55 protein-coding genes and 2 tRNA genes (2 of these 57 cut by a window edge) are annotated in these 57,671 nt (G+C 40.8%); 32 read left to right on the top strand and 25 right to left on the bottom strand.

The genetic code is table 11. The annotated features are described in order from the left end of the window. The 5 genes from gldG to AACZ87_RS15675 form a co-directional block, all read right to left on the bottom strand. Positions 1–1,473: the 5' portion of a gliding motility-associated ABC transporter substrate-binding protein GldG gene (gldG, locus tag AACZ87_RS15695; RefSeq protein WP_339868593.1), read on the bottom strand. Its footprint begins 216 nt before the window's first position; the window shows 1,473 of its 1,689 coding nt (coding positions 1–1,473); it begins with the start codon at positions 1,471–1,473; the stop codon falls past the left edge of the window. Beyond that, positions 1,470–2,189 carry a gliding motility-associated ABC transporter permease subunit GldF gene (gene gldF, locus AACZ87_RS15690; protein ID WP_339868591.1) on the bottom strand — a complete coding sequence of 240 codons (720 nt, stop codon included), beginning with the start codon at positions 2,187–2,189 and terminating at the stop codon, positions 1,470–1,472. Before gldF ends, gldG begins: the two co-directional genes overlap by 4 nt. After that, positions 2,186–3,091, bottom strand: a complete 906-nt coding sequence (gene gldA, locus AACZ87_RS15685) for a gliding motility-associated ABC transporter ATP-binding subunit GldA (protein ID WP_339868588.1) — start codon at positions 3,089–3,091, stop codon at positions 2,186–2,188. The genes gldF and gldA overlap by 4 nt, the downstream gene beginning before the upstream one ends. 135 nt (positions 3,092–3,226) lie before the next feature. Beyond that, positions 3,227–3,751, bottom strand: a complete 525-nt coding sequence (locus tag AACZ87_RS15680) for a redoxin domain-containing protein (RefSeq protein ID WP_339868586.1) — start codon at positions 3,749–3,751, stop codon at positions 3,227–3,229. Positions 3,752–3,920: 169 nt separating this feature from the next. Beyond that, a complete protein-coding gene (locus tag AACZ87_RS15675; RefSeq protein ID WP_339868584.1) occupies positions 3,921–4,619 on the bottom strand; it encodes an SDR family NAD(P)-dependent oxidoreductase in 699 nt (232 codons plus the stop codon). 148 nt (positions 4,620–4,767) lie between these two features. Between AACZ87_RS15675 and AACZ87_RS15670 the strand changes: the two genes are divergently transcribed. Next, on the top strand, positions 4,768–6,069 hold the full coding sequence (locus tag AACZ87_RS15670; RefSeq protein ID WP_339868582.1) for an amidohydrolase: 1,302 nt from the start codon (positions 4,768–4,770) through the stop codon (positions 6,067–6,069). An 84-nt stretch (positions 6,070–6,153) separates the two neighbouring features. Here the strand turns inward: AACZ87_RS15670 and AACZ87_RS15665 are convergent, their stop codons facing one another. After that, a complete protein-coding gene (locus tag AACZ87_RS15665) occupies positions 6,154–7,317 on the bottom strand; it encodes an alpha/beta fold hydrolase (protein WP_339868581.1) in 1,164 nt (387 codons plus the stop codon). 82 nt (positions 7,318–7,399) lie between these two features. After that, a complete protein-coding gene (locus AACZ87_RS15660; protein ID WP_339868580.1) occupies positions 7,400–8,773 on the bottom strand; it encodes a DEAD/DEAH box helicase in 1,374 nt (457 codons plus the stop codon). A 47-nt stretch (positions 8,774–8,820) separates the two neighbouring features. Between AACZ87_RS15660 and AACZ87_RS15655 the strand changes: the two genes are divergently transcribed. The 7 genes from AACZ87_RS15655 to AACZ87_RS15625 all read left to right on the top strand — a co-directional run bounded on the left by AACZ87_RS15655 (position 8,821) and on the right by AACZ87_RS15625 (position 16,552). Then, complete coding sequence (locus AACZ87_RS15655) at positions 8,821–10,164, top strand: dihydroorotase (protein ID WP_339868578.1); 1,344 nt, start codon at positions 8,821–8,823, stop codon at positions 10,162–10,164. Positions 10,165–10,241: 77 nt separating this feature from the next. Continuing rightward, a tRNA-His gene (locus tag AACZ87_RS15650) sits at positions 10,242–10,317 on the top strand. A 93-nt stretch (positions 10,318–10,410) separates the two neighbouring features. Continuing rightward, on the top strand, positions 10,411–10,551 hold the full coding sequence (locus AACZ87_RS15645; protein WP_170124565.1) for a hypothetical protein: 141 nt from the start codon (positions 10,411–10,413) through the stop codon (positions 10,549–10,551). A 109-nt stretch (positions 10,552–10,660) separates the two neighbouring features. Next, the gene (locus tag AACZ87_RS15640) at positions 10,661–12,577 is read left to right on the top strand and encodes an amylo-alpha-1,6-glucosidase (protein WP_339868576.1); all 1,917 of its coding nucleotides are present in this window, start codon (positions 10,661–10,663) and stop codon (positions 12,575–12,577) included. Positions 12,578–12,587: 10 nt separating this feature from the next. Further along, complete coding sequence (locus tag AACZ87_RS15635) at positions 12,588–13,874, top strand: glycosyltransferase family 4 protein (RefSeq protein ID WP_339868575.1); 1,287 nt, start codon at positions 12,588–12,590, stop codon at positions 13,872–13,874. Further along, complete coding sequence (locus AACZ87_RS15630) at positions 13,871–15,082, top strand: glycoside hydrolase family 57 protein (RefSeq protein ID WP_339868574.1); 1,212 nt, start codon at positions 13,871–13,873, stop codon at positions 15,080–15,082. The genes AACZ87_RS15635 and AACZ87_RS15630 overlap by 4 nt, the downstream gene beginning before the upstream one ends. Positions 15,083–15,466: 384 nt before the next feature. Next, positions 15,467–16,552 (top strand): hypothetical protein, encoded by a 1,086-nt coding sequence (locus AACZ87_RS15625; protein ID WP_339868573.1) that lies wholly within the window; start codon positions 15,467–15,469, stop codon positions 16,550–16,552. A gap of 71 nt (positions 16,553–16,623) precedes the next feature. On the opposite strand, the gene panB is transcribed toward AACZ87_RS15625, so the two are convergent. From panB to AACZ87_RS15605, 4 genes are all read right to left on the bottom strand, one after another. After that, entirely contained in the window at positions 16,624–17,445 is an 822-nt protein-coding gene (gene panB / locus AACZ87_RS15620; RefSeq protein ID WP_339868571.1) for a 3-methyl-2-oxobutanoate hydroxymethyltransferase, read from the bottom strand. A 4-nt stretch (positions 17,446–17,449) separates the two neighbouring features. After that, positions 17,450–17,941, bottom strand: coding sequence for a phosphoribosyltransferase family protein (locus AACZ87_RS15615; RefSeq protein WP_339868570.1), 492 nt, complete (start codon positions 17,939–17,941; stop codon positions 17,450–17,452). A 61-nt stretch (positions 17,942–18,002) separates the two neighbouring features. Continuing rightward, entirely contained in the window at positions 18,003–18,926 is a 924-nt protein-coding gene (rsgA, locus tag AACZ87_RS15610; protein WP_339868568.1) for a ribosome small subunit-dependent GTPase A, read from the bottom strand. Beyond that, the gene (locus AACZ87_RS15605) at positions 18,923–20,167 is read right to left on the bottom strand and encodes a glycosyltransferase N-terminal domain-containing protein (protein WP_339868567.1); all 1,245 of its coding nucleotides are present in this window, start codon (positions 20,165–20,167) and stop codon (positions 18,923–18,925) included. The genes rsgA and AACZ87_RS15605 overlap by 4 nt, the downstream gene beginning before the upstream one ends. Positions 20,168–20,592: 425 nt before the next feature. On the opposite strand from AACZ87_RS15605, the gene AACZ87_RS15600 reads away from it, so the two are divergent. After that, the gene (locus AACZ87_RS15600; protein ID WP_339868565.1) at positions 20,593–21,078 is read left to right on the top strand and encodes a low molecular weight protein-tyrosine-phosphatase; all 486 of its coding nucleotides are present in this window, start codon (positions 20,593–20,595) and stop codon (positions 21,076–21,078) included. Further along, positions 21,071–21,949 (top strand): fructosamine kinase family protein, encoded by an 879-nt coding sequence (locus AACZ87_RS15595; RefSeq protein WP_339868564.1) that lies wholly within the window; start codon positions 21,071–21,073, stop codon positions 21,947–21,949. Before AACZ87_RS15600 ends, AACZ87_RS15595 begins: the two co-directional genes overlap by 8 nt. Positions 21,950–21,965: 16 nt before the next feature. On the opposite strand, the gene AACZ87_RS15590 is transcribed toward AACZ87_RS15595, so the two are convergent. Next, on the bottom strand, positions 21,966–23,090 hold the full coding sequence (locus tag AACZ87_RS15590) for a Gfo/Idh/MocA family oxidoreductase (protein WP_339868563.1): 1,125 nt from the start codon (positions 23,088–23,090) through the stop codon (positions 21,966–21,968). A gap of 91 nt (positions 23,091–23,181) precedes the next feature. Then, positions 23,182–24,450, bottom strand: a complete 1,269-nt coding sequence (locus tag AACZ87_RS15585; RefSeq protein ID WP_339868562.1) for an aspartate kinase — start codon at positions 24,448–24,450, stop codon at positions 23,182–23,184. 57 nt (positions 24,451–24,507) lie between these two features. Here AACZ87_RS15585 and fbp point away from each other — a divergent pair, with 57 nt between their 5' ends. Then, positions 24,508–25,545, top strand: a complete 1,038-nt coding sequence (gene fbp, locus AACZ87_RS15580) for a class 1 fructose-bisphosphatase (RefSeq protein WP_339868561.1) — start codon at positions 24,508–24,510, stop codon at positions 25,543–25,545. Positions 25,546–25,705: 160 nt separating this feature from the next. Then, positions 25,706–26,872, top strand: a complete 1,167-nt coding sequence (locus tag AACZ87_RS15575) for a PQQ-dependent sugar dehydrogenase (protein ID WP_339868560.1) — start codon at positions 25,706–25,708, stop codon at positions 26,870–26,872. A gap of 196 nt (positions 26,873–27,068) precedes the next feature. On the opposite strand, the gene AACZ87_RS15570 is transcribed toward AACZ87_RS15575, so the two are convergent. From AACZ87_RS15570 to AACZ87_RS15560, 3 genes are all read right to left on the bottom strand, one after another. Then, positions 27,069–28,127, bottom strand: a complete 1,059-nt coding sequence (locus tag AACZ87_RS15570; RefSeq protein WP_339868559.1) for an NAD(P)H-dependent glycerol-3-phosphate dehydrogenase — start codon at positions 28,125–28,127, stop codon at positions 27,069–27,071. Beyond that, complete coding sequence (locus AACZ87_RS15565) at positions 28,105–29,802, bottom strand: 1-acyl-sn-glycerol-3-phosphate acyltransferase (protein ID WP_339868558.1); 1,698 nt, start codon at positions 29,800–29,802, stop codon at positions 28,105–28,107. The genes AACZ87_RS15570 and AACZ87_RS15565 overlap by 23 nt, the downstream gene beginning before the upstream one ends. A gap of 79 nt (positions 29,803–29,881) precedes the next feature. Next, positions 29,882–30,367 (bottom strand): DUF4199 domain-containing protein, encoded by a 486-nt coding sequence (locus AACZ87_RS15560; RefSeq protein ID WP_339868557.1) that lies wholly within the window; start codon positions 30,365–30,367, stop codon positions 29,882–29,884. Between the two features lie 147 nt (positions 30,368–30,514). Here AACZ87_RS15560 and AACZ87_RS15555 point away from each other — a divergent pair, with 147 nt between their 5' ends. Together AACZ87_RS15555 and AACZ87_RS15550 are read left to right on the top strand one after the other, a co-directional pair. Next, positions 30,515–31,489 (top strand): polyprenyl synthetase family protein, encoded by a 975-nt coding sequence (locus AACZ87_RS15555; RefSeq protein ID WP_339868555.1) that lies wholly within the window; start codon positions 30,515–30,517, stop codon positions 31,487–31,489. Positions 31,490–32,579: 1,090 nt separating this feature from the next. Then, positions 32,580–33,059, top strand: a complete 480-nt coding sequence (locus AACZ87_RS15550; protein ID WP_339868554.1) for a hypothetical protein — start codon at positions 32,580–32,582, stop codon at positions 33,057–33,059. On the opposite strand, the gene thrC is transcribed toward AACZ87_RS15550, so the two are convergent. The 3 genes from thrC to thrA are packed head-to-tail and all read right to left on the bottom strand — an operon-like array spanning position 33,051 to position 37,739. Then, positions 33,051–34,349, bottom strand: a complete 1,299-nt coding sequence (gene thrC, locus AACZ87_RS15545) for a threonine synthase (protein WP_339868553.1) — start codon at positions 34,347–34,349, stop codon at positions 33,051–33,053. The genes AACZ87_RS15550 and thrC overlap by 9 nt on opposite strands. A 4-nt stretch (positions 34,350–34,353) precedes the next feature. Then, positions 34,354–35,289, bottom strand: coding sequence for a homoserine kinase (locus AACZ87_RS15540; protein ID WP_339868552.1), 936 nt, complete (start codon positions 35,287–35,289; stop codon positions 34,354–34,356). Further along, positions 35,289–37,739 (bottom strand): bifunctional aspartate kinase/homoserine dehydrogenase I, encoded by a 2,451-nt coding sequence (gene thrA, locus AACZ87_RS15535; RefSeq protein ID WP_339868550.1) that lies wholly within the window; start codon positions 37,737–37,739, stop codon positions 35,289–35,291. The genes AACZ87_RS15540 and thrA overlap by 1 nt, the downstream gene beginning before the upstream one ends. A 97-nt stretch (positions 37,740–37,836) precedes the next feature. On the opposite strand from thrA, the gene AACZ87_RS15530 reads away from it, so the two are divergent. Both AACZ87_RS15530 and AACZ87_RS15525 read left to right on the top strand, forming a co-directional pair. After that, positions 37,837–38,040, top strand: coding sequence for a hypothetical protein (locus AACZ87_RS15530; RefSeq protein ID WP_339868548.1), 204 nt, complete (start codon positions 37,837–37,839; stop codon positions 38,038–38,040). 116 nt (positions 38,041–38,156) lie between these two features. Beyond that, entirely contained in the window at positions 38,157–38,579 is a 423-nt protein-coding gene (locus tag AACZ87_RS15525) for an META domain-containing protein (protein WP_339868546.1), read from the top strand. Between the two features lie 7 nt (positions 38,580–38,586). Here the strand turns inward: AACZ87_RS15525 and AACZ87_RS15520 are convergent, their stop codons facing one another. The 3 genes from AACZ87_RS15520 to AACZ87_RS15510 are packed head-to-tail and all read right to left on the bottom strand — an operon-like array spanning position 38,587 to position 40,195. Next, the gene (locus AACZ87_RS15520; RefSeq protein ID WP_339868545.1) at positions 38,587–39,042 is read right to left on the bottom strand and encodes a hypothetical protein; all 456 of its coding nucleotides are present in this window, start codon (positions 39,040–39,042) and stop codon (positions 38,587–38,589) included. Positions 39,043–39,048: 6 nt separating this feature from the next. Then, positions 39,049–39,501 carry a nuclear transport factor 2 family protein gene (locus AACZ87_RS15515; protein ID WP_339868544.1) on the bottom strand — a complete coding sequence of 151 codons (453 nt, stop codon included), beginning with the start codon at positions 39,499–39,501 and terminating at the stop codon, positions 39,049–39,051. 16 nt (positions 39,502–39,517) lie between these two features. Further along, positions 39,518–40,195 carry an SDR family NAD(P)-dependent oxidoreductase gene (locus AACZ87_RS15510; protein WP_339868543.1) on the bottom strand — a complete coding sequence of 226 codons (678 nt, stop codon included), beginning with the start codon at positions 40,193–40,195 and terminating at the stop codon, positions 39,518–39,520. Between the two features lie 59 nt (positions 40,196–40,254). On the opposite strand from AACZ87_RS15510, the gene AACZ87_RS15505 reads away from it, so the two are divergent. Continuing rightward, complete coding sequence (locus tag AACZ87_RS15505; RefSeq protein ID WP_339868542.1) at positions 40,255–41,148, top strand: mechanosensitive ion channel domain-containing protein; 894 nt, start codon at positions 40,255–40,257, stop codon at positions 41,146–41,148. After that, positions 41,129–41,467, top strand: coding sequence for an MGMT family protein (locus tag AACZ87_RS15500; protein ID WP_339868541.1), 339 nt, complete (start codon positions 41,129–41,131; stop codon positions 41,465–41,467). Before AACZ87_RS15505 ends, AACZ87_RS15500 begins: the two co-directional genes overlap by 20 nt. A gap of 211 nt (positions 41,468–41,678) precedes the next feature. Here AACZ87_RS15500 and AACZ87_RS15495 read toward each other — a convergent pair whose 3' ends face one another. Next, positions 41,679–43,121, bottom strand: a complete 1,443-nt coding sequence (locus AACZ87_RS15495; RefSeq protein ID WP_339868539.1) for a sodium:solute symporter — start codon at positions 43,119–43,121, stop codon at positions 41,679–41,681. A 53-nt stretch (positions 43,122–43,174) separates the two neighbouring features. On the opposite strand from AACZ87_RS15495, the gene AACZ87_RS15490 reads away from it, so the two are divergent. The 7 genes from AACZ87_RS15490 to AACZ87_RS15460 all read left to right on the top strand — a co-directional run bounded on the left by AACZ87_RS15490 (position 43,175) and on the right by AACZ87_RS15460 (position 46,513). Then, the gene (locus AACZ87_RS15490) at positions 43,175–43,468 is read left to right on the top strand and encodes an ATP-dependent Clp protease adaptor ClpS (RefSeq protein ID WP_283412522.1); all 294 of its coding nucleotides are present in this window, start codon (positions 43,175–43,177) and stop codon (positions 43,466–43,468) included. Positions 43,469–43,480: 12 nt separating this feature from the next. Continuing rightward, a complete protein-coding gene (gene recR, locus AACZ87_RS15485; protein WP_339868537.1) occupies positions 43,481–44,101 on the top strand; it encodes a recombination mediator RecR in 621 nt (206 codons plus the stop codon). A gap of 124 nt (positions 44,102–44,225) precedes the next feature. Continuing rightward, positions 44,226–44,302 (top strand) — tRNA-Ala (locus AACZ87_RS15480). A gap of 202 nt (positions 44,303–44,504) precedes the next feature. After that, positions 44,505–44,921 (top strand): hypothetical protein, encoded by a 417-nt coding sequence (locus AACZ87_RS15475; protein ID WP_339868536.1) that lies wholly within the window; start codon positions 44,505–44,507, stop codon positions 44,919–44,921. A gap of 44 nt (positions 44,922–44,965) precedes the next feature. Beyond that, the gene (locus AACZ87_RS15470; protein WP_339868535.1) at positions 44,966–45,388 is read left to right on the top strand and encodes a hypothetical protein; all 423 of its coding nucleotides are present in this window, start codon (positions 44,966–44,968) and stop codon (positions 45,386–45,388) included. 16 nt (positions 45,389–45,404) lie between these two features. Beyond that, positions 45,405–45,677: a hypothetical protein gene (locus tag AACZ87_RS15465; protein WP_283412517.1), complete on the top strand. Its 273-nt coding sequence runs from the start codon at positions 45,405–45,407 to the stop codon at positions 45,675–45,677. Further along, positions 45,677–46,513 (top strand): Cof-type HAD-IIB family hydrolase, encoded by an 837-nt coding sequence (locus AACZ87_RS15460; RefSeq protein WP_339868533.1) that lies wholly within the window; start codon positions 45,677–45,679, stop codon positions 46,511–46,513. The genes AACZ87_RS15465 and AACZ87_RS15460 overlap by 1 nt, the downstream gene beginning before the upstream one ends. A 52-nt stretch (positions 46,514–46,565) precedes the next feature. Here AACZ87_RS15460 and AACZ87_RS15455 read toward each other — a convergent pair whose 3' ends face one another. Further along, positions 46,566–47,243 carry a DUF2461 domain-containing protein gene (locus tag AACZ87_RS15455; RefSeq protein WP_339868532.1) on the bottom strand — a complete coding sequence of 226 codons (678 nt, stop codon included), beginning with the start codon at positions 47,241–47,243 and terminating at the stop codon, positions 46,566–46,568. A gap of 132 nt (positions 47,244–47,375) precedes the next feature. On the opposite strand from AACZ87_RS15455, the gene AACZ87_RS15450 reads away from it, so the two are divergent. Both AACZ87_RS15450 and AACZ87_RS15445 read left to right on the top strand, forming a co-directional pair. Then, complete coding sequence (locus AACZ87_RS15450) at positions 47,376–47,642, top strand: DUF6364 family protein (protein WP_339868530.1); 267 nt, start codon at positions 47,376–47,378, stop codon at positions 47,640–47,642. A gap of 7 nt (positions 47,643–47,649) precedes the next feature. After that, positions 47,650–48,051 (top strand): PIN domain-containing protein, encoded by a 402-nt coding sequence (locus AACZ87_RS15445; RefSeq protein WP_339868528.1) that lies wholly within the window; start codon positions 47,650–47,652, stop codon positions 48,049–48,051. Here the strand turns inward: AACZ87_RS15445 and murF are convergent. After that, positions 48,044–49,339: a UDP-N-acetylmuramoyl-tripeptide--D-alanyl-D-alanine ligase gene (murF, locus tag AACZ87_RS15440; RefSeq protein ID WP_339868526.1), complete on the bottom strand. Its 1,296-nt coding sequence runs from the start codon at positions 49,337–49,339 to the stop codon at positions 48,044–48,046. The genes AACZ87_RS15445 and murF overlap by 8 nt on opposite strands. 93 nt (positions 49,340–49,432) lie before the next feature. Here murF and AACZ87_RS15435 point away from each other — a divergent pair, with 93 nt between their 5' ends. The 5 genes from AACZ87_RS15435 to AACZ87_RS15415 form a co-directional block, all read left to right on the top strand. Next, a complete protein-coding gene (locus tag AACZ87_RS15435) occupies positions 49,433–51,520 on the top strand; it encodes a T9SS type A sorting domain-containing protein (RefSeq protein WP_339868524.1) in 2,088 nt (695 codons plus the stop codon). 60 nt (positions 51,521–51,580) lie between these two features. After that, on the top strand, positions 51,581–53,284 hold the full coding sequence (locus AACZ87_RS15430; RefSeq protein WP_339868522.1) for an amidohydrolase: 1,704 nt from the start codon (positions 51,581–51,583) through the stop codon (positions 53,282–53,284). A 230-nt stretch (positions 53,285–53,514) separates the two neighbouring features. Next, positions 53,515–56,448: a prolyl oligopeptidase family serine peptidase gene (locus AACZ87_RS15425; protein ID WP_339868520.1), complete on the top strand. Its 2,934-nt coding sequence runs from the start codon at positions 53,515–53,517 to the stop codon at positions 56,446–56,448. Between the two features lie 162 nt (positions 56,449–56,610). Next, positions 56,611–57,192: a hypothetical protein gene (locus AACZ87_RS15420; protein ID WP_339868518.1), complete on the top strand. Its 582-nt coding sequence runs from the start codon at positions 56,611–56,613 to the stop codon at positions 57,190–57,192. A 104-nt stretch (positions 57,193–57,296) separates the two neighbouring features. Beyond that, positions 57,297–57,671, top strand: partial view of a hypothetical protein gene (locus AACZ87_RS15415; protein ID WP_339868517.1) — the 5' portion only. Its footprint extends 324 nt past the window's final position; only the first 375 of its 699 coding nucleotides appear in the window; the start codon lies at positions 57,297–57,299; its stop codon lies off the right edge, out of view.

The following is a 57,671-nucleotide window of genomic DNA, read 5'->3' as shown; positions in this document are numbered from 1 at the left end:
GAAAAGCTTATTTGCAAAAGTCGTCTGGCTAAAGGGATCTTCACCTAAGGCCAAAGGGGTTCCATCCTCCAAATTTGTTAATGCTTGAAAAACATCACCATCACCTACTACGACCACTTTTCCTTTACCACTTTCTTTAAAATCTGCTTTCGAAAAGCCTTCTGGAAGGAAACGGTTTTTGTACAAGGAAGTGAATTCTCCCTCCAATAAATAGGCAAGCGGTAAATTTCTTAGCCCAAATTGCTTTACATCAGGCTCCTGCTCCATATCTGCAAAAGCTACACGCACGGGCGCTTGCATAATTCGGGACAAATCAGAGCTAAAGATCAAAGGAGTCTTAGTCACTCCATCAGCTTTCACAGTATCCAGGCTACTTGCAAATCGAAACTCAACCACATCCAATCCCTTGGTAACTGCATGCTCCTGCATCCTTCCAGCTAAAACATAAAATGGCCAAGGCAATGAAACCATCTGTTGCTGATCTCCGAAGTTCCCTCCCATCACCGGAATATAGCCAAAGCTCAAATCCTGAATCAAATCTTTATTCACACGAATTCCATATCGAAAAAGAAGTTGATCCAATCCTACATCGACAGGCATTGCCAATGTGCCTTCACCTCCAGCATTCTCGATATCAACTGCTACCCCGTCTAACAAAACCACGAGATTTCCTCCTCCCATCACGTATTGATCCAGCTGGTAAATCTCTCGTTCGGTAAATGCTTCCTTAGGTCCTTGGATAAAAATCATCTTAAACCCAGCTAAATCTGCAGGAGTATTCGCTTGCTCAAGCGGCACCTTGAATAACTCAAAATCACCATCCAAAGCCTCTACAATGCCGTAGCCTTCATCCGAACTCATTTCTCCATGGCCCATAATCATGGCAATAGAGGAAGACTCGGGGGAAATCAGTTTTCGAATTGCATTGCTCAGCTCAAACTCCAAATTCTCAATGGATTGATTTAGAGTTTGATCCGGACTCATTCCGCGCTCCCCTTTTAGAATTAATGCTCCGGTTTCGTATTCTTCATTGCTGACAAGAATACCTGGAAAAATAAGTTGCGTCTGCAAACCAGTTGGTTTATTGACAGAGAGATTGGTAGGGTTAATTCCATACTGAGTCAAGGAAAGTATAAAATCCTCTTGCTGATCAGCTTCTATGCTTAATGGATCAAAATAGGAAAAAGTGATTTTTTCAGGACTGTAGGCATTGAAAGTTCGTACCGTTTCTTCTACTGATTTTTGCAATCTCCTCATGCCACCAGGGAGATCTTCACTAACCAAAAGAATATCCACGTGAAGCGGTTCGGTGATTTGCGAAAGCACTTCTTCAGTAGCAGGATGAAGAGAATAACGGTTTTCCTCGGTAAGATCAATTCTGAAATTCAGGAATTGAGCCAATAAGCCAAACAACAAAACACCTCCTAAAAGTATCAACCAAGGCTTAGCGATATGTAAAGCGGTGTTTTTCATTTATTCCTCAATACCAAAACTGCACCGCCCAAAAACAACCAGATCATCCCAAACAAAAAGAATAGATCTGCCGAATCAACCACTCCTCTACTCAAATTGATGTAATGAAAACTTAAGCTCAAATCATCTGCCCAATAGGAAATATTTCCAAGCTGCATATCTGCCAATGCCGAGAATCCAAAGTACAAGACAAAACATAAAAACACGCCCATCACGAATGCAACTACTTGCTGAGAAGTAAGAGCACTAGCGAATAAGCCAACTGCAGCGAAAACCGCCCCTATCATAATCAATCCTATCCAAGAGCCGAAGAAACCAGCCTGATCAAGATTTCCTAAAGGATCACCAAGTTGTATAATGCTATAGAAATAAAGCAAAGTTGGTACAAGCGCTACCAGAACCAGACAAAGCAAGGCAAGGTATTTGGCCAAAATAATCTGCACCAAAGACAGTGGAGAAGTTCTCAATAGCTCCCACGTTCCGGTTTTACGCTCATCTGCAATAGCTCGCATGGATAGTGCTGGAACTAGGAAGGTAAATACATAGGGAGTATAAGTGAAAAGTGCTTCAAGATCTGCATATCCATATTCCAATACGCTTGTTTCCGGAAAAACCCAGACGATCAACCCTAAAGCCACCAAGAATAAGGATAGCACCAGATAACCCAACAGGCTACCAAAAAAGGAATTGAATTCTTTTAGAAAAAGGCTGCTCATCTAGTGATCTCTCGAAAAATCTGTTCCAAATTCTTTTTACTTTGATTCAAACTAATCAGGTTCAAGGAGCGCTCCTGCACGATGTTCATCACAGCTTTCCTTCCTAAAGTCGCATCTTGACAAGAAATCATTAGCTCTGAGGTTCCTTTGGAACCAAAGGTCACAGTGCCAACATTCTCAAACCACTCCAGCCGCAATTCCTCTTCTGTCTCCAGAATCAATTGGACTTCATTTGTTCCAGATTTCAACTTACTAAGTGAATCTGAGGCTAGGATTTTTCCTTTATTTATGATTACCACATCATGGCAAATAGCTTCTACCTCCTGCATGATGTGCGTAGAAAGAATAAGCGTTTTGTCCTTTGCCACTTCTTGAATCAGACTTCTTATTTCTACCAATTGATTTGGATCGAGACCAGTTGTCGGTTCATCCAATATGATCACTTGAGGATCATGGATCAAAGCTCGCGCAAGTCCTACGCGCTGACGGTATCCTTTGGAAAGTTGTCCGATTTTCTTGTGCTGCTCCGGCTCTAGTCCGGTTCGATGGAGCAATTCCTTGGCTCTTGATTTTAAGGTTTGACCAGACATTCCATATAAGCCTCCTGAGAATTCCAGAAATTCCCGCACATACAAATCAAGATATAGTGGGTTATGCTCAGGTAGATATCCAATGAGTCTACTCACTTCCTTCGGTGAATTCACAGCGTCCTTACCCATCACAGTTACTCCACCGGAATTGGCAGAAATGTAACCTGTAATCACCTTCATAGTAGTTGATTTCCCTGCTCCATTTGGTCCCAAAAACCCAAGTATCCTTCCCGGTGTTGCCGAAAATGACACTTCATCAAGTGCTTTTTGTGTTCCGTAAAGTTTGGTGAGCTGGCGTACTTCTAGAGACATTGGGCTTTTTTAGTCATTCAAAAGTAGGGAAAAAATGTAGCTTTCATTAGCAAACACTTGATTGACTTACTTAACGAAAAAAAGGGGCAATTCTGATTTTGATAATCTAGCCAAAATCAGAATTACCGCCCTGAATTATTTACCAGCGCTCAATTTCTCAAGTAAAAGCTCAATCTTGGTGATCCCTACATATTCGGCCACCAACTTCTTTTTACCATCATAAACGTAAATAGAAGGCACACTCCTTACTTGATAGAAACTAGCTACTTTCATTTCAGAATCAAGTAAAAAATGAACGTTGCTTTTGTCCTTAATTCCCAGACCATTTACAAAATCTATCATTTCCTCCAAAGGCTGAACCGTTGTTAGAATTAAGTTGTAGCCCTTAAACTCTTCAATTCTTTTGGAAATATTTCCGAGTTCCTCTTGGCAAAGGTGACAGGTGGAATTGTAGTAAATGAACAGTGTCGGCTTTGCACTTGCCACTTCGTGAATGGAGGTTGCATTTCCATTGATATCATTCAAGGTAAAGTCTGGCAGTTCGCTTGGAGCTGTGAGAGTAGCAGCTTCAGCGGTGGTTCCTATTTGGGACAAATATCCCATGTAGGTAGCTCCACCTAAAAGGACTATTAGTAGTATAATCAGATTTGTTTTTTTCATAGCTCAAAAGATATCTTTCAAAATAAACACATAACTCGCTCAAAACAATTTTAAAACAAGCCAAAAGGCTATTTTCTAGTTTAGAACATACATGTATAACTCAAAAAAACACCGATGAGCATCAATAAAATTGTCCATCGGTGTTTAGAGTTGAATTAGATGTAATGTCCTATTTCTTTCCTTTTGGCCTCAAAGGTCTGCATTCCACATCAGCCACAAAGTAATTTGGATGAGTTTCTAAAGTTTGTACCATTGTGGTCGCCACATCGATTGGTCTCATCATATTTTCATTAGCATCCACACCCGGTATTTCGTCAAAGAAATTGGTTTGAATGGAACCTGGATAAATCGTTGAAACCTTAATTCCAAAATCTCTTAGCTCAATATAAAGTGAATGGGAAATCCCTCTCACCGCATGCTTGGTACCTACGTATCCTGCAAATTTGTTTACACCATTTAAGCCTGCAATGGATGCAACATTCAAAATATGTCCTTCATCTGCAGCTTTCATACCAGGAATCAAACGCTTGGTGGTGTAGAAAATCCCGTGAACATTGGTGTCAAACATCGCTTTCCAGTCTTCTGAGGAAAAAGTCTCCGTATCCCCAGCAACACCAAATCCAGCGTTGTTTATCAAAATCCTGATATCGGTTCCAAGTTTTTCAGTTGTTGCTTGAAACGCATTTTCGACTGACTCTTCTTTTGCCACATCACAGCTAAAAAAATGGAAATTTTCATGCTGAAAGTCTGGTGCATTTCTCCCCCATCCAGCGACTACAGTTCCTTTTTCAATTAGCAATTTGACTACTTCCAGTCCTATACCTTTACTTACGCCAGTTACTACAGCTATTTGATTATTGAGTTGCATAGATTCTTATTATATGATTGTTCTATACAAAGTCATTTGAATTGAAATAGTTCTTTTATCCCAAGTGTTTCCCTCCTAATCTTTTTAAAAAGCTTGAGCATCAACACATTTTTATAAATTTGAATAAAAGCAACACAAACCACCAACCATGAAAAAACTTTTACGCCCCCTACTTCTTGTTCCAATTTTGATGGGAACAGGAACCCTTTTCGCACAAACTGAACTTCGACCAGCAATCGACAGTAAGGCAAATTCCATCGAATCCAAAGTAGTTGAGTGGCGCCGTGATATCCACATGCATCCTGAATTGGGAAATCAGGAGTTCCGAACTGCTAAGAAAGTAGCAGACCATCTTCGCTCCTTAGGAATCGAAGTCACCGAAAACGTGGCAGTAACCGGAGTAGTTGGCATATTGAAAGGCGGAAAGCCCGGACCTACAGTCGCTCTTCGGGCAGATATGGATGGGCTGCCAGTCACTGAGCGAAATGATTTACCATTCAAATCTGTGAATACAGCTACTTACAATGGCCAGGAAACTGGCGTGATGCATGCTTGCGGTCACGATTCACATGTAGCTATTCTTATGGGAGTCGCAGAAGTACTGGCAAGTATGAAAGATGATTTGGAAGGAAATGTCAAATTCCTATTCCAGCCAGCAGAAGAAGGTGTATATGATGTCGAAATTGCCGGTGCAGAACTGATGGTTAAAGAAGGTGTGATGGATGATGTGGATGCAGTTTTCGGGTTGCACATCAATTCGCAGACAGAAGTTGGGAAGATAGGATATAGATCTGGACCAATCATGGCAGCTGTAGACAATCTAGAAATCACAGTCAAAGGTGTACAAGCACATGGAGCTTATCCTTGGTCTAGTGTGGACCCAATCGTCACTAGTTCACAGATCATTATGGGATTGCAGACTATTCTTTCCAGAAGTGTAAATGTCACCCGGAATCCGGCGGTAGTAACTATTGGTGCTATTCATGGAGGAATACGCCATAACATTATTCCTGAGGAAGTGGAGTTGATTGGTACCGTAAGAACCTTTGGAGATGAGCAGCAAAAGCTAGTACATAAGCGCATCAATGAGATTGTAATAAATATTGCTGAAAGTGCAGGCGCTACGGTCGACCTGAAGCTTGAGAAACTTTACCCATCTACCGTAAACGACGCTGATTTGACAAAGGAAATGCTTCCATCATTGGAAGCGGCTGCAGGAGCAGAAAATTTAATCTACCTCAACCCAGTAACCGGAGCAGAGGATTTTAGCTTTTTCCAGAGGGAAAAGCCGGGTGTTTTTATCTTTCTAGGAGGCATGAAAAAAGGTGGTGACCCATTGACTACACCTTCGCATCATACGCCTGGATTCTATATCGACGAAGGTGGATTTGTGCTAGGAATGCGAACCTTGAGTTATTTCGTTGTGGATTATATGGAAAAGAATAAGTAGAGAGTAGCTAGAAATAAGTATCTAGAAAATAGATAAAACCCGATTCGTCATGAATCGGTTTTTTTTATTCTACTCAACTTTGAATCAAAAAAGAGGAGGAACTTTAAAGTCACCCTCATTATATTTTTCGAAGATGAAGTTCTCATCAGACAATTTTTTATAGGCAGAAATCTTCCCAGCCGTGTTATTAGTAATGAAGGCATTTAACAACTCCTTGAAAGCAGGAAAACTCAGCGCTTGCTGCAGGGCATGACCGCCTTTGATCAGCAGTAACGTGCAATTGGAATAGTACTCGGCGAGCACATCATATGACTTGGAGAAGATCAATTGATCAAAGGCGCCTCCGATCAAAGTCATTTTACCCTCAAATTCCAGCAGCCCATCGTAGTTGGTGCCATAGAAATCAAAGTTGTCACTTTGATAAGCACTCCAAAGTGGACCGCTCATTTTTTTCAAAACTTCTAAACTTGGGTTGATTTTCTGTTCAGAATCCTGAAATCCTGAGAGAGCGATTGCATGTTCAAACACCCTCACCATTAATGGGATGTTGCGGGCTATATCCTGATTTGTGTCTAGCCCCGTCAATACATGCTGAAAAGTCAAAATATCGATCAGGTTCTCTTTCGATAAGGACTTCCCGACCTGATTCTCTCTATCGAAATTTGCATAATAACTGAAATCAACCTTCTGCTCACCACTGAGTTTCAAATCCGAGAACGATAACCCAGAGGAAGGAAAACTCAAGTTCTTTTGAATATCAAAAACCAAAGGATTGACGCTGATCATTCTTTTTACATGCTGAGGATATATGGATAAATAATGCTGCAAAACCATCGCAGCCGAGGAATACCCAAGCAAAATCACCTGCTCGTCCCCGATTAGTTCCTGCCGGATCACTTCTATATCGCGGGCTACTTGATCTTGATTGTAAAGCTTGTACGCCAATTGATAATCTGGACTTCCGGAAAGCACCACTCCCCTCTTTAACTCTTCATTATCCTTTCTACCTTTGATCAAAACAAAATTGCTGGACTCAGAGAAATCCAGCAATTCATAGAAAGGCAAATAAAGTTCATCAAAAGCATCCTCTAAGAGAAACACGGTTTCCTTTTCCTCATCAAATTCATTTAAGAACTCAACTTGAATTTCGATTTTTCTTGAATCAGGTAATAGATGGTTATATGGAACCAAAAAAGATTGTGCCTGAATGGAAGCACTGACAAAAACAAAAAATAAAACTAATCTCACATCTCAAATTTTATCATTGCAAATAAAACTTCAAACAGATGGAGATTAGTTTTAGAGAAAATTAACCTTTCCTATTCATAGACTATTTCCCTTTATTTTTCTGATGCTTGGTCTTCAGCTGATTTCTGTTGGTCTTAGCTTTTGAGTTCTTATTGCCACGCTTTTTCTCTTTCTCCTGTGCCTCAAGATGCGGGTTTGGTTTTTTATGCTCCTTTTTCTCGTGAAAAGCTCCTTTGTAATCAGGATTATCACGCTGGAGTAAGCGATCAAGCTCCCGAGCATAGGCTTGCTTCTCCTCATAGGGAGTTGCTGATACATCTACTTCAGAAGGGATTTCTGCTTCCTCCACCTTCATGCGTATGATTTCTTCGATTTTATCGAAGTGATATTCCTCTGCAGGGTTCACAAAGCTGATTGCCTTTCCTTCATTCGTCGCTCGGCCTGTTCTTCCGATTCTATGCACATAATCCTCATAAATCAATGGCACATCAAAGTTGACCACATGAGAAACCATTGTTACATCAAGCCCTCTCGAAGCAACATCTGTCGCCACCAAAATCCGAACGTCCCCGCCTTTAAAATCCTCAATTGAGTTAATTCTTGTATTCTGTCCTTTATTGGCATGAATCACGCGAACTTCTCCATAACTTCTATGACTCAGAAAGGCGAAAACCTCTTCTGCATTTCTTCTGGATCTGGTGAAAATGATGGCTCTGTTGATCTCTTCATTTTTAAAGAGATGAGCAAGAAGGCTAAGTTTCGTTTTAATATTTGGAACCAAGTATTTGACTTGACCAATTGTTTCTGCTGTCGTAGCCTGAGGGGTAACTTCTACTCTTTCCGGAAATTCTAAAAACTCTGCTGCAAAGCGATCGATTCGTTCTCCAAAAGTCGCGGAGAAAAGTAAGTTCTGTCTCTTTCTAGGAATAACCTCCAAAATCGAACGGATCTGAGGCATAAAGCCCATATCCATCATTTTGTCAGCCTCATCCAGCACCATGGTTTTTATTTCCTTGGTCAGGATTTTTCCTTTTCTATAAATATCCAGAAATCTCCCCGGGGTAGAAACGATGATATCCACGCCTTTTTCTAGGATTTCTATCTGAGTTTTTGGTCCCAAACCGCCATAAAGCGCAACCATTCTCAGGTCCGTATTCGCTGACATTTGAACCACCACTTCTTCGATCTGCATCACCAACTCACGCGTGGGAGCCAAAATAACTGCTCTGGCATGATCGCCTTGAGCGTATTTCACTTTCATGAGAACCGGCAACACATAGGCAGCAGTCTTCCCTGTCCCTGTCTGAGCGATACCTAACACATCGTGACCAGCAAGAGCAAGCGGAATAGCCTTTTCCTGAATAGGTGTAGGATGAACATAGCCAGCGTCCGCCACGGCATTTAATAGCTGTCGATTTAGCTTAAATGCTTCAAATGTTGAGGCCTCATTGCTCATGATTCGTTAATTTTGGTTGAACTAGTAAAATCCTAAAAGGAGTAAAGATGAAAAGTATTCTGATCACCGGTGCAAATATAGTCAATGAAGGCCGGATAAGTCTTGGCGATGTGTTAGTAGAAAATGGAAGAATCTCAAAACTAGGCGAAGACCTGAGCGCTGAACAAGCAGATATTCGTATCGATGCAACGGGGAAACACCTTTTTCCTGGTTTAATTGACGATCAGGTGCACTTCCGTGAGCCAGGACTTACTCACAAAGCTGAAATCTATACCGAAGCAAAAGCTGGAGTCGCAGGTGGCACCACTTCTTACATGGAAATGCCCAATACCATCCCGCAAGCCACAACAGTGGAATTGCTTGAGCAGAAATACACGAGAGCATCAGAAGTTTCACTAGCGAACTATTCATTTTTCATGGGAGCGACTAACAGCAACTTGGATGAAATCATGAAAGTGAATTTCAAAGAAGTCTGTGGGCTGAAAATCTTCCAAGGCTCCTCCACAGGAAACATGGTCGTGGATAATATTGAGTCTCTCGAGGGTATTTTCAAAGAATGTAAAGCGATCATCGCGATTCACTCTGAGAATGACAGCATCATCAAAGCGAACTTCGATGAGTATCATACTAAATATGGTGATGATATCCCTGTAAAATACCACCCAAAAATCCGATCTGAAGAAGCTTGCTACGATGCATCTAGCCGTGCAGTAGCCATGGCAGAAAAGCACGGCACACGACTTCATATTTTACATATCAGCACAGCAAAGGAATTGGAATTGTTCACTAATACAATTCCTTTGGAACAGAAAAAAGTAACCGCTGAAGCCTGTATCCACCACATGTGGTTTGCTGAGGAAGATTATGAAACAAAAGGCACCTTGATCAAATGGAATCCAGCAGTGAAGACAGCAACAGACAGAGATGCAATCTTCAATGCGATGCTTGATGGAACCATTGATGTGGTTGCCACTGATCATGCACCGCATACCTTAGAGGAAAAAGCTCAGAATTACACCAAGGCTCCTTCAGGCGGGCCATTAAATCAGCACAGTTTAGTTGCTATGCTTGACTTCTATCACCAGGGCAAAATCAGTTTGGAGAAAATCGCTTTAAAAATGTCACATAACGTCGCCACCTTATTTCGAATGAAAGAAAGAGGGTTTATTAGAGAAGGATACTTTGCGGATTTAGTGCTTGTTGACTTGAATGATCCTTGGGAAGTAGCTAAAGAAAACATATTATCCAAGTGTGGCTGGTCACCTTTCGAAGGGCACACATTTCAGTCAAAAGTGACACACACATTCGTTTCTGGACATTTAGCGTACGAAAACGGAACATTCCATGAGGAGAAAAAAGGTGATCGCCTGAAATTTTCAGGAAAATTTTAACCTGACTCTTGCAAAGAGTTGAGTGAATTATTACTTTTGCAGACCATTTGGAAGAAACCAGTCCAAAAGGAATAAATGGTGATTGTAGCTCAGCTGGTTAGAGCGCTGGTTTGTGGATCCAGAGGTCGCCGGTTCGAACCCGGTCTTTCACCCTAAAAGCCCCTCATTTTGAGGGGCTTTGTTATTTATAGAGCCTCTATTGGCACAGCATTTGATTAAACCCCGCCAGAACTAAACCAACTTCAGATGTTCACTTTGTTCAAAACTTCGCCAAAATTCCCTCAGGTAAAACCGATCAATATCAGAATGGCAAAAAGTTACCTGATGAAATTTGAAGAATCGCTTAGAAATTTCGAAGAAATCCAAAAAGAAGCGATTCATTCCTGATTATCTCAACAAAAACAAAAGGTTATGGAAACATAACCTTTATTTTTTTCCATTTCATTTTTCTTGTCGGTGCAAAACTCTATTTTTAACAACATAGAATTATTCCCGCATGAGTTATATCCATTTCGATAAAACACAATTAGTCAATCTGAATTATTCTCTTGAAAGAGAGATCATCAGATCCAATCGTTCCGGTGCATACACCAGTACTTCTATCATTTGCTGCAACACCCGAAAGTATCACGGACTTCTCGTAGTGCCTCAGCCGCAAATTGATACCCAAAGCCATGTCATGCTATCTACTGTGCATGAAACTGTCATCCAACATGGCGCTAGTTTCAATCTTGGTATTAGTAAATTCCCAGGAAACTATTCTCCTCGAGGCCATAAGTATCTAGAAGATTTTGATTCTGAGCCTATTCCGAAACTGACTTATCGTGTTGGAGGTGTTCTTTTAGAAAAAGAATTGATCCTGGACACCAATCGGGATCGATTGATGATCCGGTACACGTTGCTTGATGCGCATTCTCCTACCAAAATCAGAATTCAACCATTTTTGGCTTTCCGCGCGTACCACGACCTTTGCAAGGCAAATACTCATATCAATAAGAAATATAAAAAAGCTCCAAACGGTGCAGTTTTTCATCTATACGATCAGTACGATCCACTTTACTTGCAAGTATCCAAGAAAATGGAATTTGTACCTGCTCCAGATTGGTATTATAATATAGAGTATATCTTGGAGCGAGAGCGAGGATATGATTATCAGGAAGATTTGTATGTACCTGGATATTTCGAATTTGATATTGAAAAGGGGGAGTCTGTCATATTCTCTGCAGGATTGACAGAGGCGGATCCAAAAACACGTCAAAATGCCTTCGAAAAAGAAATTGCAAGAAGAGTACCTAGAAGTAATTTTATAAACTGTCTCAAAAATTCAGCTGGTCAGTTTCTAAGACAGCGAAATGGAGATACGCGGGTTATTGCCGGCTACCCATGGTTTGGTTGGTGGGGTAGAGATACATTTGTCGCGGCCCCTGGACTTACACTTACCATAGGAGATTCAAAAACTTTTCTGGATATCATGGACACCATGTCCCGAGATTTGAAAGGACCGCTTTTTCCAAATGTCGGTAGTGGAGTGACCACAAATATGAACTCGATAGATGCTCCTCTATGGTACTTCTGGGCACTGCAGCAATATGTAATTTATACAGGTGACAGCAAAACAGTCAAAGATCGCTACCTCGGAAAAATGAAGGGGATCATAGATGGCTACATTAATGGAACAGATTTCAACATCCATGTACTGGAAAATGGGCTGGTGTTTGGAGGAGAGGAGGGAAAAGCGCTGACTTGGATGGATGCTGTCACTCCAGACGGCCCGGTCACCCAGCGAGATGGATGTCCAGTGGAAATTCAGGCACTTTGGTACAATGCTCTTTGCTTTTACAACGAGTTGACTGGGGATGAAAATGCTGCAACCTATGCAGCCAAAATCAAATCCGTTTTTGAAACAGAGTTTTGGTCTGACGAACATGGGTATCTGGCAGATTGTATCAACGGTGAGGAAAAAGACTGGTCAATCAGACCAAATATGGTTTTTGCCACCTCCTTGCCTTATGTGATGCTCAGTGATGACAAGTGCGATGCGGTGCTTGAAACTGCCAAATCGAAACTTCTCACAACTAGAGGGATGCGATCTCTTTCTCCTGACGACCCTGCCTACAAAGGTTACTATTTCGGTGATCAAATCAGTAGAGATGAAGCTTATCACAATGGGACAGTTTGGGTTTGGCCTCTTGGACATTTTGTGGAGGGATATATTAAACTTCATGGGAAATCAGGAGCCAATTTTATCCAAAAAATCGTAAAAGGTTTTGACGGCGTAATGACGCAATATGGAGTAGGAGCGGTAGCAGAAATATACGACGGAGACCCGCCACATCGCCCAAAAGGTGCGATATCGCAGGCTTGGAGCGTGTCAGAATTGCTTAGAATGTTGGATTTGGTCAAGAAGATATAAAAGACTTTTTATGAAGGTGCTAATGTTTGGGTGGGAATTCCCACCACATATTTCTGGAGGTCTTGGAACGGCGTGCTATGGATTGGTCAAGGGATTGGCTCATCATAATCAAGACATCATATTTGTAGTACCTAAACTTTGGGGAGACGAGGAGCCATTGGCAGATTTTGTCAATGCGAGTGATGTCACGATAGACTACCGTGAAAAACGGTTTAAAAAATTCTGGAAAAACCTCACGTATTTAGAAGTGAGCAGTTTTCTGGTACCATACCTTGGACCGGACGAATTTAAGAAATACACAGACTATACGATTCACGACAGGACTGATGTGGATGAAAGTGTTTTTTCAAACAAATTTGAATTCAGCGGAAAATACGGTAAAGACCTGATGATGGAAGTATCTCGCTACGCATTGGTAGCAGCACATATTTCCAAAAACAAAGAACACGATATCATCCACGCACACGATTGGCTTTCATTCCCAGCTGGAATTGCGGCAAAAGAGATCAGTGGCAAACCGATGGTTGCGCACGTTCATGCTACAGAATTTGATCGCTCTGGAGAATCAGTGAACCAAGTGGTTTACGACATCGAGAGGGCCGGCATGGAAGCCGCTGACCACGTGGTCGCAGTGAGCCAGTTGACCAAAAATATAATTATTAAAAAATATGGAATCCCAGCTGAAAAAGTAACAGTACTTCATAATGCTGTGCTTGACGCTAGTATCATCAAGTCAAGCTATCAAAAGAAGGTGCCTGAAAAGATTGTTACTTTCCTAGGCAGAATCACCTTCCAAAAAGGTCCTGAATATTTTGTAGAGGCGGCAAAAAAGGTAATCGAAAGAGATCCAAACGTACGTTTTGTGATGGCAGGCAACGGAGATTTATTAAACCGGATGATTGATCGCGTAGCTGAGCTACGCATGGGGACAAAATTCCATTTTACCGGATTTTTGAAAGGTGATGATGTAGATCACATGTATGCCATATCGGATGTATATGTGATGCCTTCTGTGTCTGAACCTTTTGGCATTTCTCCTTTAGAAGCTGTGCGTCACAACACGCCAGTGATTATCTCCAAGCAATCGGGTGTCGCCGAAGTTCTAAATAATGCCATCAAAATTGATTTTTGGGATATTGATTCTATGGCCGATGCAATTTTTGCATTGCTTCATTATGATGGTATTTCCAAAATGTTCAAAGAGCTGGGAACTGAAGAATTGAAAAAATTGAAATGGGAACATGTGGCCGAAAAACTTGTCACAGTTTACAATAAAACATTACCACAGAAACCATGAGAACCATCTGCTTTTATTTCCAGGTCCATCAGCCATATCGTCTGAAGCCTTATCGTTTTTTTGACATCGGAGAAGATCATCATTACTGGGACGATTTCCTCAATCGCAGTGTCATGAGAAAAGTAGCGCAAAAATGCTATTTGCCTATGAATGCTTTGCTGTTGGAAATGATAAACAAGTACAATGGAGCCTTCAAAGTAAGTTTCTCTATGTCGGGTGTTTTTCTAGATCAGCTAGAAGCCTATGCGCCAGATGTGCTTGAAAGCTTCAAAAAACTAGTTGAGACAGGTCACTGTGAATTGCTAAATGAAACTTACGGACATACCTTGGCCGCATTGAAAAGTAAGGATGAGTTTCAAAGTATGGTGAAAAAGCACCAGGAAAAAATCAAGAAACTCTTCAATGGCTATCAGCCGAAAGTATTTAGAAACACCGAGCTGATCTACTCGGATCAGATCGGCGCTATGGTATCAGAGATGGGTTATGATGCCATTTTAACTGAAGGTGCTAAACACATTCTAGGATGGAAAAGCCCTAATTATGTCTATGTAAATAGCATAAATCCAAAGCTCAAAGTGCTCTTGAAAAACTTCCAGCTTTCCGATGACATCGCATTTAGATTTGGGAACAAAGGCTGGAGCGATTACCCGCTGACTACAGATAAGTTTGTCAACTGGCTGAATGCTGTGCCGGAGGAAGAAGAGACGATTAACCTATTTATGGATTATGAGACTTTCGGAGAGCATCAATGGGCAGAAACTGGCATTTTCGAGTTTATGAAAGCATTACCAGATGCGGTATTCTCCAGTACGAATTTCACATTTTCTACACCTTCCGAAGTAGCAGCCAAGATTCCGCCAGTAGGAAAAATACATGTTCCAATTCCGATCTCATGGGCAGATGAAGAGCGTGATTTGACCGCCTGGCTTGGAAATGACCTACAGGATGAAGCGTTTGACAGATTATACGAAATGGAAAAATTAGTGAAGAGCATTGACGATGAAGACATTCAGCGTGACTGGTCTTATTTGCAGACCAGTGATCACTTCTATTATATGTGTACCAAATTTTTCTCTGACGGAGATATCCACTCCTACTTCAGTCCGTATGATTCGCCTTATGATGCTTTCATCAATTACATGAATGTATTAAGTGATTTCATGATACGTGTACGTGAAAAAATAAGTATTAAGGAGATCAGCGCTTGAGATTTATAGATATAGAATAATTGAAAGGCCGGTAATAACCGGTCTTTTTTTATGCCCAATTCCCAGTGATCAGATGACTAATTTCGAAGGGATTAGTCCCATTTAATAGGTCATCATGGATAGCCCTCCTCTTATACTTTCTTTGATTTTGAGAAAAAACAGAGGTCATACAGAGATTTTTTTTGTACGTCAAACGCCCTATTTCACTATCGAAACTAGGTTAGCATATTCTTTAATTAAAATCATAATAGGTTGATTTATAGATTTTTACAATCTAAATCATTAAGCCCTCCATTTCTATATGCCTAAACCGCTGTTGCAAAATCCCCTACCTGCCTTCTAAATTAGAGCAAGCAAAATGAACAACTTCTAATTTATACACTTATGAAAATCACACTACTCACACTGGTTCTGCTATGGCTAGGAATATTTCAACCAGCTGATCCTTATATCTCATCAAAGGATTATGATGTAAATTCATTTCACCGAGGAAAGCAATCTTCAAAATCACCAAAGCGTGTTTACATCCAGAAGTTTAGAGCATTATTCGAAGTGTATGAAGAGGCTACTGCCAGTACCTCAGGATCTAAAAACGAACGTGCAAATCGAACGACCACTGTGTCTGGAACCAGCACCAGGATGGGCGTTCAACTGAGCGGGGTAGATGTTCCTGATTTTCAAAAGATAGTGGATGAAGCTTATGCGGATTTTGTGGCACAACTGGAAGCTGATGGTTTTGAAATCATTACAGCTGAGGAAGCTGGAAAAACTGATTACTATTCAGGTTACACAAAAATGGAAGGTGGTGCTTCCTCTACAGATCAGGCAACAGGATATGTAATGGTAACTCCTACTGGGTTTGATTACTGGGTAAAAGACGTCTCTAGCAGTGGCCGTGAGAAAGGAACATTCACAGATACTAGTTCCAAATTATCTAAAGATCTGGACGACGCCTATGTTGCGGAAGCCACTTTCATATTCCCATTTGTGAATTTGGATGCAAGCTCCACTAGCTTTGCTAACTATGCTTCTTCTAAAGTAAAGGCTGACATTAATTTGAGAATGGCCGCAAGTGTAGGATCTATGGACAATGAGCAAATGAGTTTAGGTAAGTTTGCAAAAGGGTTTACCACCTCACCAACTCAGTCTCTATTAGCATCCAAAGTACGATTTGTAGCAGGTCATATGGCGAGCTCACCACTTTTTGACTCTTCCACTTCCCTGAAAAGAGATGTATACTTTGGAGAAATCTTTGCCGAAGACAAATTGGTAGAAGTTACATCCGCTGAAGTAGCTACCTTTTCCAAAACAGCTTATCCACAATTGGTCATGGTATCTGGAGGGGAAATGACTCTTGCTTCGCATTATGTAGCATGTGATCATGCTAAATACATCGAGTCTGCAAAGGGTTCTATGATGGAAATGATAGGAAGTGGGATTTACAATTTCAAGGAGCTTGTAAAAGATTAAACAAACCACTACACATAAAAAAAGGGCTTATCATTTAAAGATGATATGCCCTTTTTTATGAATTAGCATTTCTAATAGCTCTCCTTCTCATTCGGAAAGTCTTGGCTCTTTACGTCTTTGATGTATTGGCCGAAGGCCTCCATCATGATGCCCTCGAGGTCTGCATATTGCCGCAAAAATCTTGGTTTGAACTCCTGAGTGATCCCGAGCATATCGTGTACAACCAGAACTTGCCCATCTACTCCTCCTCCAGCACCTATCCCGATAATTGGAATAGAAACTGACTCGGCCACTTTCTTAGCTAGATCCGCAGGGATTTTTTCGACTACAATAGCAAAGCATCCTAGCTCTTCCAATAGCTTGGCATCCTCCAAAAGCTTGGTCGCTTCTGCATCTTCTTTCGCTCTTACGGTGTAGGTTCCAAACTTATAAATCGACTGGGGTGTCAGGCCCAAATGCCCCATAACTGGAACGCCTGCGCTGAGTATTCTAGCTACAGATTCTTTGATCTCTGATCCCCCTTCTACCTTCACAGCATGAGCACCTGATTCCTTCATGATGCGAATCGTAGATCGCAATGCTTCAGAGCTATTTCCCTGATAGCTCCCAAATGGAATGTCTACCACCACGAAAGACCTGCTGACAGCTCGCACCACCGAAGATGCATGATAGATCATCTGGTCCAAGGTGATAGGCAAAGTAGTCTCATGACCTGCCATCACATTAGAGGCCGAGTCACCGACAAGGATAATATCGATCCCAGCAGCATCCACAATTTTTGCCATAGAATAATCGTAGGCTGTTAGCATGGAGATCTTCTCACCACGATCTTTCATTTCCTGAAGGATGTGCGTAGTGATACGTTTTACGTTTGCAGACGAGTGTACTGACATAATATTAATGTAGATAGACGAAGTAATTTTCTCCTGAGAAATCTACTTTGATATGTTCGTTGAGTGTAGTGGAAAGCTCGAAACCTGTGTAATCAGGACGAATCGGAAAAAGTCCATGACTTCGGTTGACAAGTACCGCGATTTCCATTCTGTAGAGTTCTTCATCCAAAAAAGGCTTCATTGCATAGACTAATGTTTTTCCTGTATTGAGGACATCATCTACTAGAATCAATGTTTTCCCCTGCAAATCTATCTCATTGGAGAGCTGCACTTCCTCCGAAGCTATATGTGCCTTGTCCAAAATGATTTCTGTCTGCTCAATAACAAGCGGGGAAATCGCTTTAAGTTCTGTAGCTAGAAGATCAGAAAGAAACCTTCCCATTCCAGAAATCCCAGCAAACACGACGGCTTTTGAGTTGAGATTTCTCTCATAAATCTCATACGCCATTCGGGTGATTTTCTTCTTTATCTGTTGGTGATTGAGTACTTCGCTCATGGTATTTTATAAAAATGAAAATTAGGCCAATTCTACTTGGATTCAAAATCAAGCAGGCAGCTTATCTATAGTCATCCTCCTCATTCAGGATATTCAAATAGCTTTCGTATCGGTAAGGATGAATATGACCCGCTTCCACTTTCTCAAGCACTACACAACCCGGCTCATTCACATGTTGGCAGTTATTGTACTTGCATTGCCCAAGATATTTTCTCATTTCTGGGAAATAATGCGAAAGCTCATTATCCTCGATATCAAGAATCCCAAACTCCTTAATACCAGGAGTATCGATCAGATCACCACCATTTTCTAACCCAAAAAGCTCCGCAAAAGTCGTCGTATGCACACCTTTGGAAGTGAATCCAGAAACCTCCTTAGTATGCTGGGTAGCTTCCGGAACCAATGCATTGAGCAAAGTGGATTTCCCTACACCTGAATGCCCTGAAATCAAAGTTGATTTTCCTGAGAGTACTGAATCAAACTTTTCTTTGAGATTTTCTTCTTTCAAAGCCGAAACCTCTAGAACTTGATAGCCCAATGGCTCATAGATCTCGTGAATATCCAAGAGCCAGTCATCTGCTTTTTCACCCGACATTTGATCCATTTTATTCACCACCAAAATGGCGGGGATACGAAAGCTCTCCGTGCTCACCAAAAATCTATCAATAAAACCCAGAGATGTTCTTGGGCTTTTCATGGTGATGACCAAAATTGCCTGGTCGAGATTGCTCGCTATGATATGAGAAAAATGTTGCTTCCGAGTAGACTTTCGAATGACGTAGTTTTCGCGAGGCAAAATATAAGAAATCACTGCGGTCTCCTGATTCTCCTCCTTTTCCAGTTCCACCCAATCTCCCACCGCGATGGGGTTGGTAAGTTTTAGATCATCTTGCTTAAACTTCCCTTTCAGTCGGGAAGAAACCACCTCTCCATCTGTCTGCACCAGATACCAGCTGCCTGTGGATTTAATCACTCTCCCTTTCATGCTCTTGAAACTATTTTTTCCACTTTAGATATAATTTTCTCTGCTGCTCCAATATTCTTTTGCACCCAATTTTTGGCAGATTCAGCACTTTGCTGATAAAAGTCCGGTCGTTCCAATTTCTCAAAAACCAGCTTTAAACTTTCCGTATCACTCACTTCAAACCCGCATCCGTTTCGCTGACTTTCAGCTGCCTCCGGAAACTTCGCAGTTTTCTCTAATTTGCCAAAAATGACTGGAATTCCGAATCCCATCGGCTCCAATATATTATGCAATCCTTTACCAAATGCACCGCCAACATAGGCAACTTTGGCAAATTGATACAAGGAACTTAGCATTCCTATGTTATCTATAAAAATCACATCAGGAGAAATGTCTGAATCCCATTGAGAATACCTAGATGAAGAGGGTGACAGTTGCTTAGACCAGCGATTCATTGGATCAGGACTTAAATCATGCGGTGCTATGATCCATCTATATCCCGGTTTTGCATTGATTAATGGGATCAACAAATCCATATCTTCCTGCCAAACTGAACCAGCGACCACTGTTGGCTTCTCACCAACCCATTTTGCCAGTTCAGGAAACTCCTTGAAATTCTTTGCCGTCTCTGCCACTCGATCAAATCGCGTGTCTCCAGCAATACTCGCCTGCTGAAAATCAATTGATTTTAGTAGGTCAAGTGTACTCTCATTTTGGGTGAAAATAAAATCGAATTGAAATAAGATAGCTCTAAAAAACCCATCTTTTTTGAAATAGATCTGATCAGACCGAAAAGCTGCAGAAAACAAAAAGAGAGGTATTTTTCTAGATTTGACAGCCATTATATGGTGATGCCACAGGTCATATTTGACAAAAAAAACAATGTCCGGACTCAGTAAATCCACAAATTTTTCAGCTTGTTTTTTACTGTCTATAGGAAGGTATGTGATAAAATCAACATTGGCCTGAGGCTTTTTAATCACATGGTCATAGCCTGAGGGACTGAAAAAACTAACAGCAATAAGTTGATCGGGCCTTACATTTTTCAATTCAGCAATCACTGGCCTTGCTTGTTCATATTCACCCAGTGAAGCCACATGAAACCACGCCAAAGTTCCGGAATTCTTTGATTTGAACTCTTCGATTTTCTGAAACAGATCTTTTCTTCCTGATGAAAAGTGGCCAACCTTGGGAATAAATGGTCCGACTAACAGTAAAAGTAATCTGGCAAAAAATATCCCGATTCTATAAATCCATCTCATGTGTTTTTAATTGATTTTTATAGGTCACATGGAATCTCGCATTGGCTAATAATCATCCCTCTGTGTTTCGCCTTCAACATGCTCGATTTCATGTGTTTTATTTTTTTTTTAAAAGGCCAGTATTTGTCCCGTTACCTCGCGATAGCCTGTTCCGTCAGCCGTGGCGAATCGGAAGAATCTTCGCATGTACTATTATCATCTGCCTTTATAATGTCCGATCCAAGTTCGATTTCATAGGTCAAAAGTAGCTATTTGACGGGAATTAGTTTTATTCGCATTTAATTCTGCTAAGAAGGATTAAAAAATGGCGTATTTAGTGTTACCACCTAAAAAAAACACAAACTCCGCCGTGGATTTACCCCAAAAATTAGGTACTTTCAAAGCCCTCGTTTTTAGTAATCTTTTTAAGATCAGCGCATTAAATTATGATTAAAGTTTTATTTGTTTGTCTTGGTAATATATGTCGTTCTCCATTAGCAGAAGCTATTTTCAATAGTAAGCTAAAAGATGCAGGCATGGATACACAAGTGAAATGTGATAGTGCGGGGACTTCTGATTTCCATATTGGTGAGCTCCCGGATGAGCGAACTATAAAATGTGCCACAAAGCACAATTTACCCATACGACATCGTGGAAGGCAGGTAAATCGCACAGATTTCAGGGATTTCGACTACATCCTGGCTATGGATGACAACAACCTTAGAAACTTAAACAACCTAAAAGTACGATATGGCTTTGGAGGTAAGGAAATTCACCTTATGCGCGATTTTGTAGCTGAGACTCAAGGATTGCCCGTCCCAGACCCATATTATGGGAATGAAGAGGGGTTTGAAGAAATATATCACATACTTGATGAAGCGTTGGATAGTTTTTTAAATCAAGTAAAAGCGACTCATCATCTCTATGCTTAATGATCAGCTTGAGCTATATGAACAAATACTTTTTGAGAGCTTTGGCTCAAATTCACATTTAAAATCCGCCTCTCTGGTAGCGGCTGGAAATCATAATCAGGGCGTTAGGCTGGAATGTAATGATGGAGATTTTTTCTTAAAATTAAATTTTGATCATGAACGGGATATTCTCCATCAAGAATCCCAAGGGCTAGATTTACTACGCAGATCCACCTTCATAAAAGTGCCTGAAACCTATGGATGGGGAAGAATTGGAGATTACAATTTCCTTCTATCTGAGTTCATACCTTCAAGTAATCCTAGCTCGGATTATTGGGAAAATCTAGGAATGGGGCTTGCAAATCTTCACCTCACTAATGATAAAAAATATGGATTGGAACAGGATAACTACATCGCTTCCATTCATCAAAAAAACCTTCAAACAGATCATTGGATAGATTTTTTTATTGAAAATAGACTGGAGCCTCTGATAGGAAAAGCCTATTTCAATAGGATGATCCCGCTGGAATTTTTGAAGAAATTTCAAGAAATCTACCCTAAACTAGCGTCTAATTTCCCTAATGAAAAGCCGTCATTGGTTCATGGAGATCTTTGGTCTGGCAATGTAATCTGCACATTGGACGGCCAACCCTGCTTAATTGATCCGGCAGTTTATTTTGGTCACCGCGAAATGGACCTGGCTTTTAGTCGCCTATTCGGCGGATTCGATTCTAAATTTTATGATTCCTATGAGTCAATTCTACCTCTTGAACCGGGATTTGAAACCAGAATGGGGATATATAATCTTTACCCCCTTCTAGTTCACCTAAATCTTTTCGGTACAGCATACTTACCCGGAATCGAGCGAATAGTAAATCGATTTACCAGGTAAAAGCCTAAATTGAAGATTAACCTACACTCAGCGCTAGTTTATCACCTGTCTTTGCAGCCTTGAAAATTGCATCTATAATCTTCATATCCTTCACACCTTCTTCTCCATTTACTGGTACTTCAGGCTTTTTTCCATCAAAAATTATCGCTGCCATTTCATCCATCTGCACCGTCTGATGCGTGACGATTGGCTCAGTTAAAGGGCCTTTATTGGTTTCTCCTTTTATGGGACCATAGCCTGTGGAAGGCTGCATTTCTGCCCAGCCTTTGCTTCCATTCAGATAAAACCGATCTAGATTATTCATATTGTAAGTAGATAGACAAGAAGCAATTACACCACTTGGGAAGCCAAGTTGGAATGTGATCGTCTCATCAATTCCTTCTTTAAATTTTTCAGGATTGGTTTTGACCTCCTGAGCGGTCACCCAAATTGGTTCCTCTCCAATCATATACCGGGCACCATTAATCGAATATATCCCTATATCCATCATGGCGCCACCGCCTGAAAGTTTCGGATCTAGTCTCCATTGAGTTGGATCACCAATGGTAAAACCACTTAGTCCCTGAAAAAATCGAATGTCACCAAATTCTCCTGCTTTGCGCATTCTGATCACTTCTAATGTATTTGGCTCAAAATGCATTCTGTATCCAATCAAAAGATGAACCCCTGCCGCTTTGCAGGCATCAACCATTGCTTGACCATCAGCTGCATTCACAGCCATCGGCTTTTCACAGATAGCATGCTTTCCAGCTTTGGCTACTCGGATTACCTGATCTTTATGTAGAGCATTTGGAGTGATCACATAGACGGCGTCAATGTCAGGATTATCCTTGATCGCATCGAAATTCTCATAGTTGTAGCAATTTTTCTCAGGAATACCATACTTCTCTCTCCAAGCAACCACTTTTGAGGGAGTTCCACTGATTACTCCAACCAGTTTGGTTCGCTGGCAACTTTGAATCGCTTCAGCAACTCGGGTGCCGTAGCTACCAAGGCCCATGATTGCAACACGTAAGGTTTTTGAATCTTTAGCATACTCAGAAATTTGATCAGCCATAACAGAAAATGGGTTTAAAACGGGCACAGTCAATGCCATAGCAGAAAGACTGGCTTTTTGGAGAAATATTCTTCTTGTTTTCATAGGGTAAGGTTAGGTTATCGAGTTTATATCCTGAAACTATTGATTTTTGATTAAATACCAGTGGTTTTGGGAAATGACTTTTACCGAAAGCCTAGTTTAACCGTCTCACTACCTGCACCATATTTCTGGTGCTTTGCTCCAGCAGTACCTCGTACCCATCCAATAGAGACGAGATTGAATCCGGCTTTGGATGTAATACCGTCAACAACTCTAAGCCTTCATTGTATCGTATTATAAAATCATTTTTAAGTTTGGCCAACAATTGCTCCAATTTGAACAGTTGGGAGTCTACCACGATGGAGATAGAAATCGCTGAGGTTTGCAACATGTTTGCCCTGAGCTTTAACATTTGCAACTGTTCATAAACTTGATGGATGTGCTTTTCTTCAATAAAAGTGAAATCCGTCACCTTAAAAGACACTAGAATTTGATCCTTTTTCAAAATAATAGTCGGTACTGTTTCAACTTTTGCTGTCTTATGGATTTTGGTCCCATTCTCTTCAGGATGGAGAAAAGATTTGACGAAGAGTGGAATTCCTGCATTCGCCAATGGCTTAATAGTCTTGGGATGAATCACCGAAGCTCCGTAGTAGGTCATTTGTGCTGCTTGCTGATAATCCAGCTCACTAAATAGCTTCGTATCCTTGAATAATTTTGGATCAGCATTGAGCACACCAGGCACATCCTTCCAGATCGTCACCGATCCAGCATCAAGGCTGGTGGCCAGAATTGCCGCTGTAAAATCAGACCCTTCTCGACCTAACGTTGTCGGTCTGCCAGATGAATCAGCACCAATAAATCCTTGAGTCAAAACAGGAAACTGTTCCAATTTCGGTCTCAATTGTGATTGGCAATTCCTGCGCGTTTTCTCCCAATCTACCTTAGCAAATCGAAAATCACTATCTGTACAGATCAGTTCCCGTGCATCTTGCCACAGGACGAGTAATTCCTGCGAGCATAAATACTCCATGACAATTCTGGAAGAAAGCATTTCTCCAAAACCAATTACCCGATCATAATACTCATCGTAGTTGTCCTTGGAAATGGGTTTGTTGAGTTCATGATGGAGCAGGATGAAGTAGTTCTCGATTTTGGGGAAAATTACATGTCCCTTGGGAAATAACTCTGTGCAAATATCCAGGTGGTAAGACTTCAAATGTGAACTATTCCAAGAATAATCCTGATTTGTTAATTTAAGAGAGAGAATAGTTTCAAGATGATTTGTAGTTTTTCCCATGGCTGAAACCACAATCACAAAATTATTTCGCAATCGATTACGGAGAATATTAGCCAAGTTTTTAACTGCAGGCGCATCTTTTACAGAAGCTCCACCAAATTTATAAATCTGAGTTTTTGTCATTAAAATATTTGCTTACTTTTCAATAAGATTAAACCACCAATTGAACTATTCCAATATATGAAAATCCTTCCTTACCAACCTGACCAAAGCGGACTAGCTTACTCTGTCGGCACTACTTTAGACAGATTTATTAAACTCAAGCAAAGCGATTTCCCTTTTGCTTCAGGTGAACTTTCACAACTTCTGCGAGATATCGCACTTGCAGCCAAGATAGTAAATCGCGAAACCACTAGAGCCGGACTATCAAATATCGGTGGAGCCTTCGGTCAAGTCAATGTACAAGGAGAAGAGCAACAAAAGCTGGACGTCATTGCTAATATCCGATTTATGCGTGCCCTGAGTAAAGGTGGCGAAGTCTGTGCCATAGTTTCTGAAGAAGAGGATTCTGTGATTGATTTACAAAATAGCTCTGGAAAGTATGTAGTTGCTATAGATCCGCTCGATGGCAGCTCCAATATCGATGTAAATATTTCCATAGGAACAATATTTTCGATTTACCGCAGAAAGACTCCGGCTGGAAGCCCTATTCAAAGAGAAGATATCATGCAAGCAGGTACAGAGCAAGTCGCTGCTGGTTATGTGCTATATGGCTCTTCGACAATGTTAGTTTACACCACTGGATGCGGAGTAAATGGCTTTACATACGAACAATCGTTGGGGGAATTTTTCCTTTCCCACCCCAATATTCAAGCTCCAAAAAACGGAGAAATTTATTCCGTAAATGAAGGTTCTCAGAAAGAATGGGAAGAAGGAATGAAGGCTTATGTAGACCAATGCAAGGATAGGAGATACTCTGCCAGATACATTGGCTCCTTGGTAGCAGACTTCCATAGAAACTTGCTAAAAGGTGGGATTTACCTTTATCCTGCTACTCATAAGAACCCATCCGGGAAATTACGATTGTTGTATGAAGCAAATGCCCTGGCGCTTATAGCGGAGCAAGCTGGTGCAATGGCAACAGATGGATGCAACCGGATTTTGGAGATCCAACCGACCACGCTACATCAAAGAACACCACTGCTGATTGGTTCATCAGAGATGGTACAGGAAGCAGAAGCATTCATGAATTGCCCGGTAGAAAAGCCGACTTCCTAAGCAGGTCATGTAAATAAGCTGCAAGATTTCAAAGATGTATTTTATCTTGCAGCTTATTTACAACGCTATGAAATCGAGCATGAGTAAGAACCCCTTGCATAGAGGTTTTACTATAATGCATGCGAGATTCCATGTGACCGTTGGAAAACAATATAAACACATGACAAAAAACAAACTATACCTGCCTATCGCTCTCGTAGCATCTGGCATCGCCTTAGCAACATCTTGCTCACCTAAAGAGCAAGAAGCTGTAGTCGAACCTATCGATGAGACCTACGCTGTTCAAACTGAACAGCTATTAATCAATGTTGACACCCTTTATACTGGATTTGAAAATCCTTGGGGCATGACATGGCTATCTGATGGTAGAATGCTTGTTACTGAGAAAAAAGGAGAAATCCTTATTTTCAAAGACGATAAATTCACAGGAGAGAAAGTACAGGGGCTTCCTGAGTTTTGGACAAAAGGTCAATCTGGTTTGTTGGACGTTACAGCTCATCCAAAATTTGATGAGAATGGCTGGATCTATATTTCCTATGGCAAGCTAATGCCAGATAGCACATCCGCTACAACGATCACAAGATTTAAGTTAGAAGGCAAAAATGCAGTCAATCAAGAAGAGCTGATTCAATCGCTTCCAGCTTGGAAAAGCAATGCGCATTACGGTAGCCGAATTGTATTCGATAACGACGGATACCTTTACTATTCTAGCGGAGAACGTCAAAACACTCCTACAAATGCACAGGATTTGACCAATTCTCATGGGAAAATTCACCGAATTCATGACGATGGCAGAATCCCGACTGACAATCCATTTGTAGATACTGAAGGTGCCGTAGCTTCAATCTGGACTTATGGTAACAGAAACCCTCAAGGCTTGTATTTCGACAAAGAAAATAATAGACTTTATGAAACTGAGCACGGTCCTCAAGGTGGTGACGAGTTGAATTTGTTGGAAAAAGGCAAAAATTACGGATGGCCAGTGATTACTTGGGGTATTGGATATGATGACAAGCCAGTTTCTGACATTCAGGAAAAAGAAGGAATGGAACAACCATTAACTTATTATGTACCATCCATCGCTACTGCGGGTATGACAATGGTCACTTCAGATAAATATCCGGCTTGGAAAGGCGATATTCTTATCGGCGCATTAAAGAAAATGCACATCAACCGTGTAGACATGAATGGATCTACCGCCGGAGAGCAAGAAATTATGCTTCAGGATATCGGACGTGTACGCCAGGTTTCTCAAAGCCCAGATGGCTATATTTATGCTATTACTGAAGGTACAGGCTTAATGGTAAAGTTGATACCGATTAGATAAGAAATAATAACAGAATTAGAAAAGCCACTTTTGATCACTCAGAAGTGGCTTTTCTAATTCTACTACGCCTCACACATCTCTAAAAATTCTGACAGATCACTAGTTGGCATGTAGTAGTGCTTGAAATCCTACTTGCGTAGAAATAAAATACTTAGAACTCTCTGCGCTAAACTCCGTGTCCAATGCGGCTTAAAGTCTACACAAAGTCCACATCCACATTAAAAGGATATTTCATCAAAAATTGCAATGCTTCTTCTATCTCCAAATCTTCAAAAAGCACGCGATACAAATTTTCTGTGATCGGCGCCCGGAGATCAGCAGTTTCCAAGAAAGCTTTGATGATTCTCACGGTATTGATTCCTTCTGCCACTTCTTCCATATCTGCAAGAATTGAATCAAGAGTCTCTCCTTTCGCAAGTCGGTAACCTACAGTAAAATTCCTTGAATGTATCGAATTGCAGGTTGTAACCAAATCGCCAATTCCTGCCAAACCCATCACGGATTTAATACTCCCTCCCAGTGCATTTCCCAAGTGGATCATCTCCACCATTCCTCTGCTGATCAGAAGCCCTTTAGCATTTTCTCCCAAGCCTAATCCAGCCAAGGCACCAGAAGCGATAGCAATGATATTTTTCAATACGCCGCTGATCTCCACGCCGATAATATCGGAATTCCCATAAACCTGAAACTTTTCAGATCTCAGCAAACTCTGCCCTTCTAAGATCACTTCATTGTATTTACTGGCTATCACAGTAGCTGCAGGTTGACCTTGAGCCAGTTCCTTGGATAGATTTGGCCCTGCTAGACATCCGACTCTTACAGCCACAGTTTCTTGCAGGATTACTTCGCTCATCGTCAGTATTTGACTGCGTTTGATCTTCTTGACTGTTTCCAGTGTTTCTCCAGACTTGAGATTCAAACAGAGCCCTTTGGTTCCATGAATAATCAAGTGATAAGGAAACAAATAGGGCGAAAAAGTCTTCACTACTTCCTGAAAGCCTGAAGATGGAATCATAAAGAAAAGCACATCACAGATTTTACAAAGTTGCGCAGGATCATTAGAAGCAATTACATTTTTTGCCAATGCTTTTCCTTGAGCAGAATGAGACGAATTAATTTCATCGACTACTTCTTGCTTTCGGGCATAGACCATCACAGGGTTTTTAGCCGCTAGAATATTTGCGATGGCTGCGCCAAAGCTGCCCACTCCCACCACTCCGATATACTTAGCTTCAGTAGAGTTTTTCGAGTCCATATCCGGTTAATCTGTTATGATAAAAATAAAGTAGGCTCATGTCATCAGTCCCTATATTCCCATTTTTGTCTCGGATAATAGGGCGTTTAGCATGATACATACCCACATTTTCCATTCCTCGACTGATTATTTCATCCAAATCAAGCGATAGATGGGGCGCAGTATTGATCAATCCCTGTGACTTCAATTCCTTGATTTTATCAAGTACAAGCTGACAATTTGCCTTAAACTCCTCATAAGGAATAGCGATATCTTCCTCAGGCAATCTTAGTAAGTCAAACAAATCAAGTTTTCTGTTTTGCTTTTTGATCAGCTCAAAAGCCACAAAAGCCACCAAATGAGAATTAAACACCCGGTTGATTTTGTGAAATTCCTCCACAATTCGCTTTCCAAGCATATTCGTGTATTCTTCCTCCCGCTGATTATCCACTGAGACTTTCCCGTCAGAAATAAAATAATCCCTTGTATCAATCACCCGACCATGTTTATCCAAGCTTCTGCCATCCACATCCACATAGTTCCCTAGAACATCCATTGCCTTACCTACAGACACTGAGATATCAGATCCTTTGGTGAAAAACTTGATGAGGAATTTAGAAATCTTATAAGAATTGGAAAATTCATCATTCTCTTTGTAGTACCGCTCTTGGCCAGTGATGCTCAAGTGATCTCGGATCAAACTCGGCGCTTCCAATACAAAGTGATAATTAATCGTAACCGGAACGATGAAAATCTTACCTGAAATATCATTCAGGCCATTTTCGAAATTTGCCCGCTGTGCCTCGATCGCAGTACTTAGCAGTCCCAGCTTGAGTTTGGACTCAATCATACCACTGCGGGATCTAGTGCCTCCAGGAAAAAACAAGGAATGACATCCAAACTGAATGGCTTCTTTGGAATAGGTTTTCAATGTCTCCAGATACATCAGATTCTTTTTCCTCCGATCCACTTTGTAGGCGCCGAGAGAATTCATGAAGTAGGCGAAAATGGAAATATTGAAGAGATTCAATCCTGCTCCATAGATAAAAGGCGGTAAGCCTAAAACAGAAATCACCCATCCGATCAAGATACTATCAAGATTACTGAAGTGAGTGGGAACCATCACCACGGTGCCTTTAGTAGCCAGGTCACGCAATTGATCGGTTTCGCCAGTGATCTGGATTTTATCCTGTAAGGTGTATTGATTGCTGAAAATAGACTTGAAGCCCTTCACACGTGCTGCATTCAGCAATCGCGAAAAGCCATAAGTAACCACTGATCGGGTAAATTTGTAATGGGTAGTTTTGAAATTACTGGCAATTTCCTCGGCATAGCGAGCTGTGATTTGATTCAAAATCACCTTGTAAGCCTGCAGTTTTTTGACCTTATTTTTTACTGTTTCGGTACTTATTTGCACCAAAGAAGACTTTACTCCACTCCAAAAAGAGGAATCATCATCAGGATCTACAACCCAAGGATTTTGTTTAATTCGAAGTTTCTCACGGTATAGCGTTGTTTCCAATTCTTCTTTGAGAATATCAGGATTGTTGCCAGTGAGATTGAGAATCCTATCCTCCGACAAGTCAGCGACTTTCTTCACAAATTCCTTCCGCTCTCTCGCCAATTTCACCACCGGCCATTCGTCTTTGCTGGGATGAATCGGCTCGTACTTATGCTTGATGTATTTCTCCTCCAAGTGGCTGGTTTTTATTAAAAATCAATCCAAAGATAGTGAAAAGCCCTTTCTTATATGAAAGAACAACGTGAAGTAATGCTCATGATTGAGACTTTGACTTAACAAAAATAGCCACAATAGCAGAAGTGAGCAGTCCCATCACTAACGCCCCTATTACGGATTGAAGTATATAACTTTTCAAATTAAAATAGCCTTCCGCTTCATCACGAGTCATTTCGCCTTGTTCTACAGCATAGTTTATCTCATTAGAAAAATAATCCGGCGTGATAAATTCAGTAGTAATGTATTGTGAAAGAGGACTAAGTATGGCGACGATCACCGAAATAATAAGACCAGAAATAAAACCTTGCTTATAACTCATTAGGCCATAATAGAAATTCTGTTTCTTATCAAGCAACGCAAAAATGTAAATCGCAATAGAAGGAATGGCAACGAAGTTTGTGAAGAATGGATGGTCTTCTATCTTCTCATCATGATATCCCAGAGACTTTTCCAAAAACATCCAGGCCAACATCATGGCTACAAATATCAATGCCCATTTGATTTCAATTTTAATGTTTTTCATAGTCTGTAGGGTTTTGGATGCAAAAACGTAGTTACAAAATACCTAATTTATCAAAATCAACGTCATTTTCAATTGATTGCTGGTCCTAGCCTATCAAAACCTTGTCCATGAGCGAAAGGGTATTATTTTTACGGCATCAAAGACCGGATGAAACCAGACCTTAAGCAAATACAAGTTCCCATAGAAAACGAAATGGCTCAGTTTGAGCTAAAATTTCGGGCCTCTATGAAATCTAAGGTCAAGCTCCTCGACCACATCACGAATTACATTGTCAAGCGCAAAGGCAAGCAGATGCGCCCAATGTTCGTTTTTTTGACTGCGGGAGTTTGTGGAGGAATAAATGACTCCACGCATAGAGGCGCTGCGCTCATAGAATTACTGCACACTGCAACGCTGGTTCACGATGATGTGGTAGATGATGCAAACTATAGACGTGGATTTTTCTCTGTAAATGCACTGTGGAAAAACAAAATCTCAGTTTTAGTTGGTGATTACCTGCTTTCCCGAGGGCTACTTTTGAGTGTAGAAAACAATGATTTCAAACTGCTTAAGATCGTATCAAACGCAGTAAAAGAGATGTCAGAAGGCGAATTGCTACAAATCGCCAAAGCCAGAAAACTCGACATCACCGAGGAAGTTTATTACGACATTATTCGTCAAAAGACTGCCAGTTTATTGGCTTCCTGCTGCGCAGTAGGTGCTTCTAGCACAGAGAGCAGTGATGAAACCATCTCCAAAATGCGGGAATTTGGAGAGAAAGTTGGGATGGCCTTCCAGATCAAAGACGATCTTTTTGACTACGGAGAAGATGAAATCGGCAAGCCTGTCGGAATAGATATCAAAGAAAAGAAGATGACGCTGCCTCTTATTTTTGCTTTGCAAAAGGCGGACTGGCTGGAAAAAAAGAAAATCATCAACTTAATCCGTAATCGAAGTGAAGACAAGAAAGCGGTAAATCAGGTTATCGATTTCGTGAAGAAAAGCGGTGGGCTCGAATACGCCAAAACCATCATGGACAGGTTTTACCAAGAAGCATTAGATATCCTGAAAACTTTTCCTGAATCGGAATATAAAACTTCACTTGAAGGACTGGTGAGTTATACGATTGAGAGGAAGAAGTAAGAGATACGTATTTTAAAGAGCTTATCTCTCAAATTTTTACCTCTCTGTCCTTATCAGTGATAGTATCAAATGATACAATCACTGATAAGATTTTAATCTTACAACAGAAATCTAAAGGAATTTCACTACTCTCAAAATCCCTATACCAACAAGGGTCATAATGTCAGCTAAGAGAAAAGGGATCAGATGAAATATTTCGTACCCCCAAAATAAAAATGGATAAGCGCTTTAACAGGTTCTCAACTAAAGAAATGCTCTCAGTATTTCTAATAAGTCTATTAACCATTTCTATTTTATTCACTGCACAACTGATGACGCCAAGTAGCATTATTTGGCCTTATGCAACAATTACATTTTTATTTCCAATACCGATAATGCACTACATCTATTATAAAGATCACAATAGATTCAATTCACTATTTGGAAGAATAATTCAAGACACAGCATTAGTAATTATACTATGCTTACTATTATTCACCATCCTACATTCAAACAATATCTTTTATAAGATCGGGAGCCTCCCAAATTTGATTACGTTCGTTACACTTTGGGTTGTTATGTGCGAAATCCTATTTTCAGTGTTTTATTCAATAGTTTGCCTAATAAGGAAAAAGTGATTAAGCAATATAAAATTCTAGGAATACTTTTTTTACTGGCATACAACGCTGCTCTGTTTGATTACTACAGAAAAAATAAAGACTCCTCTGTTGAAAGATATAAAATCCTTGATGATACTTCGGAATTAGAAATCACTGACTTTAAAAGTTTAACAGAAATCTGGAGCAGTTCGGATGCCGGAATACGAGTATGATTAACCCTAACAAACAACTCGGAAATTGAAGCCAGAGCATTTATTGACAGGCATGAATCATGGTATAGAAAACAGTTTATAAATTCAGATGAGCTATTCACTCATGAAGCTTACCATGTAAAACTTGCTCAGGCTTTAGCAAAAGATCTTAATAAAAAAATCAAAACATATAAATATGATAGGGAAAAGACCGTCTCTAAACTATCATTTTATCGGGAAAAGTTAAAAAACTTACAATCTAAATACGACCTTGAATCAAACCATAGTCTGAATAAGGCAATGCAAGATTACTGGGAATATAAAATCGATTCAATGTTTAACTTGGGGAAATCATATGATTTTTTCAATAATGTCTCTGTCTTTTTCCCAGAAAAACCAAAAGTAAACTACCTACTATATGATCAAGATACATTCTTAGGATATACAGTGAAAAAGAAAGAAATTGAATTTACTATATGGAATTTGAATGAAGTCTATCTAGACACTTTACTGTTAGAAAATTGGTCAGTGGATTTCCTTTTTAATCAAGGACTCACGAATATAATAATCAATTATAACTCCAGCTTCCCAAACCTTTTCTTAGATAATCATTCTGAAGATAGTCTAACTATGAAAATATTTAAGGACAAATTACTAATTGATAAAAACAATCAACTCTACTATGCGAGATACTCTTATCCCAATAATCCACTTACAGATAGCATCTACTTAAAAATGGGGAATCAGTATTTCAATTCCATAAAAATAGACTCAAAGTAAACCTTTCAAATACCGCTTAAACTCCTCAAAATCATTCCCCATAGCTTCCACTTTCTTCTCACCATCCATAAAAGCAGCTAATCGCTCTGGAAGGTCAAGTTTCAAATCCAGTGCTTTTTCTACTGTCTCGCGGAATTTACCAGGATGGGCAGTTTCCAGAAATATACCTTGATAGTCTGAGTTTTCAGCCATGAAATCTGTCAATCCCAAATACCCAACCGCGCCATGAGGATCCATAGTATAACCTGACTTTTTCACTTCCTGCATCGCTTTCTCAGTTTGCTCATCAGTGTAGAAATACCCTTTCACATTATCCTTTAAGGCCTTTTCATCATTACCATAAAGCGCCAAAAGCCTAGGAAAATTACTTGGGTTCCCCACATCCATGCTGTTGCTGATCGTAGCAATAGATGACATAGCCGCAAAATCAGCTCCGTTCAAAAAGTCTGGAACTACTTTATTTACATTCGTCGCAGCCACAAATTGATCTACAGGCAAGCCCATTCTTTGAGCTAATATTCCTGCTGCTATATTTCCAAAATTCCCTGAAGGAACAGCAAAAGCTACTTTTTTACCGTTTTGCGGAAGTCTGGAAAAAGCGAAGAAATAGTACAAACACTGAGGAATCCAGCGGGCAACATTGATAGAGTTTGCTGAAGTCAGCAACAGTTTCTCGTTTAACTCAGCATCCAAAAATGCTTCTTTAACCATCTTCTGACAATCGTCAAATACACCATCAACTTCCAGCGCAGTGATATTTTGACCCAGCGTAGTAAACTGCTTCTCCTGAAGTTCACTTACTTTTCCTTTCGGAAAAAGTATGATCACATCCACCCCATCCACTCCCAAGAATCCATTTGCCACAGCACTTCCAGTGTCGCCAGAAGTCGCTACCAACACACGTACTTTCCGGTCGGATTTCTCCATCAGCATGCTCATCAGTTTGGAGCAGAAACGTGCTCCGAAATCTTTGAATGCTAAAGTAGGACCATGAAAAAGCTCCAAGCTATAGACATCTTCTTCCACTTTCACCAGTGGCGCATCGAATGTCAGCGTATGATCTACCAATTCTTTGATCTGCTCCTGACTTAGAGCCGAAGAAAACAACGCTCCAATGACTTCATATCCGATTTCCTGAAAGGTCATCTCAGGAAACTTTTGCAAAAGTTCTTTTGACAAAACAGGAATATCCGTTGGCATATATAAACCTTGATCGGGCGCCAAACCTTTGATCACCGCTTCAGCAAGATTTACCTGATGTGCAGAATTATTTGTACTATAAAACTTCATGTTCTTATTTTTCTTCGATAACGTAAGCTCCTCGTGTATTGATTTCGGAGAAATAAACGTCAACATCCAACCCTATTTTTGAAAATATTTCTTTGCCTGCTTCGCCTACGGCTTCGGCAGTTTCTTTTCCCCGAGAAAGGGCAAAAAGTGTAGGACCGGAACCTGAAATCCCCATTCCTAAAGCACCGGCAGCCTTCAAGGCTTCTCTTACTTCATAAAACCCCGGAAGCAAAACCGCTCGATAAGGTTCTGCGATCACATCCCGAAGAGATCTGGAAATCAATTCAAAATCACTTTCGTACAAGCCTGCAATCAACCCAGCAACATTTCCAGACTGAATAGTCGCATGCTTCATCGGAATCTGATCTCTCAGTACAGATCTTGAATCTGCAGTTTTTAGCTCATAATGTGGATGCAACAATGTGCAATAAAGACCGTCAGGTACAGGAAGTTTGATCACATCAAGCGGATGGTAATCTCTTACCAAGACAAAGCCTCCCAATAAACTTGGGGCAACATTATCTGCGTGCCCAGCTCCACAAGCCACTTTCTCCGCCGCTATCGCAAAAGGCAATAAATCTTTCTTTTCAAATGGATCACCCAAAAGCCTGTTGGCAGCTGCTAATGCAGCAACAGCACTTGCCGCACTGGACCCCATTCCTGATCCCAAAGGCAACCCTTTGGTCAAGTATATATTCATACCAACTTTGGAATCCAATTCATCCAACATGGCTTGAATAGCCACAGCACAGGTGTTTTTCTCCGCTTCAAGAGGGAGCTTCCCGCCGTCTCCATCTATGGAAACCACGACTAATCCTGGCTCGTCTTTCAAAACCAGCTCTACCGTATCGCCCATCGCATCTATCGCGAACCCTAGGATATCAAATCCACAGGACACATTCGCAACAGTAGCTGGGGCAAAAGCTTTGACAGAGCGCATTATTCTCTGGTATAGTTACCGATACGAATCACATCTGCAAACACGCCTGCAGCAGTTACGTCTGCACCTGCACCTGGACCTCGGATGATCATCGGTCTGTCACGGTACCTATCTGTTGTCAATAGAATCATATTGTCACTTCCTCCCAATCCACTAAATGGATGTGAAAGTGGAAGTGAATTCAAACCAACCTTAGCTTTACCGTTTTCCAAAGTTGCCATAAAGCGAAGTTTCTCTCCTTTCGCCTCGGCGGTTTTCAGCATTTCTGCAAAGTCAATGTCGTGCGTTCTAAGCACCTCAAAAAACTCAGGTACAGTACCTAAATTCTGACAATCTTCAGGTACCATGCTTTGGATGTCTATAGAGTCGAACTCCAAATCCTGCTCCGCTTCACGGCCCAAAATCAGAATCTTTCTGGCTACGTCCATTCCGCTCAAGTCATCTCTAGGATCTGGCTCAGTAAAGCCTAGTTCTTTCGCTTTTTTCACTACTTCAGAGAAAGGATCGCCTTTTTCAAGTTCAGAGAAAATATAATTCATGGAGCCGGATAGCACAGCTTCAATACGTATCACACGGTCTCCACTTAGCATCAAATCTTGTAACGTATTGATTACTGGAAGTCCTGCCGCTACGTTGGTTTCATACAGGAATTTCACTCCACGTTTTTTAGCGATTCTTTTCAGGTTTTTATACTGCTCCATAGAGCCTGAATTCGCCTTTTTGTTTGGAGTAACGATAGCTACTTTCGCTTCTAATACCTGGGCATATAGCTCAGCCACATCCTGGCTTGCCGTACAATCCACAAATACAGAATTGGAGAAGTTCATCTCTTCCATAGTTCTGATGAACTTGCTTAAATCAGTTTTCTCATCAGAATCACTCAATTCATATGGATTAGAAAGATCGAACCCATCCTCATGGAAAGCCATATACCGACTGTTGGCAAGGCCGTGGATTTGAATATCCAATTCATTATCCCCTCGAAGCTTTTGCTGTTGGTTGGCAATCATTTTGATCAGCGCTTGACCTATCAACCCTGTACCAACCAAGAATACGTGAAGCACTTTATTTTCTGATAGGAAAAACGCCTCGTGAAGTGCGTTCAGTGCCTTCTGCAAATCTGGCTGAGGAATCACAGCTGAAATATTCAACTCGGAACTTCCCTGCGCAATTGCACCCACGTTAATATTATTTCTACCCAAAGCACGGAACATGCGTCCCGAAGCACCTGGGTTATGCTTCATGTTTTCACCTACTACAGCCACCGTAGCTAAGTCATGTAGTAAGACAACCTCATCCATTTCTCCGGATTTGATTTCGTAGAAAAACTCTTTTTCCACTGCTTCTTTTGCCAAATAAGACTCCTGAGTTTTGATTGCCAAACAAATACTATGTTCCGAAGAAGCCTGTGAAATCAGCAAAATATTTACTCTAGCCTCAGCCAAAGCTTTGAAGACCCGACTCGTGCCAACCGCAGAATCCAGCATTCCAGCACCCTGCACAGTCACGATGGATACATTTGGAATAGAGCTGATCCCTTTGATTAAGGCTCCTGGACTTACCTCTCCATTTATTAGCGTACCTGGATTTTCAGGCTCAAACGTGTTTTTAATATAAATAGGGATGCTATTTCGCATCGCTGGCTGCATGGTCGCCGGGAAAATAACTTTGGCACCAAAATGCGAAAGCTCCATCGCTTCATTATAACTCAGCTGAGGAATGGTGAAGGCAGTGTAAACCAACTTCGGGTCTGAAGTCAACACGCCCGAAACATCTGTCCAGATTTCAAGACACTCAGCATTTAAAGCTGCCGCAAAAATGGCCGCTGTATAATCTGAGCCTGATCTTCCAAGTGTAGTAGTTTCTCCTTTTTCAGTAGATGCAATGAAACCAGTTATGACTTTGATTCCATCATGCTTCGCAAAGTAGTTTTTGATCGCAGCATTGGTGATATCAAAGTCAACTTTTGCCTGACCAAATCGATCATTGGTACGGATAACCTCACGAGCATCGAGAAACTGGGTTTTAAGACCATGTCCCTGCATGGATTCTGCAAGGATAAATGCCGCTAATCTTTCTCCAAAACTCGCCACATAATCCAGTGTTCGAACAGAATTTTCTTTGATCAGGTAGATACCATGAAAAAGATCCTCAAGTTCTTTGAACCGTACTTTTACAAAAGTCATCACAGTAGACTGACTCTGGACAGAGATCAGTTGACGCACGATAGTTAGATGCTTTTCTTCCAAAGACTGTAAAACCTCTCTGTAAGCCTCATCTCCTTCTCTAGCCAACTGGGCGATCTTCAATAAGCTCTCTGTTACTCCTCCAAAAGCAGAAAAAACAATGGCTGTTTCATGTTCTTTGAGTGTTTCCTTAATGATGGAGAAAACTCGCTGTATATTTTCTGGATTTGCTACGGAGGAGCCACCAAACTTGATGATTTTCATAAATAAAACTTCTGGAATTAATTACTGGGAAATTAAAATTGGCCAGTTAAGGCCTCGGGGGCGGGTACTTAAAATATATAGACGGGATCAACCCGTAATGGTAGTACCAATCCATGTCGTCATAGAAAAAGTGGTGCAGGCGCTCCCTTCCATAGCTGGAAGTAGATTTAGGTCTGAAGAGATTTTTGCTGCAAATACCATAACTGGACAATTGATGGGACAATCTTACTGCCAAAATTTTTATTACCCAAACAATCCATTGGAGAATTTTGAAAAAACGCGAAATTCTATTGAAAATTAAACAACAATTCCTCGAATGATTTGTAATAGCATATAATCATCTTCAATCCATTAAAAAGGCAAAATTGAATTTGGAGTCAAATTCCTTAAATTGAATATGCATTAAACCCTGCCTTTATGAGAGCTTTAAAAACCCTATCGTTTGGACTACTATTCCTGCTATTTGTCAGCTGTGGTAGCACCAAAGCTATCAATCCTCTCAATCTTTTGACCGGAAATACCTGGGCTCTCTCTTCCCTCATGGGCCAAGGAATAGATTTAAATCAGTTCGCCGATGGACTTCCCTCGATAAATTTTCTTGATGATGGTAAACTTGCTGGATTTTCTGGATGCAATAATTTTTCCGGAAACTTTATGCTGGAAGGAAGCGGGCTTCTACTTAATCCTGGTGCGATTACAAAAAAAATGTGCCCTAAAAACGGAGAACAAGAATTTATTTCGGCAATGAACAAAGTAAAAGAACTGAAAATCAGCAAAGACAAACTCACCCTGCTCGATGGTGCCAACGAACTGATGAGTTTTGTCCCAAAGAACGATTAAAGCTAAGTTATTGCAATTCAGTGATCGTGAGATTCCTGCCACGGAATTCCACTTGGTCACCTTTCTTGCGGCCCACTAAAATCTCACCTAATGGAGAGCTTTTACTCAACATGAATAGTTTTTGTCCATCCACATTGAGCTGCCCAAGGCTAATTGAAATCAAATATTGGTCAGACCCAACTTGAACCAAACTACCTTCCTGAATTGTAGCTGACGGTTCTTTGATCGCCTGGAATCTGCACAATTCATCAAATTCATAGTTAGCTTGCTTAAGCTGGTTCTCCACAGTCATAAGATCACGGGACATGGTCTCTCTGCCAGTTTCAAATTTATCCCCGGCACTACTTTTCGTGTCTTCTAAAATCCCATCATTGATCGCCTTTCGCTCGGTTTTCAATAGGTTGATTTTCTCTTTTACCTGCATGATCGCAGTCTGGTAAACTTTTTCTTTAAACGTATTCATAAAATATCAAGAGCAGCCGTCTTTCCGGCGAGTATCGATGATGTAAACTATTTTCCAGCCTGAGGCCATTTTTACTAATTGAAAGGAATTCACGCCACAATGGCTGAATTTGTCATTAAAATAAAACTCGTATGGTGTCCAAGCAGTTGCCATGGGACCATCAATATTGATTTGATAATCAGTGATTCTCTCGTCAAGGTTTGTCTCGGCGGGAAGACTTCCAATCCCTTTTACGAAATCAGCCACTGAACCAGCTTTTACAGTTCCGGTTTCACCCGTTGTTTCAATAGTCTGCATGATGGCATTTTCTGAAAAAACCGAAGCAATTTGATCAGCATTTTTTGCTCTCATCCCATCAAAAAGAGATTCGATCACAGCTTTCACAGCAGCGTCTTCGGACTGGGAAAAAGCTGGAAACACCAAAATAAAGGAAAATAGGATGACTAGTAGATTTTTCATTTTCGATAGTGTTAACTTAAACTTCACCGTAAAGTTTAAATGTCATATTTCTTAGTGCATGCGTATTGACCGCATAATGCATTGCCTCTGCGATCTCATCGGCCCTAACCCATTTACTAAAATCAGCGTCCGGCATAGACTCCCGATTTGGAGGCGTATCAATAATACTTGGCACAAAAACATGCGATCTAATCGGAGTGTTTTTCGTTTCCTCCCCTACAATTTCAGCCAAAGAAATTACCAATTTTTTACTCAAGGCATATGCCAAAGATCCACCTGCATCTTCAACTTGAAGCGCTGGCCTTGCACCTACAAAAAGGAAGGTGCCTTTGTCTTGCTTTTTCATAAAGGGCAGAAAGCCTTTTACCAAATGAAATGCTGAGAAAAAATTCAAAGTGAACATTTTCTCCAAATCCGCTTGACTAGTCTCCGATATGCCTCCCATGGCAAAACCTCCAACTAAAAATGCCAATGCATCTACGTCGCCATATTGCAATTGATATTCCTTGATAAACTCAGCAACAGCTTTTTCATCAGTCACATCCACCTCATATGCATCATCAGATTCTTCTACCTCCTCATTTTTCCCAGGATGCAAAAGTGCAATGATATGATATCCTTCGCGCTTGAACTTCTCAACAACTGCTGAACCCAAATTCCCTCCTGCGCCTGTGATAATGATATTTCTCCTCATATTACTCTGAAATTCTTTCTGATATTTGTTAAAATTAGCCTTAATTTTTCGAAAACGACATGAATCAACTCAAAAGCATCATCAAGAATCAGGAAAACAAACGCAGGAGAAATTTCTTTCTTAAGCTTATTCTTTTGGTGATTCTGCTGGTGGGATTTGAGTCAAACAGCTGGTTTAGTCCATTTTTCGAAACGCATGTCATCGCCTCAAATCTGATCAGAGCTGCAATTTTCTTACTAAGTGGGAACTTGATTATTTCTCTAGCTAGAATCATCACGCTACAATTTTATCTGAAAAGAACGGAGGAATCCAGAGTACAACCCAACTTTGTAATCGGTATTGATCGTCTTTCCACTTTGCTCAATATCATGATTTTGCTAGTCACTTTGATGCTCGCGTTTGGGGTGCGTCCACTTGAATTTTTGACTAGCATTACAATCGTTGCTGCGGCAATTGCTCTCCTCACAAAGGATTATATCACTAATATTGTCAACGGTTTGATCATCATGTTTTCGGATCAGCTGGAGATCGGAGATAAGATTTTGATTGGGAAAAATATAGGTTTTATTCGAGATATCACGCTGATCAATATGGTGCTGAAAACTGAGACAGGCGAGATTGTCATCGTTCCAAATACGCTTGTATTGACTTCAGAGGTAGTGAATTACTCAAAAAACAATTCTCATCAAGTGATTTTGGATTCCGAGATTCCATTCTACTCCGTAATTCAACTGAATGATTTAGAAAAAACATTAAATGAGTCTCTGGGTACATTTTCTGACTTTGTGTATGTAGAAGGTGCCCAGCTAAATGTTATTGAAAGAAAACCGGAAAGTATCGTGATCCGATATCAATTCCCTATCAAATCAGGCGAAAAAACAGTAGAGAAGAACGTCAAAAAAACTATTAATCAATCCCTAATAAACTGGTCCAATGAAACCCGAAAAGCCTAATTATTTCGATTTAGTCTATCAGGTAGTTCGCTTAATCCCAAGCGGCAGAGTAACCAATTATGGGGCGATCGCACATTATTTGGGGATAAAAAGTGGAGCAAGAATGGTCGGGTATGCGATGAATGCTGCCCACACGATGTCAGACGTTCCAGCACATCGCGTAGTGAACAGCCAAGGCTTATTGACTGGAAAAGGTCATTTCGAAACGCCTACCAAAATGCAGGAATTGCTTGAAAAAGAAGGAATCAAAGTCGTAAAAGACAAAGTCCAGAATTTTGACAATGTCTTCTGGAATCCAGAGGTAGAGTTGGCGATATAAAAAATGGATTTCCAGAATTATAGTGAAAATACCATGCGTTCCGATGGAACGCTCCTTTGTCTCCTATCTCTTATTTCTACCGACCAGATGTCCCTCTGGGACAAGTATTCTTATTCACTGCGAATAATGATCCTTCCATAGGAAGGTCTCGTCGGTAGAAATAATGGAGCTTAAACGATTTGGTCGTTCCGTAGTAACGTTTGGCGAGAAATCACCTTCTCCTCAATAAATACAACCCAACGAACATAATCAGTCCATTCAGGATCAGGGCTTCGAAGCCGAATTTGTAGCCCCAGAATAATTTTTCGGAATTGGATGCGATCGCATAGGTAAGAACAGGAGCGAAGACAGCCAGGTAAGGCACAAATTTATCTTTCACTTTCCAATTGGTGAAGAGTCCAAAGGAATACAATCCAAGCAATGGTCCATAAGTATATCCAGCGATCACAAATACAGAATTAATCACACTCTGATTATTCAGCCAGTGAAATGCCATAATTACCAGGAACATCACGAAGGTGAATGTGATGTGGACTTTCTTTCGCACTGTAACCCGCTTTTCCGCAGGATATCTTTTCTCTATCTCTAAAAAATCTATACAAAATGAAGTTGTCAATGCCGTCAGTGTAGAATCTGCGCTCGAATATGCCGCTGCTGTGATACCAAGGACAAAGATTATTCCCGCAAAGGGAGAGAAATACTCTGTAGCAAGTAACGGGAACAGCTCATCGGTTTTAGCAGGAATCTGGACGCCTTGAGTTTCTGCATAAAGAAAAAGCAATACGCCCAAAGCAAGGAAAAGTAAGTTCACAAAGACTAGAATGGTCGTAAACCAAAACATGTTTTTCTGTGCCTCACCTATATTTTTACAGGTCAAATTCTTTTGCATCATATCCTGATCCAAGCCGGTCATCACAATGGTGATAAAAGCACCTGAAACAAATTGCTTGAAGAAGTTCGTCCCTGCTTTCCAATCCCAATTGAAAATCTGCGAGCGTGGATCATTGGAGACTGCTTTGAAATAATCACTCACTCCATCGAAGTTCAGCTCATTTCCCACCATAATCACACAAACGACCACTGCCGCCAACATAAAAAATGTCTGCAATGTATCTGTCCACACTACAGTTTTAATTCCACCACGATGCGTATACAGCCAGATCAAACCGACCGTAATCAATACTGAAACCCAAAAAGGAATACCTAAAGAATCAAAGAGGATCAGTTGAAGTACACTAGCAACCAAAAACACCCGAATGGATGAGCCTAAAGTTCGAGATAGAATAAAGAAAAAAGCACCAGTTTTATAAGACCAAAACCCAAATCTATCATCCAAGTAAGAATAGATAGAAACAAGGTTCAATCGGTAATAAAGCGGAAGTAGAACCTTCGCTATAGTGAAATATCCTAGCGTATACCCCAGAACAACTTGGAAGTAAAAGAAGTTAGTATTGCCGACTTCTCCGGGAACAGAAATGAAAGTCACTCCTGAAAGAGAAGCACCAATCATCCCAAAAGCGACCAAGAACCATGGAGACTGACGGTCTCCTGTGAAGAAGGTATCGGCAGAAACTTTGCGGGAAGTGAAGTAAGAAATGAGAAATAGTAGTAAAAAATAGCAACAGATTACCAGTAGGACTAGTTGGGAATTCATAAATCGTATTGAAGTGGGTTCGCTAAGTTGTTCAATATTCTTAATTTTGCAAAATGAATCATTCAAACGACCCATTTCCATACATTGAGGAATCAGAAGTTCTGGTGGAGGATTTGATAGATATTGAATCTAACGACTTGATTGTCTACAATGACGAATTCAACACATTCGATCATGTAATCAAGATTCTGATGAAAGTCTGCAAGCATAGCATAGAGCAGGCAGAGCAATGCACCATCACCATACACTATAGAGGAAAATGTGCGGTAAAAAAAGGCAGTATCACAGAGCTAAAACCTATGTGTGAAGCTATATTAGATGCCGGAATCCAAGCCGCAATCGTTTAAATCCACCCAGAATTGAATTTCCCTTCCAAACTGATAGAAGATGCTGTCATCGAAATCTCCAGACTTCCTGGTATCGGTAAGAAAACAGCCCTTCGACTGGCACTTCATCTTCTCAAGCAGCATGAAGCAAATACTGAAGCGCTGGCTTTGGCTATTACCCGTATGCGTACGGAAATACAGTATTGCAAAACCTGCCATAATATTTCTGATTCTGAAGAATGTAGTATTTGCATGAGTCATCGTCGTGACGGGTCTATCCTATGCGTAGTAGAAGATATTCGTGATGTGCTGGCCATAGAAAATACCAACCAATTTCAGGGAAAATATCATGTGCTCGGCGGCGTGATTTCCCCCATTCAAGGCATAGGGCCAGAGGAATTGAAAATAGAATCCTTGCTATCCAGAGTAGATTCAGCTTTGCAAACTGAACCTATCAAAGAGGTGATTTTAGCACTAAGCGCAACTATGGAGGGCGACACTACATCCTTCTATCTCGCTAAAAAGCTGAAGGAAAAAGGAATCATGGTAAGCTCGATCGCACGCGGAATACCGGTAGGCGGGGAATTGGAATTTACCGATGAAGTGACGCTGGGCAGAAGTATCATGACCAGAATTAATTACGCTACCGAGTAAAATTCCCTTTGCACGGGAAAAACCTAAGTCTATATTTGCAAACCCAAAAGGGGGATTAGTTTCGGCTGATCTACCGAGCGTCCCGGCAAAAGTCGGGAAGGTCATCTAGAAAACTATAACTTATGGGGGATTAGCTCAGCTGGCTAGAGCGCTACACTGGCAGTGTAGAGGTCATCGGTTCGACTCCGTTATCCTCCACCATTTCCTTCTTTATTGAAGGTCATCGGTTCTCCCGATAGCTATCGGGATCGTTATCATCCACTTTTAAAAGCTTCACAGAAATGTGAGGCTTTTTTTGATTTTTAGGCTCTCGTAATTTCTAAGTTCAGATTATAATTTGTAGCGATTCGGTGCTCATATCCGTATAAGAAATACTTTTGAGTTAACCCGGAAACATATTGCTATGCGCAAGCTATTAATTCTTGTATTGTCAGTATCGCTTTTATTCTCATGTGATGACAATGATTGCAAAGGGTTTGACCTTGGAAAAGAATTTGAGATAGCAATCGATGAAACAATCCAAAACTGCCCTAAAAATATTACCATTACACTTTTGAAAATACAGGATTCTCGTTGCCCAGCAGGAGCACAATGCATATGGCAAGGAATGATTTTGATTGAAGGTATGCTTACAATTGACGGAAAAGATTATCCGCTTAAACTCAGCACAGAAGAGTCTTTCAGTGAATATCCTGTCCAATTTTCCAACGAGGATTATATTGTACGATTGGTTGATGCTTTCCCTTATCCAGACATAGGTGACTCTTCAAGTCCAGAGGACAAACGGGCTATTTTGATAGTCTCAAACAGATCTACGTAAGATTGTTTAAATTCGCATGACCTATTTCCTAACTGAGAATCAACATGCGCAATCGAATAGTTATCTGCTTATTTTTTATAGCGACTTTTTCCTCCTGCTCCTGCAATCCTGAGAATATCGCCAAGTTTGCTTTCAAAGGAATGGAAGCGATGATGGGTGAAGGGTTTATGCCTTCTGAAGAAATACGGATGCTCGGAAAGTTCCAAGGAATGAATGTCAACCTCAGCAAATCAACTGCAAATGATTCCACTACTTCTACGATTTTCCTGAAATTGGAAAATGGTGACCCTCTTGTTCTGGGGAATCAGCCAGAAGTTTTGGCCAGAAAATGCGCTGAACTTTATCTGCGGGATTTTGAAAAAGCTGAAGATTATCAACAAATTACAGTGCAGTTTATTCAGACAGACCCTACTAATCCAGAGAATGTCGCCATGCAGGAGTACCTGTTTGACACAAAAGATTTTTAACTAAACCTATTTATTGATGGAATTACCTAATGAATACAAAAAACCACCTACTTCACTTGGTGAATGGATAATCGCGGTCTTGGTGAAACGCCTCCCTTTGATTGGTTTGATCATGCTTATTGTATGGGCAACAGACAAAAATACCGACCCTGAAAAGGCAAACTGGGCAAAGGCAGAGTTGATAGTCAAACTCATTATTTTCGCTCTTGTAATCATTTTTATAGCTGTTATTGGTTTTGGTGTATTTGCCAATTTTGCTGATGATGTAAACTGGTCTGACTTCGATTGATGGAAATAAAAGCTTTTTGCTCTGATATTGACGGAACCCTTCTCAATTCAGTGCGTGATTTATCCCCTCGTCTCAAAGCCGTGGTGAATGACTTGCCCATGGATTTTCCAGTAATTTTAGCAAGTTCCCGCATGCCCGACGCAATGCGGCATTTGCTTCATGATATGAATAGATTTCCACAACCTCTGATTTGCTACAATGGTGGTTATGTCTTGAGTGCTGATGGAGAAGTGCTCGAAGATGTCAGCATCCCTGTAGATTTGGTTGCCAAAATCCTTCATCTCACTCAAAAAACTGACATTCATGTGAGTTTGTATCAGGGAGAAAAGTGGTATGAGGAAAAAGACGATTACTGGTCACAGCGCGAGGTAAAAAACACTAAAGTTCAATGCGATTGGCTTCCAGGTCACGAAGTGGTAGATCTTTGGGCAAAGAATAATTCTGGTGCTCATAAAGTAATGTGTATGGGAGAATCCAACGAGATGGCTTGGCTTTTTGGCGAATTGCACTCAGAACATTCCCTTGATTTGCATTTGTATAGATCCAGCGAAACGTACTTGGAAATCGCTCCAAAAGCCATTTCAAAAGCCACCGGACTTCGAAAAATTCTTCAGCATGCCTTTGATTTCGGAATGGAATCCGTGGTCGCTTTTGGAGATAATTATAATGATATAGACCTGCTACAATCTGTAGGCTGGGGAGTCGCTGTGGACAATGCCCGCATGGAGGTCAAAGCTGTCGCAAAGGAAATTACCCATCACAATAAAGAAGATGGAGTGGCAGCGGTATTAGAAAAAATTCGGGATTTGAAATTTGAAATTAGTTCTGAATTCTAAGCTCTCGGTTCTATAGACTTGAATCTAGCGACTTGATACTTGCACTTAAAATCTACAATATTCCCGATCCGTCTTCCACATCCTCAATTGCTTTGGAAAGGAAATTTTGAAGTGGTCTCATTTTCTGAAAGCCATCCAAAGCGATATTTATGAAGTTTCCAGACTCAATATCCCAGTCTGAGATTTTGGATGAAACAGTAAAGCTCTTTAACCTCAAGTATTCTATAAACTCATGATCAGCCTCGTAATCGCGTGGGCTGGTTTTGAGTTTTTCTCCATCTATCTGTCCAAAAAGTGATTTGAAGTCTTTATTGCTTTCAATCTGCGTAAGTTCTGCTCCTGAGTAATCTATTTCCTTTCTGATTTTTTTCAACGTCTCTGCCTGAGGCATCCATATTCCTCCAGCCATAAAAGAATTGTCGGGTTGGATCTGAAGGTAATATCCTGGACCTTCTGACTTCTTTCCTTTAGGAGAAAAATAGGCACCAAAATTAGTTTTGTATGGCATCTTGTTGGCAGAAAAGCGTATATCACGATTTTGTCTTAAGACACAATCTTTGGGCTTAAACACCAACAATTCAGGTTCCCATTCTCCTATTCCTTTCAGTAAAACTGCCACATCTTCCAAGAACTCAGCTCGGGTTTCCTGGTACCAACTTTTATTGGCATCCATCCATTCTTTGGAATTATGTTCGGCTAAGGCTGCTAGAAAAGGTAAGTATGGGCGCATATTGTTGATTTTTGTAACTAATGAAATCTGAAAATCGTCTGAGGTCAGATATTGAAGTAAACTTTACTGAAGCAAAATTGATTTCAATACTGGAAGAAATCTTCTTAAATTATATGGAATAATCCAGAAGTCATGACAACGAAGGTAACATTGGACATCAACGAAAAACTTGCTGAAAAAGCAAAAAAGCATGCTGAAGAGCAAGGGTTAAGTTTATCTGCTTTGGTTGAAACGTTTTTTTCGAAAATCCCCGAAGAAAAACCTAAAAATGTTAACAAAAACCCCCTAAAACCTCTTCCTGAATCCTTTCAAAGATTAGAAGGCATATTAAAAGCTGGCAAGAATTTCGATTACAAAGAAGAGCTAACCAAAGCTTTGAGCGAGAAATATGGTATTTAAGTACTTTTTGGATTCAGATGTTATCCTCGAATATTTTCTGAAAAGGATACCTTTTAACGTTGCAGCACGGGAAATTTTTCAACTGGCCTATAATAAAAAAATCGAAGTAGCCACTTCATCTTTAGCTATTTCAAATATTCATTACGTCAGTAAAAAACAGATCGGGAATCAGGAAAGCCTCAAACTAATTGAAGACTTTATCGAATTGTGTAAAATTCTAGCTGTTAGCGAAAATGAAATTTATTTTGCTATCAAAAGTAACTTCGCTGATTTTGAGGATGCTATTCAAAATTACTCCGCAGTATCAGACCCCAATATTAAAAGCATTATTACACGCAACGTAAAAGACTACAAGAATTCTGTCTTACCAATTTATTCTCCTGATTCCTTTTTAGGCCTTTTTAAATAAAATCAACCAATCCTTCCAGCTTCATCCCGCGACTTCCTTTAATCAGAATCAGATAATCCTCCAATTTGCTATCCTGAAGCCAGTTTCTGAATGAAAAAGGATCTGGAAAATACAATGCTTTTGGATACTTAGCCAATGCTGAAACTATCAGCTGACCTGTAAAGCAGACCTTATCAATATCATATTCGCTGATGATTTCACCCAATCGTGCATGCTCAGCCTCAGCATGATCTCCCAATTCGAACATATCTCCGAGGATCAGCATTTTATGCTTTTTACCAGTCATTTCGCCAAATGTGCGAATTGCCACTTCCATACTTGATGGGTTAGCGTTGTAGGCATCAAGTATGATCAAATTGCTGCGCTTCTCAATCAATTGGGAACGCATATTCGATGGCTTATAATCCACTATTCCTTGAACAGCTTTTTCCATTTCAACTCCGAAATACTTACCTATTGTCAGCGCGGTAGCTATGTTTCCAAAATTATATGCTCCGATTAACGAACTAAGGTAAACCTCTTCCGAACCTTCCACAGAAAACTTCACAAATGGATTCGCTTCTAAGAAATTCACTTCACAGAAATCTCCTTTCGCAGGATAAAGGATTGGGTTTTCGAACCTCTTGGCGAAATTGGAAAGGATAGGATCCTGAGAATTGATGAAGGCCTTTCCATCATTTTCTCTCAGAAACTGGAACAATTCAGTCTTAGTCTTTAACACGCCTTCCGGCCCTCCCATACCCTCAAGATGCGCTTTGCCTATGTTGGTGATCACGCCATGAGTCGGCTCGGCTATCAGGCAAAGCTCTTCAATATCGCCTTGCTTGTTCGCACCCATTTCTACAATCGCAATTTCATCATCCCCATCAATAGCCAGCAAAGTCAAAGGCACACCGATATGATTATTCAGATTCCCAACCGTTGCAGCGGTTTTGAATTTCTTACTCAAAACCGCCTTCATCAGTTCCTTGCTAGTCGTCTTACCATTTGAACCAGTCAATCCGATGATTGGAATATCCAACTGTTTCCGATGGTAATTTGCCAAATCCTGCAACATCTTCAATCCATCCTCTGCCAAAAAGTATCGCTCGTCGTCCTCCACGAAATACTTCACATCATCGATCACAACCACAGAAGCTCCCATTTCCAAAGCCGTTGGAGCAAAAGCATTTGCATCAAAATTTGGCCCCTTGAGCGCAAAAAAGATATTGCCTTTTTCGATTTTTCTAGTATCTGTGCTGACTCCAGTACTATTTTTGAAGAGTGTATATAAAATGGAAAGATTCATCGTTTTCGAAGGAATTAATTCCCAAAATAAAGGAATCATTCACATCTTTGAACTGAGACTGCCGTATTAATTTGTCTTACCCTTTACTATTCCATGCGCAAAATCTGGATTTTCATTTTTCTTATCAGCAGCTTTAGTCTGCATGCACAGGAAATTTTTAGAATTGATCAGCATCCAGAAGTTTTACTCAACGATGTGGCATATCCCTCTCCATTTACAGGAGGAATCAATTCCGCTCAAATAGAAACCATTGATCTGACTGGCGATGGAATAGAAGAATGGGTTACCTGGGACATCAATTCCCGACAGTTATTTGTTTTCAGAAAAGAAGGTGAAAAATTCATTCACTTACCTGAATTAACTTATGCTTTCCCAACCGATATCAGTGGATTTCTAGTTCTGGCAGATTTTGATGGGGATGGGAAAAAGGATCTTTTTACCTCCACTGCTCTCGGGATAAAAGCCTATAAAAACACTTCAACTGGCAATCAGATTTCTTGGGAAGTAGCACAAAACTTCCTGAAACTCGATGACTCCGGCAACATACAAACGAACAACCTTGACACTCCTTTGATTCAGGATTTGGATGGAGATGGAGATTTGGATTTGGTGATTTTCAACTTTGCCGGAGGTGATTACATGGAGTTTTATAAGAATACCAGTGTGGAGCGAAAAGGTACAGCAGATATTGATGGGTTTGCATTTGGTGTTAACCACTGGGGCGGCTTTGAATTCTGTGGTTGCGGGGATATTTCCTTCGGGAAAACCTGCCAAGGCCAAGAATTGAATTCCCGTAAAACTTCCGATGAGAATGACCGCATCTTACATGCCGGAGGACATTCTATCTTATTCCAGGATTTTGATGGCAATGGAATAGCTGACTTGGTTTTAGGGCGTGATGAGTGTGATATTTTGTATTTTCTTCCAAATTCTGGAAGTTCGATAGACCCGGTTTTTACAAGTTTTTCCAATACACTTCCAAACTATGGTGATCTGCCTCAATTCCCCATTTTCCATATTGGGCAGCTCATAGATCAGGAGCTTATAATAAGTCTGAACACGAGTGAAACAGCTAACAGTTACAAGATAGATTTCTCAACTTCCATTGTGAAAATTGATGATCAGGGAAATGCTGACTTTGAATTCTTGCAAAATCAGATGATTGATTTGGGTGAAAATGCCAGACCAATTTTCCTTGGAAATAGTAGTTTGGGTGAGCTTTTGGTCACCTCCAATGTGAAAACGCAAAATGGAGAGGTGAAATCAATGCTTTCCAAGTTTGGATTGGTTGATGGGAAATTTATTAAGCAAGAATCAGAGTATGCCAACCTATCTTCCTTGAATCTGTTAGATGCACAATACATCAGTTACCAGGATCAATCGGGAAAGGACAATTTGCTGGCTTCCGGAATAAAGTATGAGAACAATATTCCTTCGCAGATGATCTATGACCTTTTTGATTCGGAAGGACTTCCTTTGACTTTTTCTGGATATAATCCTCAGCGCGGAGATTACCTTCAGTTTTTCGCTTATGACAATAAAGATCACATGCTTGTCGCCTCGCAAAATGGGAGCTTGGATTTGTATTCAGTTGATTTCCTAACTTTTTCAGCAACTCTTCTAGAGTCAGACTTCCTAGGATTTGCTGACAATCCCGCCAATAGAAATTTAAGTGTTGCCGTAGTGCAAAAAACCAATCCTGATCTCTATGCAGTAGATCAAAATGGGGTAATCAGCAAAATCGAGGACTTTATGCAATCCTCGACAGTGTCGGAAGTTTTAGTACAAATTGGAGATCAATATCTTCCTACTCGCTTGGGAAGAAATACTTGGATTACCACAGTTGCAGAACCTTTCAATGGCACCACCGATTTGATTTTGGGAACTCGAGCTGGGGGTTTGATTTACCTAACCTCGACGGATGAGTCCAATCCTGACGAAGATGAGTATAAAATCGTTGTTTACCCCAATCCAACTGAAGGGCCAATCCAAGTACTAACGAACAAAAACTCCACAGGCACTTTGATAAATTCCCTGGGACAAGAGTTACTGAGTGAGATCACTTTTCCTGCCAACATTGAAGTGGAAATCCAGGCAGGTTTCTTAACTCCTGGACTATATATCTTGATTCTTGAATCTGAGGGGAAATTCAGAGAATCCCGCAAAATCTGGATACGCTAATTACAGGGTTGGCTTTTTGGATAGTCTGAAAAAAGGTACTTTCGAAGGAAATATAAATCCATGAAGAATATCTACTTACTTGCAATCCTGGGGATTTTCCTCATTTCTTGCTCCTCTGAAAAGGCTGATCCTGCCGATCTGATTTTTACTAATGGCATAATTTACACCGTCAATGAAGCACAGCCAACGGCTGAAGCAGTCGCTGTGAAAGACGGGATGATTTTGGCCGTAGGTACAACTGAAGAAATAGAAAAACACAAAGCTGAAAACACCGAGGTGATTGATCTCAAAGGAGAAACAATGACTCCTGGCATCATAGAATCACACGCGCATCTGATGGGAATCGGCTATAATAAGCTGGAACTGGATCTTATGTACGTCAAAACATACGACGAATTAGTAGAAAAAGTGGCTGAGGCTGTCGCCAAAGCTAAACCAGGCGATTGGATCACTGGTCGTGGCTGGCATCAGGATAAATGGATAGAGAAGCCAAAGAAATTGGTCAAGGGCTTCCAAACTAATGATCAGCTCAATGAAGTTTCTCCTGACAATCCAGTTTACCTTTCTCATGCAAGTGGACATGCTGCTTTTGCCAATGGGAAGGCACTTGAGCTGGCAGGCATCAGTAATCTAAAGGGCGAAAGACCTGGGGAAGTAGAGGGAGGAGAAATCATTCTGGATGAATTGGGAAATCCAACAGGGATTTTATCTGAAAAAGCCGCAGGTCTTGTTGCTCGCTTGATCCCTGCTGAGACTCCTGAAAGAGCTGAGGAAGCATTGACTTTGGCTTTGAAAGAACTTAATGAAAAAGGAATCACTAGTTTCCACGACGCTGGAAGTGGACAAAACGTGATTGACCTTATCCAAAAATTCAAAAATGAAGGAAAGCTTACTGTTCGTCAATATGTGATGCTGACAGGAACACAACCTGCGCTTTTGGAAGAGTGGTACAAAAAAGGACCTATGATCGATTCAGCTGATCACATGTTGACAGTTCGTTCGATCAAATTAAATTGTGATGGTGCTCTCGGCAATCGTGGCGCTTGGCTGCTGGAAGATTATTCAGATCGACCTGGACATCGTGGTCATGAGACCTTACCGATGTCGGTAGTATCTGAAGTTTCCGAGAAAGCAATTCCTGCGGGCTTCCAAGTTTGCTCACATGCCATCGGCGACCGTGCAAATCAGGAAATTCTTGATCGTTATGAAACAGCTTTTGCTAACTATCCAGATTCCAAAAAGCTAAGATTCCGTATCGAGCACGCACAGCATATTCATCCAGATGATATCCCACGATTTGGTGAAATGGGCGTGATCGCTGCAATGCAGGCAATTCACTTGAGTTCAGACCGTCCATGGGCAATTGATAGATTGGGAGAAAAGCGTATCATCGATGGCGCTTATGTATGGCAGAAGCTGATGCAAACTGGTGCTGTGGTAACCAACGGGACGGATGCTCCCGTAGAGCCAGTAGATCCAATCCCTTCTTTTTATGCTTCTGTCACTCGTAAAACTTTGCAGGGATTACCAGAAGGTGGGTATGAAGGAGATCAGAAAATGACACGCGAACAAGCACTGAAAGCCTATACCTTGGATGGTGCATTTGCAGAATTTGAGGAGAATTTCAAAGGATCCATTGAAGTCGGAAAAGCTGCGGATTTCACTGTTTTTGATAAGAATATCATGGAAGTGCCGGAGGATGAAATTCTAAACACCAAAGTGGCAATGACAGTAGTGGGTGGAAAAGTGGTTTATAGGAAGTAGTTGTCAGTTGTCAGTTGTCAGTTGTCAGTTGTCAGTTGTCAGTTAATGAAAAACGAAGTTTCAAATACTCAGTTTGAATTATTCAGAAAGTCTCAGATCGGAAGATTTGGGACTTTATGTTTTACGTGAAACGATAATCTAGTTTTCACCCCATTTAGAAGACGTTCTACCAAGTTGACAACTGAGTTCTATCAAAAAAACTTATTTTACACTCCTAAATAAAATAACAGATGAAAAAACTCTTTACCTTTTTCTGGCTTTTTTGCCTGATTACAAACCTGGCTAGTGCTCAAGATGAAGCTCCTAAGCCAATGACCTGGAAGGACATCCCTACCTGGAAATACATGAACAGCGGAACTTTCAAAATATCCCCTGACGGCAAATGGATTGCCTACGGAATGGTAGCTTTGGAAGCTGACGGAGAAGTGATCCTACAATACGTGAGTGATCCGGACTCAACTCAGACATTCAAAATCGGCTTTACCAACTATCCGTCCATCGAATTCAGCGAAGACAGCAAATGGATTGCGTTTAAGGAATACCCCACTTTTAAAGAGAAGGAAGCCAATAAAAAATCCAAGGGAAAACCTCTCCACGACAAGGTCACACTGATCAAATTGGGATCAAATGATAAAGAGGATAAGAAGACTTTTGAAAATGTAAGCAACTTCTCTTTCAACGGAGATGCTTCCACCCACCTCGCTATTAACCTAACTAAAGATGGGGGCGGAGATGCAAAAGGATCCGATTTGTTGATTTACAACTTAGCTTCCAAGAAGGCTCAGAATCTCGGAAATGTTGCTGAATTTTCCTTCAACAAGAGCGGGAATTACCTTGCATATACCGTAGATGCCGCCAATCAATCCGGCAACGGAGTTTATCTAATGAACATGATTAACAACAGCACAAATGTGCTGGACTCAGATGCGGCCTCCTATAAGTCTATCAACTGGACGGAAAAAGGCGATGCTTTTGCAGCGCTGAAAATGGTCAAAGACAAAAAGTATAAGCAAGATCAGGGGAAATTAGTAGGTGTGAAAAACCTAACAAGCCCTCAGGTGACAGTATATGATCCAGCTAAAGATTCTACTGGATTTTCTAAGGATTACACTATCAGCCCTAATCGTCGCCCGATGTGGTCCGAGGATTTGACTAGACTTTTCTATGGTATCCACCCTTTGGTTTTAGCCAAAAAAGAAGAAGTAAAAAAGGAGCTGGATCAGGACTCTGTGAAACTTGCCGAGTCTGAAACGATGAAAAAAATCATGGCAGACACTTCCCTGAACTCTATTGCAGATTTGAAAAAGGCACTTTCGAAGTTGGATTCCGGAAAAGTGAGTCCAAAAGACAAGGATGCGGACAAACCTGACATGACCATCTGGCACTGGAATGATAGTCGTCTTCAGTCACGCCAGCAAGTGCTTGAAAATCAAGATAAAAATTTCAGTTTTTACGCCATGTATAACGTGGCTACCGGAAAGCATATGCAGCTTCAGGACAGTACAATGCGTGATTTGAGTTTTCTGGACAAGGAGAAATATGCGATTGGTTCCGACAATCAATCCTATGAATTGCAAAGTAATCTGGATGGTCAAAATTACCGTGACTTCTACATCGTAGATCTAACGACAGGTGAGAAAAAGACGCTTTTCACAAAGTTCTATCTTCCCGGCTATTCCTCCTATCCTCGGAGTTCGCCGGACGGCACGAAGTTGATTTATGGCTACGATGGAAACTATTACAGCTATGATATTGCCTTTGGAGAAGAAACGAATTTGACAGCAAGTTTGCCTGTGACGTTTGTAAATCTAGATGATGATCACAATGTGAAAAAGCCGTTGGAAGGCTCTTTGGGATGGAGTAGCGACAGTCAATACGTATTATTGAATGACGGCTGGGACATCTGGCAAGTGCCTGTCACTGGCAAAGCGAAAGCAGTTAACTTGACGCAAAATGGAAGAACAGACAAGGTCAAATATCAGTATAGATTTTCCCTTGATCCAGACGAGAAAGGTGTTAATCTGAGTAAGCCGCTTTATCTCCAGATGTATGGTGAGTGGACTAAGAAAAGCGGTATCGCTGTAGTCAATACTTCGAAAAAAGGATTAGTCCCAGGTGCAAAGGCTTTGATATGGGAGGATGCGAGTATAGGTTCATTGAAAAAAGCTGAAAATGCTGAGGTGTATTTTTTCAACAAGGAAACATTCAATCAGCCAGATCAGATTTATGTAGCTGATGCTACTCTTTCTTCTCCGGTGAAGGTAACCGAAAATGCTCCGGATGCGGGGAACTATACTTGGTCAGCTGGAACAAGACTGGTTGATTATGTTTCTGACAAAGGAGACACGCTTCAAGGGGCACTTTTCCTTCCGGCTAATTATGTTGAGGGAGAAAAATATCCAACGGTCGTTTATTACTACGAAAAGCTGTCACAAACCCGTCACAACTGGGTAAATCCTGGCTACAGCGGAACTGGCTGGAATCCGAACATTTACACCAGCAATGGCTTTGCAGTCTTTATTCCGGATATCGTATATACCATGGATGATCCAGGGATGTCTGCCGTTTGGTGTGTGATTCCAGGAGTGAAAGCAGCCATCGAAACTGGCGTGATCGATGAGGAAAACATTGGGATTCATGGTCACTCGTGGGGTGGCTATCAGACAGCGTTCCTGATCACACAGACGGATATGTTTAAAGCGGCCGCTGCAGGAGCTCCACTGACCAATATGATTTCCATGTATGATTTGATCTATTGGAATTCCGGGGGAGGAAACATGTCGATCTTCGAAGCATCACAGGGCAGATTTACGGGAGGTCCTTGGGAAAACTGGGAATCCTATGAAAGAAATAGCCCCGTCTATCACGTAAAAAATGTGACTACACCACTTCTAATGCTGCACAATGATAAGGACGGTGCGGTGGATTTCACTCAGGGAATTGAGTATTACTCAGCTTTGAGAAGATTGAAAAAGCCAGTGATCTTGGTGCAGTATAAGGGAGAAAATCACGGTCTCGGCAAACTCGAAAATAGAAAAGATTACTCCGTGCGAATGATGGAATTCTTTGAACATCACCTGAAAGGAGCGGATGCGCCTGATTGGATGTCAAAGGGAATTGACAAAATCGATCTGGACGAACACTTGAAGGAAAGAGCATTTTAATCTTGAGAGGAGCTGTAAAAGGCTCCTCTTTTTACTTTCAAAAGGAATTAAAAAATCACTTTTCATCTAATCCATTTTTCCTCTTATCCCCAATGGGTTGGGGAATAGGTGCATATTCACTTTCTTTAAAGCTCCATTCGCAAAAGCGAATCTAATTACCTCATGCAAGAAACCACCAAAGAAAAGACAGTCAACTCAGAATTTGACTTTGCAAAGCTAAACCCCATCTGCTATCAAGAAACCGATCCCAACTATCACGAACATCTGGAAACTTATACCTACGATCAGGATTTTGATACAATATGGGATAGCTATGTGAATATTTCCCCAGAGCTGGCTTGGAGCGGCAGAATGATTCATTTCCACCAATTATATTCCAGACAAACTGGAGAAGAGGTTTTTGCGGGTCAAGTTTACACTGGCGGAATGGGTGAAGGCCAAGTGCTAATCTTAAACCTTCATGTCTTCAATGGGGCAATAAAACTTCAAGTTGGTCATGAGGTGATGGAAATAGATAAAAAGAAAAAACTGATCCGAATCTGTTACTTGGAGAATTCTAAGTCTGAAGGCTCTCAGTATATTCGCTTCAAATCACTACCAAATGGCAAAACGGAAGTTTCGCACAAGACTTTCTACCGTAGTGGCTCTTGGTTCAGAGACAAGGTCATTTATCCCTACTTCCACACCAAGGCGATCAACGAATTCCATGGCAATGTGAGAAAAAGCATTGGTTCGCAATCGTGATAAATAACTAAATACTTGTCAGATTTTTTAGATATTATCCTCTAACTGGTTGCTAAACAAAGGCATTGCTTTATATTTAGGTATACCATCAACCTAAATTATTTATGAAAAAGAAATTTGTAGCACCATCATTTTTCGCGCTAGTATTCTCACTTTCGATCGCTTGTAGCCCATCCGAAAAAACTGAAGAGATCGTATTGGAAGAGGAACCTGAAGTAGTCCTTGTGGAGGATTTTGTCTTGGTTATTGATGAGCATAAGTTAGACAAAACTCCGATTACTAATCATCCTAGTGCGGCCCCTGCAGCTAAGCCTGCGGCGGAACCGGATAATACATCTTATGAAGTTTTACCTGCAGTGGATTTTCAGAAGGAGATGCTTACAAGCTATGATTTAGTGGAAGTTCCTGTCATTCAAAGTGAGATAGCAATCCCTCTGGATGAGACCCAAACTGTAATGGCTTACAACAAGAAGGGGAAA

It is taken from the genome of uncultured Algoriphagus sp. (genome assembly GCF_963974365.1).
Taxonomy (GTDB): domain Bacteria; phylum Bacteroidota; class Bacteroidia; order Cytophagales; family Cyclobacteriaceae; genus Algoriphagus.
The sequence above is the reverse complement of the archived record's forward strand: the minus strand, read 5'-3'. Positions and strand labels throughout refer to the sequence as shown.

Coding starts and splice junctions, on each gene's coding strand:
- gldF (WP_339868591.1), bottom strand. CDS start 2,189: ATGAGCAGCCTTTTTCTAAAAGAATTCAATTCCTTTTTTGGTAGCCTG.
- gldA (WP_339868588.1), bottom strand. CDS start 3,091: ATGTCTCTAGAAGTACGCCAGCTCACCAAACTTTACGGAACACAAAAA.
- AACZ87_RS15680 (WP_339868586.1), bottom strand. CDS start 3,751: ATGAAAAAAACAAATCTGATTATACTACTAATAGTCCTTTTAGGTGGA.
- AACZ87_RS15675 (WP_339868584.1), bottom strand. CDS start 4,619: ATGCAACTCAATAATCAAATAGCTGTAGTAACTGGCGTAAGTAAAGGT.
- AACZ87_RS15670 (WP_339868582.1), top strand. CDS start 4,768: ATGAAAAAACTTTTACGCCCCCTACTTCTTGTTCCAATTTTGATGGGA.
- AACZ87_RS15660 (WP_339868580.1), bottom strand. CDS start 8,773: ATGAGCAATGAGGCCTCAACATTTGAAGCATTTAAGCTAAATCGACAG.
- AACZ87_RS15655 (WP_339868578.1), top strand. CDS start 8,821: ATGAAAAGTATTCTGATCACCGGTGCAAATATAGTCAATGAAGGCCGG.
- AACZ87_RS15645 (WP_170124565.1), top strand. CDS start 10,411: ATGTTCACTTTGTTCAAAACTTCGCCAAAATTCCCTCAGGTAAAACCG.
- AACZ87_RS15640 (WP_339868576.1), top strand. CDS start 10,661: ATGAGTTATATCCATTTCGATAAAACACAATTAGTCAATCTGAATTAT.
- AACZ87_RS15635 (WP_339868575.1), top strand. CDS start 12,588: ATGAAGGTGCTAATGTTTGGGTGGGAATTCCCACCACATATTTCTGGA.
- AACZ87_RS15630 (WP_339868574.1), top strand. CDS start 13,871: ATGAGAACCATCTGCTTTTATTTCCAGGTCCATCAGCCATATCGTCTG.
- AACZ87_RS15625 (WP_339868573.1), top strand. CDS start 15,467: ATGAAAATCACACTACTCACACTGGTTCTGCTATGGCTAGGAATATTT.
- panB (WP_339868571.1), bottom strand. CDS start 17,445: ATGTCAGTACACTCGTCTGCAAACGTAAAACGTATCACTACGCACATC.
- AACZ87_RS15615 (WP_339868570.1), bottom strand. CDS start 17,941: ATGAGCGAAGTACTCAATCACCAACAGATAAAGAAGAAAATCACCCGA.
- rsgA (WP_339868568.1), bottom strand. CDS start 18,926: ATGAAAGGGAGAGTGATTAAATCCACAGGCAGCTGGTATCTGGTGCAG.
- AACZ87_RS15605 (WP_339868567.1), bottom strand. CDS start 20,167: ATGAGATGGATTTATAGAATCGGGATATTTTTTGCCAGATTACTTTTA.
- AACZ87_RS15600 (WP_339868565.1), top strand. CDS start 20,593: ATGATTAAAGTTTTATTTGTTTGTCTTGGTAATATATGTCGTTCTCCA.
- AACZ87_RS15595 (WP_339868564.1), top strand. CDS start 21,071: ATGCTTAATGATCAGCTTGAGCTATATGAACAAATACTTTTTGAGAGC.
- AACZ87_RS15590 (WP_339868563.1), bottom strand. CDS start 23,090: ATGAAAACAAGAAGAATATTTCTCCAAAAAGCCAGTCTTTCTGCTATG.
- AACZ87_RS15585 (WP_339868562.1), bottom strand. CDS start 24,450: ATGACAAAAACTCAGATTTATAAATTTGGTGGAGCTTCTGTAAAAGAT.
- fbp (WP_339868561.1), top strand. CDS start 24,508: ATGAAAATCCTTCCTTACCAACCTGACCAAAGCGGACTAGCTTACTCT.
- AACZ87_RS15575 (WP_339868560.1), top strand. CDS start 25,706: ATGACAAAAAACAAACTATACCTGCCTATCGCTCTCGTAGCATCTGGC.
- AACZ87_RS15570 (WP_339868559.1), bottom strand. CDS start 28,127: ATGGACTCGAAAAACTCTACTGAAGCTAAGTATATCGGAGTGGTGGGA.
- AACZ87_RS15560 (WP_339868557.1), bottom strand. CDS start 30,367: ATGAAAAACATTAAAATTGAAATCAAATGGGCATTGATATTTGTAGCC.
- AACZ87_RS15555 (WP_339868555.1), top strand. CDS start 30,515: ATGAAACCAGACCTTAAGCAAATACAAGTTCCCATAGAAAACGAAATG.
- AACZ87_RS15550 (WP_339868554.1), top strand. CDS start 32,580: ATGCAAGATTACTGGGAATATAAAATCGATTCAATGTTTAACTTGGGG.
- thrC (WP_339868553.1), bottom strand. CDS start 34,349: ATGAAGTTTTATAGTACAAATAATTCTGCACATCAGGTAAATCTTGCT.
- AACZ87_RS15540 (WP_339868552.1), bottom strand. CDS start 35,289: ATGCGCTCTGTCAAAGCTTTTGCCCCAGCTACTGTTGCGAATGTGTCC.
- thrA (WP_339868550.1), bottom strand. CDS start 37,739: ATGAAAATCATCAAGTTTGGTGGCTCCTCCGTAGCAAATCCAGAAAAT.
- AACZ87_RS15530 (WP_339868548.1), top strand. CDS start 37,837: ATGGTAGTACCAATCCATGTCGTCATAGAAAAAGTGGTGCAGGCGCTC.
- AACZ87_RS15525 (WP_339868546.1), top strand. CDS start 38,157: ATGAGAGCTTTAAAAACCCTATCGTTTGGACTACTATTCCTGCTATTT.
- AACZ87_RS15520 (WP_339868545.1), bottom strand. CDS start 39,042: ATGAATACGTTTAAAGAAAAAGTTTACCAGACTGCGATCATGCAGGTA.
- AACZ87_RS15515 (WP_339868544.1), bottom strand. CDS start 39,501: ATGAAAAATCTACTAGTCATCCTATTTTCCTTTATTTTGGTGTTTCCA.
- AACZ87_RS15510 (WP_339868543.1), bottom strand. CDS start 40,195: ATGAGGAGAAATATCATTATCACAGGCGCAGGAGGGAATTTGGGTTCA.
- AACZ87_RS15505 (WP_339868542.1), top strand. CDS start 40,255: ATGAATCAACTCAAAAGCATCATCAAGAATCAGGAAAACAAACGCAGG.
- AACZ87_RS15500 (WP_339868541.1), top strand. CDS start 41,129: ATGAAACCCGAAAAGCCTAATTATTTCGATTTAGTCTATCAGGTAGTT.
- AACZ87_RS15495 (WP_339868539.1), bottom strand. CDS start 43,121: ATGAATTCCCAACTAGTCCTACTGGTAATCTGTTGCTATTTTTTACTA.
- AACZ87_RS15490 (WP_283412522.1), top strand. CDS start 43,175: ATGAATCATTCAAACGACCCATTTCCATACATTGAGGAATCAGAAGTT.
- AACZ87_RS15475 (WP_339868536.1), top strand. CDS start 44,505: ATGCGCAAGCTATTAATTCTTGTATTGTCAGTATCGCTTTTATTCTCA.
- AACZ87_RS15470 (WP_339868535.1), top strand. CDS start 44,966: ATGCGCAATCGAATAGTTATCTGCTTATTTTTTATAGCGACTTTTTCC.
- AACZ87_RS15465 (WP_283412517.1), top strand. CDS start 45,405: ATGGAATTACCTAATGAATACAAAAAACCACCTACTTCACTTGGTGAA.
- AACZ87_RS15460 (WP_339868533.1), top strand. CDS start 45,677: ATGGAAATAAAAGCTTTTTGCTCTGATATTGACGGAACCCTTCTCAAT.
- AACZ87_RS15455 (WP_339868532.1), bottom strand. CDS start 47,243: ATGCGCCCATACTTACCTTTTCTAGCAGCCTTAGCCGAACATAATTCC.
- AACZ87_RS15450 (WP_339868530.1), top strand. CDS start 47,376: ATGACAACGAAGGTAACATTGGACATCAACGAAAAACTTGCTGAAAAA.
- murF (WP_339868526.1), bottom strand. CDS start 49,339: ATGAATCTTTCCATTTTATATACACTCTTCAAAAATAGTACTGGAGTC.
- AACZ87_RS15435 (WP_339868524.1), top strand. CDS start 49,433: ATGCGCAAAATCTGGATTTTCATTTTTCTTATCAGCAGCTTTAGTCTG.
- AACZ87_RS15430 (WP_339868522.1), top strand. CDS start 51,581: ATGAAGAATATCTACTTACTTGCAATCCTGGGGATTTTCCTCATTTCT.
- AACZ87_RS15425 (WP_339868520.1), top strand. CDS start 53,515: ATGAAAAAACTCTTTACCTTTTTCTGGCTTTTTTGCCTGATTACAAAC.
- AACZ87_RS15420 (WP_339868518.1), top strand. CDS start 56,611: ATGCAAGAAACCACCAAAGAAAAGACAGTCAACTCAGAATTTGACTTT.